65 protein-coding genes (2 of these 65 cut by a window edge) are annotated in these 57,671 nt (G+C 36.0%); 15 read left to right on the plus strand and 50 right to left on the minus strand.

Going from position 1 to position 57,671, the window contains the following annotated elements; genetic code table 11:
• The 10 genes from prmA to gpr form a co-directional block, all read right to left on the minus strand.
• On the minus strand, positions 1-86 hold the start of the coding sequence (prmA, locus tag BAQ46_RS09265) for a 50S ribosomal protein L11 methyltransferase (protein ID WP_000872108.1). 853 nt of this gene lie to the left of the window's left edge; only the first 86 of its 939 coding nucleotides appear in the window; the start codon lies at positions 84-86; its stop codon lies beyond the left edge, outside the window.
• 28 nt (positions 87-114) lie between these two features.
• Positions 115-1,230: a chaperone protein DnaJ gene (gene dnaJ / locus BAQ46_RS09270; protein WP_000043935.1), complete on the minus strand. Its 1,116-nt coding sequence runs from the start codon at positions 1,228-1,230 to the stop codon at positions 115-117.
• 204 nt (positions 1,231-1,434) lie between these two features.
• Positions 1,435-3,270 carry a chaperone protein DnaK gene (gene dnaK / locus BAQ46_RS09275; protein ID WP_000034690.1) on the minus strand — a complete coding sequence of 612 codons (1,836 nt, stop codon included), beginning with the start codon at positions 3,268-3,270 and terminating at the stop codon, positions 1,435-1,437.
• A gap of 26 nt (positions 3,271-3,296) precedes the next feature.
• Positions 3,297-3,875 carry a nucleotide exchange factor GrpE gene (grpE, locus tag BAQ46_RS09280; protein ID WP_000392720.1) on the minus strand — a complete coding sequence of 193 codons (579 nt, stop codon included), beginning with the start codon at positions 3,873-3,875 and terminating at the stop codon, positions 3,297-3,299.
• A 121-nt stretch (positions 3,876-3,996) separates the two neighbouring features.
• Entirely contained in the window at positions 3,997-5,013 is a 1,017-nt protein-coding gene (hrcA, locus tag BAQ46_RS09285; RefSeq protein WP_000954950.1) for a heat-inducible transcriptional repressor HrcA, read from the minus strand.
• Positions 5,014-5,146: 133 nt separating this feature from the next.
• The gene (gene hemW, locus BAQ46_RS09290; protein WP_025991619.1) at positions 5,147-6,286 is read right to left on the minus strand and encodes a radical SAM family heme chaperone HemW; all 1,140 of its coding nucleotides are present in this window, start codon (positions 6,284-6,286) and stop codon (positions 5,147-5,149) included.
• A 52-nt stretch (positions 6,287-6,338) separates the two neighbouring features.
• On the minus strand, positions 6,339-6,713 hold the full coding sequence (locus tag BAQ46_RS09295) for a winged helix-turn-helix transcriptional regulator (RefSeq protein ID WP_001293546.1): 375 nt from the start codon (positions 6,711-6,713) through the stop codon (positions 6,339-6,341).
• A gap of 131 nt (positions 6,714-6,844) precedes the next feature.
• Positions 6,845-8,668: an elongation factor 4 gene (gene lepA, locus BAQ46_RS09300; protein WP_001030957.1), complete on the minus strand. Its 1,824-nt coding sequence runs from the start codon at positions 8,666-8,668 to the stop codon at positions 6,845-6,847.
• Between the two features lie 210 nt (positions 8,669-8,878).
• The gene (locus tag BAQ46_RS09305) at positions 8,879-9,241 is read right to left on the minus strand and encodes a YqxA family protein (protein ID WP_000534316.1); all 363 of its coding nucleotides are present in this window, start codon (positions 9,239-9,241) and stop codon (positions 8,879-8,881) included.
• Complete coding sequence (gene gpr / locus BAQ46_RS09310; RefSeq protein ID WP_000662638.1) at positions 9,241-10,344, minus strand: GPR endopeptidase; 1,104 nt, start codon at positions 10,342-10,344, stop codon at positions 9,241-9,243. The genes BAQ46_RS09305 and gpr overlap by 1 nt, the downstream gene beginning before the upstream one ends.
• A 181-nt stretch (positions 10,345-10,525) precedes the next feature.
• On the opposite strand from gpr, the gene rpsT reads away from it, so the two are divergent.
• Positions 10,526-10,783 carry a 30S ribosomal protein S20 gene (gene rpsT, locus BAQ46_RS09315; RefSeq protein ID WP_001274011.1) on the plus strand — a complete coding sequence of 86 codons (258 nt, stop codon included), beginning with the start codon at positions 10,526-10,528 and terminating at the stop codon, positions 10,781-10,783.
• An 84-nt stretch (positions 10,784-10,867) separates the two neighbouring features.
• Here rpsT and holA read toward each other — a convergent pair whose 3' ends face one another.
• Positions 10,868-11,878, minus strand: a complete 1,011-nt coding sequence (gene holA / locus BAQ46_RS09320) for a DNA polymerase III subunit delta (protein ID WP_001279919.1) — start codon at positions 11,876-11,878, stop codon at positions 10,868-10,870.
• A gap of 345 nt (positions 11,879-12,223) precedes the next feature.
• Here holA and BAQ46_RS09325 point away from each other — a divergent pair, with 345 nt between their 5' ends.
• The gene (locus tag BAQ46_RS09325) at positions 12,224-12,358 is read left to right on the plus strand and encodes a YqzM family protein (protein WP_000997609.1); all 135 of its coding nucleotides are present in this window, start codon (positions 12,224-12,226) and stop codon (positions 12,356-12,358) included.
• A 26-nt stretch (positions 12,359-12,384) separates the two neighbouring features.
• On the opposite strand, the gene BAQ46_RS09330 is transcribed toward BAQ46_RS09325, so the two are convergent.
• The 3 genes from BAQ46_RS09330 to BAQ46_RS09340 all read right to left on the minus strand — a co-directional run bounded on the left by BAQ46_RS09330 (position 12,385) and on the right by BAQ46_RS09340 (position 15,941).
• Positions 12,385-14,706, minus strand: coding sequence for a DNA internalization-related competence protein ComEC/Rec2 (locus tag BAQ46_RS09330; RefSeq protein ID WP_071741847.1), 2,322 nt, complete (start codon positions 14,704-14,706; stop codon positions 12,385-12,387).
• 14 nt (positions 14,707-14,720) lie between these two features.
• On the minus strand, positions 14,721-15,278 hold the full coding sequence (locus BAQ46_RS09335) for a ComE operon protein 2 (protein ID WP_000439783.1): 558 nt from the start codon (positions 15,276-15,278) through the stop codon (positions 14,721-14,723).
• Positions 15,279-15,341: 63 nt separating this feature from the next.
• Positions 15,342-15,941, minus strand: a complete 600-nt coding sequence (locus BAQ46_RS09340; protein ID WP_071741848.1) for a helix-hairpin-helix domain-containing protein — start codon at positions 15,939-15,941, stop codon at positions 15,342-15,344.
• Positions 15,942-16,018: 77 nt separating this feature from the next.
• Here BAQ46_RS09340 and comER point away from each other — a divergent pair, with 77 nt between their 5' ends.
• Complete coding sequence (gene comER, locus BAQ46_RS09345) at positions 16,019-16,846, plus strand: late competence protein ComER (protein WP_001020541.1); 828 nt, start codon at positions 16,019-16,021, stop codon at positions 16,844-16,846.
• A 171-nt stretch (positions 16,847-17,017) separates the two neighbouring features.
• Here the strand turns inward: comER and BAQ46_RS09350 are convergent, their stop codons facing one another.
• The 8 genes from BAQ46_RS09350 to BAQ46_RS09385 form a co-directional block, all read right to left on the minus strand.
• On the minus strand, positions 17,018-17,767 hold the full coding sequence (locus BAQ46_RS09350; protein ID WP_001105568.1) for a class I SAM-dependent DNA methyltransferase: 750 nt from the start codon (positions 17,765-17,767) through the stop codon (positions 17,018-17,020).
• Positions 17,764-18,120 (minus strand): ribosome silencing factor, encoded by a 357-nt coding sequence (gene rsfS / locus BAQ46_RS09355; protein ID WP_000653200.1) that lies wholly within the window; start codon positions 18,118-18,120, stop codon positions 17,764-17,766. Before rsfS ends, BAQ46_RS09350 begins: the two co-directional genes overlap by 4 nt.
• A complete protein-coding gene (gene yqeK / locus BAQ46_RS09360; protein ID WP_001078246.1) occupies positions 18,117-18,686 on the minus strand; it encodes a bis(5'-nucleosyl)-tetraphosphatase (symmetrical) YqeK in 570 nt (189 codons plus the stop codon). Before yqeK ends, rsfS begins: the two co-directional genes overlap by 4 nt.
• The gene (gene nadD, locus BAQ46_RS09365) at positions 18,676-19,245 is read right to left on the minus strand and encodes a nicotinate-nucleotide adenylyltransferase (protein ID WP_001226058.1); all 570 of its coding nucleotides are present in this window, start codon (positions 19,243-19,245) and stop codon (positions 18,676-18,678) included. Before nadD ends, yqeK begins: the two co-directional genes overlap by 11 nt.
• 131 nt (positions 19,246-19,376) lie before the next feature.
• Positions 19,377-19,670, minus strand: coding sequence for a ribosome assembly RNA-binding protein YhbY (gene yhbY, locus BAQ46_RS09370; protein WP_000955224.1), 294 nt, complete (start codon positions 19,668-19,670; stop codon positions 19,377-19,379).
• Between the two features lie 5 nt (positions 19,671-19,675).
• On the minus strand, positions 19,676-20,509 hold the full coding sequence (aroE, locus tag BAQ46_RS09375) for a shikimate dehydrogenase (RefSeq protein ID WP_061132137.1): 834 nt from the start codon (positions 20,507-20,509) through the stop codon (positions 19,676-19,678).
• A gap of 15 nt (positions 20,510-20,524) precedes the next feature.
• Positions 20,525-21,631, minus strand: coding sequence for a ribosome biogenesis GTPase YqeH (gene yqeH / locus BAQ46_RS09380; protein ID WP_000140795.1), 1,107 nt, complete (start codon positions 21,629-21,631; stop codon positions 20,525-20,527).
• Positions 21,632-21,634: 3 nt separating this feature from the next.
• On the minus strand, positions 21,635-22,147 hold the full coding sequence (locus BAQ46_RS09385; RefSeq protein ID WP_000765311.1) for a YqeG family HAD IIIA-type phosphatase: 513 nt from the start codon (positions 22,145-22,147) through the stop codon (positions 21,635-21,637).
• Between the two features lie 247 nt (positions 22,148-22,394).
• Here BAQ46_RS09385 and sda point away from each other — a divergent pair, with 247 nt between their 5' ends.
• Positions 22,395-22,550 (plus strand): sporulation histidine kinase inhibitor Sda, encoded by a 156-nt coding sequence (sda, locus tag BAQ46_RS09390; protein ID WP_000850094.1) that lies wholly within the window; start codon positions 22,395-22,397, stop codon positions 22,548-22,550.
• Positions 22,551-22,696: 146 nt separating this feature from the next.
• Here sda and BAQ46_RS09395 read toward each other — a convergent pair whose 3' ends face one another.
• Together BAQ46_RS09395 and sigK are read right to left on the minus strand one after the other, a co-directional pair.
• Positions 22,697-23,485 carry a phosphatidylserine decarboxylase gene (locus BAQ46_RS09395; protein WP_071741849.1) on the minus strand — a complete coding sequence of 263 codons (789 nt, stop codon included), beginning with the start codon at positions 23,483-23,485 and terminating at the stop codon, positions 22,697-22,699.
• A 290-nt stretch (positions 23,486-23,775) separates the two neighbouring features.
• The gene (sigK, locus tag BAQ46_RS09400) at positions 23,776-24,489 is read right to left on the minus strand and encodes an RNA polymerase sporulation sigma factor SigK (protein ID WP_000051382.1); all 714 of its coding nucleotides are present in this window, start codon (positions 24,487-24,489) and stop codon (positions 23,776-23,778) included.
• A 182-nt stretch (positions 24,490-24,671) separates the two neighbouring features.
• Here sigK and BAQ46_RS09405 point away from each other — a divergent pair, with 182 nt between their 5' ends.
• Positions 24,672-25,565, plus strand: coding sequence for a hypothetical protein (locus BAQ46_RS09405; RefSeq protein WP_061132136.1), 894 nt, complete (start codon positions 24,672-24,674; stop codon positions 25,563-25,565).
• Between the two features lie 43 nt (positions 25,566-25,608).
• Here BAQ46_RS09405 and BAQ46_RS09410 read toward each other — a convergent pair whose 3' ends face one another.
• From BAQ46_RS09410 to BAQ46_RS09420, 3 genes are all read right to left on the minus strand, one after another.
• The gene (locus BAQ46_RS09410) at positions 25,609-27,102 is read right to left on the minus strand and encodes a YcdB/YcdC domain-containing protein (RefSeq protein ID WP_071741850.1); all 1,494 of its coding nucleotides are present in this window, start codon (positions 27,100-27,102) and stop codon (positions 25,609-25,611) included.
• A gap of 209 nt (positions 27,103-27,311) precedes the next feature.
• Entirely contained in the window at positions 27,312-27,461 is a 150-nt protein-coding gene (gene rpmG, locus BAQ46_RS09415) for a 50S ribosomal protein L33 (protein WP_001265617.1), read from the minus strand.
• Between the two features lie 144 nt (positions 27,462-27,605).
• Entirely contained in the window at positions 27,606-28,229 is a 624-nt protein-coding gene (locus BAQ46_RS09420; RefSeq protein WP_001008505.1) for a nitroreductase family protein, read from the minus strand.
• 351 nt (positions 28,230-28,580) lie between these two features.
• Between BAQ46_RS09420 and BAQ46_RS09425 the strand changes: the two genes are divergently transcribed.
• Positions 28,581-29,231, plus strand: coding sequence for a GTP pyrophosphokinase (locus BAQ46_RS09425; protein WP_000456216.1), 651 nt, complete (start codon positions 28,581-28,583; stop codon positions 29,229-29,231).
• Positions 29,232-29,285: 54 nt separating this feature from the next.
• Here the strand turns inward: BAQ46_RS09425 and BAQ46_RS09430 are convergent, their stop codons facing one another.
• Together BAQ46_RS09430 and BAQ46_RS09435 are read right to left on the minus strand one after the other, a co-directional pair.
• Positions 29,286-29,750 (minus strand): hypothetical protein, encoded by a 465-nt coding sequence (locus BAQ46_RS09430; protein ID WP_048557582.1) that lies wholly within the window; start codon positions 29,748-29,750, stop codon positions 29,286-29,288.
• A gap of 54 nt (positions 29,751-29,804) precedes the next feature.
• Entirely contained in the window at positions 29,805-31,190 is a 1,386-nt protein-coding gene (locus BAQ46_RS09435; protein WP_071741851.1) for an alkaline phosphatase, read from the minus strand.
• Between the two features lie 261 nt (positions 31,191-31,451).
• Between BAQ46_RS09435 and BAQ46_RS09440 the strand changes: the two genes are divergently transcribed.
• Both BAQ46_RS09440 and BAQ46_RS09445 read left to right on the plus strand, forming a co-directional pair.
• Complete coding sequence (locus tag BAQ46_RS09440) at positions 31,452-32,285, plus strand: GNAT family N-acetyltransferase (RefSeq protein WP_071741852.1); 834 nt, start codon at positions 31,452-31,454, stop codon at positions 32,283-32,285.
• A 15-nt stretch (positions 32,286-32,300) separates the two neighbouring features.
• Positions 32,301-33,185, plus strand: coding sequence for an alpha/beta fold hydrolase (locus BAQ46_RS09445; RefSeq protein ID WP_000819828.1), 885 nt, complete (start codon positions 32,301-32,303; stop codon positions 33,183-33,185).
• 36 nt (positions 33,186-33,221) lie between these two features.
• Here the strand turns inward: BAQ46_RS09445 and BAQ46_RS09450 are convergent, their stop codons facing one another.
• The 3 genes from BAQ46_RS09450 to BAQ46_RS09460 all read right to left on the minus strand — a co-directional run bounded on the left by BAQ46_RS09450 (position 33,222) and on the right by BAQ46_RS09460 (position 35,144).
• Positions 33,222-33,722, minus strand: a complete 501-nt coding sequence (locus tag BAQ46_RS09450) for a DoxX family protein (protein ID WP_000236600.1) — start codon at positions 33,720-33,722, stop codon at positions 33,222-33,224.
• A gap of 264 nt (positions 33,723-33,986) precedes the next feature.
• Positions 33,987-34,523: a delta-aminolevulinic acid dehydratase gene (locus BAQ46_RS09455; protein WP_071741853.1), complete on the minus strand. Its 537-nt coding sequence runs from the start codon at positions 34,521-34,523 to the stop codon at positions 33,987-33,989.
• Positions 34,524-34,541: 18 nt separating this feature from the next.
• The gene (locus BAQ46_RS09460; RefSeq protein WP_071741854.1) at positions 34,542-35,144 is read right to left on the minus strand and encodes a histidine phosphatase family protein; all 603 of its coding nucleotides are present in this window, start codon (positions 35,142-35,144) and stop codon (positions 34,542-34,544) included.
• 170 nt (positions 35,145-35,314) lie between these two features.
• Between BAQ46_RS09460 and BAQ46_RS09465 the strand changes: the two genes are divergently transcribed.
• Entirely contained in the window at positions 35,315-35,653 is a 339-nt protein-coding gene (locus BAQ46_RS09465; RefSeq protein WP_071741855.1) for a phosphoglycerate mutase, read from the plus strand.
• A 75-nt stretch (positions 35,654-35,728) separates the two neighbouring features.
• Positions 35,729-35,851 carry a DUF4023 domain-containing protein gene (locus tag BAQ46_RS09470; RefSeq protein ID WP_000071861.1) on the plus strand — a complete coding sequence of 41 codons (123 nt, stop codon included), beginning with the start codon at positions 35,729-35,731 and terminating at the stop codon, positions 35,849-35,851.
• Between the two features lie 51 nt (positions 35,852-35,902).
• Here BAQ46_RS09470 and BAQ46_RS09475 read toward each other — a convergent pair whose 3' ends face one another.
• Positions 35,903-37,135 (minus strand): TolB family protein, encoded by a 1,233-nt coding sequence (locus BAQ46_RS09475; RefSeq protein WP_071741856.1) that lies wholly within the window; start codon positions 37,133-37,135, stop codon positions 35,903-35,905.
• Positions 37,136-37,363: 228 nt separating this feature from the next.
• Here BAQ46_RS09475 and BAQ46_RS09480 point away from each other — a divergent pair, with 228 nt between their 5' ends.
• The 3 genes from BAQ46_RS09480 (at position 37,364) to BAQ46_RS09490 (ending at position 42,359) form a co-directional block, all read left to right on the plus strand.
• Positions 37,364-40,117 (plus strand): S8 family serine peptidase, encoded by a 2,754-nt coding sequence (locus BAQ46_RS09480; RefSeq protein ID WP_071741857.1) that lies wholly within the window; start codon positions 37,364-37,366, stop codon positions 40,115-40,117.
• Positions 40,118-40,309: 192 nt separating this feature from the next.
• On the plus strand, positions 40,310-42,064 hold the full coding sequence (locus BAQ46_RS09485) for an aromatic amino acid hydroxylase (RefSeq protein ID WP_071741858.1): 1,755 nt from the start codon (positions 40,310-40,312) through the stop codon (positions 42,062-42,064).
• On the plus strand, positions 42,045-42,359 hold the full coding sequence (locus BAQ46_RS09490) for a 4a-hydroxytetrahydrobiopterin dehydratase (protein WP_000979545.1): 315 nt from the start codon (positions 42,045-42,047) through the stop codon (positions 42,357-42,359). The genes BAQ46_RS09485 and BAQ46_RS09490 overlap by 20 nt, the downstream gene beginning before the upstream one ends.
• Before the next feature lie 16 nt (positions 42,360-42,375).
• On the opposite strand, the gene BAQ46_RS09495 is transcribed toward BAQ46_RS09490, so the two are convergent.
• Positions 42,376-43,233, minus strand: a complete 858-nt coding sequence (locus BAQ46_RS09495) for a VOC family protein (RefSeq protein ID WP_071741859.1) — start codon at positions 43,231-43,233, stop codon at positions 42,376-42,378.
• A gap of 21 nt (positions 43,234-43,254) precedes the next feature.
• A complete protein-coding gene (locus BAQ46_RS09500) occupies positions 43,255-43,659 on the minus strand; it encodes a DoxX family protein (RefSeq protein ID WP_001071557.1) in 405 nt (134 codons plus the stop codon).
• Positions 43,660-43,815: 156 nt separating this feature from the next.
• Here BAQ46_RS09500 and BAQ46_RS09505 point away from each other — a divergent pair, with 156 nt between their 5' ends.
• A complete protein-coding gene (locus tag BAQ46_RS09505) occupies positions 43,816-44,361 on the plus strand; it encodes a helix-turn-helix domain-containing protein (protein ID WP_001020702.1) in 546 nt (181 codons plus the stop codon).
• A 29-nt stretch (positions 44,362-44,390) separates the two neighbouring features.
• Here BAQ46_RS09505 and BAQ46_RS09510 read toward each other — a convergent pair whose 3' ends face one another.
• From BAQ46_RS09510 to BAQ46_RS09575, 13 genes are all read right to left on the minus strand, one after another.
• A complete protein-coding gene (locus tag BAQ46_RS09510; protein WP_000025011.1) occupies positions 44,391-44,768 on the minus strand; it encodes a hotdog family protein in 378 nt (125 codons plus the stop codon).
• 111 nt (positions 44,769-44,879) lie between these two features.
• Positions 44,880-45,338, minus strand: a complete 459-nt coding sequence (locus BAQ46_RS09515; protein ID WP_000276116.1) for a GNAT family N-acetyltransferase — start codon at positions 45,336-45,338, stop codon at positions 44,880-44,882.
• 56 nt (positions 45,339-45,394) lie between these two features.
• Positions 45,395-45,934, minus strand: coding sequence for a GNAT family N-acetyltransferase (locus tag BAQ46_RS09520; RefSeq protein ID WP_370647175.1), 540 nt, complete (start codon positions 45,932-45,934; stop codon positions 45,395-45,397).
• Positions 45,935-46,207: 273 nt separating this feature from the next.
• The gene (locus tag BAQ46_RS09525; protein ID WP_001258470.1) at positions 46,208-46,606 is read right to left on the minus strand and encodes an ankyrin repeat domain-containing protein; all 399 of its coding nucleotides are present in this window, start codon (positions 46,604-46,606) and stop codon (positions 46,208-46,210) included.
• Positions 46,573-47,391 carry an ABC transporter ATP-binding protein gene (locus tag BAQ46_RS09530; RefSeq protein ID WP_000626533.1) on the minus strand — a complete coding sequence of 273 codons (819 nt, stop codon included), beginning with the start codon at positions 47,389-47,391 and terminating at the stop codon, positions 46,573-46,575. Before BAQ46_RS09530 ends, BAQ46_RS09525 begins: the two co-directional genes overlap by 34 nt.
• On the minus strand, positions 47,378-48,406 hold the full coding sequence (locus BAQ46_RS09535; protein ID WP_071741860.1) for a FecCD family ABC transporter permease: 1,029 nt from the start codon (positions 48,404-48,406) through the stop codon (positions 47,378-47,380). The genes BAQ46_RS09530 and BAQ46_RS09535 overlap by 14 nt, the downstream gene beginning before the upstream one ends.
• A 5-nt stretch (positions 48,407-48,411) precedes the next feature.
• On the minus strand, positions 48,412-49,359 hold the full coding sequence (locus BAQ46_RS09540; RefSeq protein ID WP_000748449.1) for an ABC transporter substrate-binding protein: 948 nt from the start codon (positions 49,357-49,359) through the stop codon (positions 48,412-48,414).
• A gap of 157 nt (positions 49,360-49,516) precedes the next feature.
• A complete protein-coding gene (locus BAQ46_RS09550; RefSeq protein WP_000661441.1) occupies positions 49,517-49,744 on the minus strand; it encodes a YrhC family protein in 228 nt (75 codons plus the stop codon).
• A gap of 126 nt (positions 49,745-49,870) precedes the next feature.
• A complete protein-coding gene (gene adhE, locus BAQ46_RS09555) occupies positions 49,871-52,474 on the minus strand; it encodes a bifunctional acetaldehyde-CoA/alcohol dehydrogenase (RefSeq protein WP_000260470.1) in 2,604 nt (867 codons plus the stop codon).
• A 258-nt stretch (positions 52,475-52,732) separates the two neighbouring features.
• A complete protein-coding gene (locus tag BAQ46_RS09560) occupies positions 52,733-53,866 on the minus strand; it encodes a bifunctional cystathionine gamma-lyase/homocysteine desulfhydrase (protein WP_001201909.1) in 1,134 nt (377 codons plus the stop codon).
• A 3-nt stretch (positions 53,867-53,869) separates the two neighbouring features.
• Entirely contained in the window at positions 53,870-54,793 is a 924-nt protein-coding gene (locus BAQ46_RS09565) for an O-acetylserine dependent cystathionine beta-synthase (protein ID WP_071741861.1), read from the minus strand.
• Between the two features lie 82 nt (positions 54,794-54,875).
• Entirely contained in the window at positions 54,876-55,571 is a 696-nt protein-coding gene (mtnN, locus tag BAQ46_RS09570; RefSeq protein ID WP_001217039.1) for a 5'-methylthioadenosine/S-adenosylhomocysteine nucleosidase, read from the minus strand.
• A gap of 14 nt (positions 55,572-55,585) precedes the next feature.
• Positions 55,586-56,224 (minus strand): class I SAM-dependent methyltransferase, encoded by a 639-nt coding sequence (locus BAQ46_RS09575; RefSeq protein ID WP_000536319.1) that lies wholly within the window; start codon positions 56,222-56,224, stop codon positions 55,586-55,588.
• Between the two features lie 136 nt (positions 56,225-56,360).
• Between BAQ46_RS09575 and BAQ46_RS09580 the strand changes: the two genes are divergently transcribed.
• Positions 56,361-56,576, plus strand: coding sequence for a YrzA family protein (locus tag BAQ46_RS09580; RefSeq protein WP_000010984.1), 216 nt, complete (start codon positions 56,361-56,363; stop codon positions 56,574-56,576).
• A gap of 35 nt (positions 56,577-56,611) precedes the next feature.
• Here BAQ46_RS09580 and BAQ46_RS09585 read toward each other — a convergent pair whose 3' ends face one another.
• Together BAQ46_RS09585 and BAQ46_RS09590 are read right to left on the minus strand one after the other, a co-directional pair.
• Positions 56,612-57,259, minus strand: coding sequence for a YrrS family protein (locus tag BAQ46_RS09585; RefSeq protein WP_071741862.1), 648 nt, complete (start codon positions 57,257-57,259; stop codon positions 56,612-56,614).
• 116 nt (positions 57,260-57,375) lie between these two features.
• Positions 57,376-57,671: the end of a peptidoglycan D,D-transpeptidase FtsI family protein gene (locus BAQ46_RS09590; RefSeq protein ID WP_000403943.1), read on the minus strand. Its footprint extends 1,459 nt past the window's final position; the window shows 296 of its 1,755 coding nt (coding positions 1,460-1,755); its start codon lies off the right edge, out of view; its stop codon occupies positions 57,376-57,378.

The following is a 57,671-nucleotide window of genomic DNA, read 5'->3' on the forward strand; positions in this document are numbered from 1 at the left end:
CCACTAGCACCAGCTTCATGTAAAATATGAGAGACAGCTTCTACTGCTTCTTCTGTTGTATGAATACTAATTTCTGACCATTTCACAATTTACCAACTCCATTTTTTATTTCCATTATTCCCCTTTGAAAGCACGTTTAAGCTTTCCGAATAAACTATCATCCTGCTCTTCTTGTCCTGCAAATTCACGCAATAAATCTTTTTGCTGTGAAGTTAATTTCGTCGGTACAACAACACGCACGACTACATATTGATCTCCTTGACCGTATCCACGTACGTTCGGAGCACCCTTTCCTTTTAGGCGGAATTCTGTTCCTGTTTGTGTTCCTGCTGGAATTTTCAGCTTCACTTTACCATGAACAGTAGGAACTTCTACTTCATCACCAAGTGCCATTTGCGCAAATGTTAATGGCATTTCGCAAATAATGTGATCTCCTTCGCGCTCAAAGAATTCATGATTTCTTACATGAACAACAACATATAAATCTCCTGCTGGGCCGCCATTTACGCCCGCTTCACCTTTTCCAGATACGCGGATTTGTTGACCATTATCGATACCTGCTGGAATTTTAACATTGATTTTTTTACGTTTACGAACTTTACCAGAACCGTGGCATGTCGTACATTTTTCTTTAATGATTTGCCCAGTTCCTGAACAATGACCGCAAGCTTGACGGTTTACGATACGACCAAATGGTGTATTTTGTTCTACACTTACTTGCCCTGATCCTGAGCAATGTTTACATGTTTCTTTTGAAGTTCCTGGTTTTGCCCCACTACCTTTACAAGTATCACATGGATCTTCTACTGGAATCTCAACATTTAACTCTTTACCAAAAATAGCTTCTTCAAAATCTAAAGTGACTTGATATTGTAAGTCAGCACCTTGGCGCGGAGCATTTGGATCACGACGTCTGCCGCCACCGCCGCCAAAGAATGAACTAAAGATATCTTCAAAACCGAAGCCACCACCGAAGTCTCCTCCGCCGCCAAAGCCGCCGAAGCCTTGATTAGCACCAGCATGACCAAATTGATCATATTGCGCACGCTTTTGATCGTCGCTTAATACTTCGTATGCTTCTTGTACTTCTTTAAACTTTTCAATTGCATTTTCTTCTTTACTTACGTCTGGATGGTATTTTTTAGCCAAACGACGATACGCTTTTTTTATTTCATCTTTTGAAGCACCCTTGCTAAGTCCAAGGACCTCATAATAATCTCGTTTACTCATAAATTTACAACCCCCGAATCTTTCACATAAACGTAATTTTAACACCGAAAGAAAGTGCTTTGCAACAAAGTTTCCTCACTTACAGTATGCAAAGTAAAAAACTTAAGACCCTCACACATTCCTTCTCATTCGTGAAAAAAGCCAAAGCCAAGGCACGCTTGACTTTGACTTTTTGTCATCTTACTTATTATGTTTAAAGTGGAATTACTTGTCTTCTTTTACTTCTTCAAACTCAGCGTCTACTACATTGTCTTTCTTCGCGCCAGCATCTTGTGCTCCTTGTGCACCTTCTGCTTGCCCTGCAGCTGCTTGAGCTTGCTCATATAGTTTAACAGTTAGTTGTTGTACGATTTCTTGTAAAGCGTCTTTTTTCGCACGGATTTCCTCAAGCTCGTTCTTCTCAATCGCAGCTTGTAATGCTTCTTTCGCTTCTGTTGCTTTTGCAACTTCAGCTGCATCTACTTTACCTTCTAAATCTTTTACAACTTTATCTGTTTGGAATACAAGTTGGTCAGCTTCGTTACGAAGTTCAACTTCTTCCTTACGTTTTTGGTCAGCGTCAGCGTTTGCTTCTGCTTCTTTTACCATACGATCTACTTCTTCATCAGAAAGACCTGAAGAAGATTGGATTGTAATAGCTTGTTCTTTGCTTGTTCCTAAATCTTTTGCACGTACGTTAACGATACCGTTCGCATCAATATCGAATGTTACTTCGATTTGTGGAATACCACGTGGTGCTGGTGGGATATCCGTTAATTGGAAACGTCCTAACGTTTTGTTGTCAGCTGACATTGGACGCTCACCTTGTAATACGTGAATGTCTACTGCTGGTTGGTTATCAGCAGCTGTTGAGAATACTTGTGATTTACTCGTTGGAATTGTAGTGTTACGCTCGATTAATTTCGTGAACACACCACCCATAGTTTCAATACCTAAAGAAAGTGGAGTTACATCTAATAATAGTACGCCTTCTACATCACCAGTAAGTACGCCACCTTGAACTGCAGCACCTAATGCTACAACTTCATCCGGGTTTACACCTTTATATGGTTCTTTACCAGTTTCACGTTTAATAGCTTCTTGTACAGCTGGGATACGAGTAGAACCACCTACAAGGATAACGCGATCTAATTCACTTGCAGATAGACCAGCATCTTTTAAAGCACGACGAGTTGGTTCTAATGTTCTTTCAACAAGGTTTGCTGAAAGCTCTTCGAATTTCGCTCTTGTTAATGTTAATTCTAAGTGTAATGGACCAGCAGCTCCAGCACTAATGAATGGCAATGAAATTTGTGTTTGTGTTACACCTGAAAGATCTTTTTTCGCTTTTTCAGCTGCATCTTTCAAACGTTGAAGTGCCATTTTATCTTGGCTTAAATCAATGTTATTTTCTTTTTTGAACTCAGCTACTAAGTGATCAATAATAACTTGGTCAAAGTCATCTCCACCAAGACGGTTGTCACCAGCAGTTGAAATAACTTCAAATGTTCCATCTGCTAACTCAAGGATAGATACATCAAATGTACCGCCACCTAAATCATATACTAAGATTTTTTGCTCTTCATCTTGTTTTTCTAAACCGTAAGCAAGCGCTGCTGCTGTTGGTTCGTTAATGATACGCTCAACTTCTAAACCAGCGATACGACCAGCATCTTTCGTTGCTTGACGCTCTGCATCGTTGAAGTATGCAGGTACTGTAATAACAGCTTTCGTTACTGTTTCACCTAAATATGCTTCAGCAGAAGCTTTTAAGTTTTGTAAAATGATTGCAGAAATTTCTTGAGGTGTATATTCTTTACCTTCGATTTCTACTTTGTAGTCTGTACCCATATGACGTTTAACAGACATGATTGTATTTGGGTTTGTAATTGCTTGACGCTTTGCTACTTCCCCAACTTGACGTTCTTCATTTTTGAAAGCTACAACAGAAGGTGTTGTACGGTTTCCTTCTGGATTTGGGATAACCTTTGGTTCTCCACCTTCCATAACAGCTACACAAGAGTTTGTTGTACCTAAGTCAATACCGATAATTTTACTCATGGCGAATCCTCCTACTTTTATGTAAATTATTGATTTACTTTTACCATCGATGGGCGAATTACACGGTCTTTTAATTTATAACCTTTTTGGAATTCTTCCACAACCGCATTTGATTCAAATTCGCTGTCTTCTACTTGCATAACAGCTTGGTGTTCATGAGGATCAAACTGTTTACCAACAGCTTCAATCGCTTCTACACCTTCTTTTGTCATCGCTTCTAACAATTGACGATATACCATTTCCATCCCTTGTAATAAGGACTTCATTTGCTCATCAGTTGCTTCCACTTGCATCGCTCTTTCAAAATTATCAAGAGCTGGCAAAATATCTGAAACAAGACTTTGTGCTCTATATTTTTCAGCAGCCTGTTTATCCATTTGAACACGACGCTTATAATTTTCAAAATCAGCTTGTAGACGTAGCATACGGCCTTCCGTTTCCGTCAGTTTCGCTTGCAATTCATCTACTTTTTCTTGTAAAAGAGCAGCCTCACTTTTTTCTTCAACAGTTTCTTCGCTGTCTTCAGATGTTACGGCTTCTTCAACTTGTGCTTCTTTTACTTCTTCTTTCACTTCTTCTACAACTTGTTCGTTACGCTCTTCCACAATTTTCACCTCCTTAAAAGGTATTAGGTATCATGCATAGCATGATTACCTAAGTATAGTTATATATTACACACAGTGATGTATTGCTTATCACTTGAGCGAATGTATTCTTCTTTATTCTTTATTTTTTTAGTCCATCTGTAATTTGCCTTGTAAATAACTGCAACAAACTAATTACACGAGAGTATTGCATTCTCGTTGGACCTAAAATTGCAATTGTTCCAAGTTGTTCTTCTCCAATCGAATATGTTGCAGAAATCAAACTACAATCTTCCATGGCTGTCGCAGAGTTTTCCCTACCAATTTTCACTTGAATACCAACTTGTTTATGACGCAAAATATCATAAAACTCAGCTTCGTTATCAATCATGGTAAGTAAAGATCTAACTTTTTGAATGTCATGAAACTCTGGTTGCGAAAGCATATTTGCCTTCCCTCCAAAGTATATCTTTTCCGATAACGGAACTTGAAATGTACCATCCAATATTTTTATTGCACTATCGTAATTATGAACATACCCACGCAATACCGTAACAATCTCCTTAAAGATTTTATTATGGAGTTCCGACATTGGTACGCCTGATAGCTTTTCATTTAAAATATTAACCATTTTTTCTAAATCTGATAAATCAACAGATTCCGGAACGGTAATCGTTTTGCTTTGTACATGCCCTGTATCCGTTACAATAATAGCGACTGCGGTTTGACGATCAAGCGGAACAATTTGTACGTTTTTAAGTTTATTTGTGCTTAACTTCGGTCCAAGAACAATGGCCGTATAATTTGTAAGCTCTGATAAAATTTGAGCCGATTGCTGTGCAATCTTTTCCGCTTCAAAAATTCTTTCAGCAAATAAATCTTTAATTTGTACAATTTCATCGTTCGGTAAATTTTGCGGCGCTAAAAGATGGTCTACATAAAATCGGTATCCTTTTTCAGAAGGAACACGTCCAGAAGAACTGTGCGTTTTCTCAATAAATCCTAGTTCTTCTAAATCAGCCATTTCATTTCGTATAGTAGCTGAACTAAACGTAATTTCATCTTTTTTAGCCAACGTTCTTGACCCAACAGGTTGCGCTGATCCAATAAAGTCATCAATAATTGTTTGTAAAATTAAGAGCTGACGTTCCGTAAGCATCTCATCATCACCTCTGTTAGCACTCTTTGTCTTCGAGTGCTAAATCTATTAATAACTTACCAAAATTGACATTCAATTGTCAACGGAAACGTCACGAAATAATGAAACTTTTTCACGTTAATGGAACATTTAATTAGTCAATCAAAAATGATTGGAATACTTCATTCCCTAATAATTTCCCTTTTCGCGTTAAACGAACATATCCATCGCTCTCTTCAAGCAATCCTTGTTCTTGGTTGTTTTGTAACTGCTTCGCGAAAACTTGATCCATTTCCATATTAAATTTCTTTTGAAACGCTATTTTAGATACACCTTTTGTTTTTCGGAGTCCTAAGAACAATTCTTCTTCCATTTTTTCTTTCTCCGTCACCACGTGAACATCTAAATACGGAAATCCGGTTTCATCGATTTTATTGAAATATTGCTTGAGCGGCCCTACATTTTGGATACGTTCTCCATTTACATAACTATGCGCTCCAGCTCCAAATCCATAATACTCTTCATTATTCCAGTATGTGAGATTATGTCTACTTTCATTATTACCTTTTGAAAAATTACTAATTTCATACTGGGTATAGCCATGTTTCTCCATTTCATCCATTACCATTTCGTACATTTTCGCTTCGTGGTCTTCACCTGGAAGTCTTAATTTCCCTTTATTCATTAAGTTATAAAATACTGTTTTCGGTTCCACAATTAATGAATATGCCGAGAAATGTTGTACACCAAGCGTAAAAGCAATGTCTAATGTTTCTTTTACATCTTCTATCGTCTGTCCTGGCAGAGCATAAATAATATCTACATTTATATTTTTAAAGCCTACTTCCTGCGCTTCTCTAATTGCTACAAACGCATCTTCTCTCGTATGCTTACGTCCAATTTTCTCAAGCAATTCATCTCGAAATGTTTGCACCCCAAAACTAATTCGGTTCACTCCACCTTCTAGCAATACATTTAATTTCTCTTTCGGCAAATCACCTGGATTCGCTTCAAATGTTAATTCACAATTCGGGGCAAACGGACGTAAACGACGATTTATAATATTTAATAATTTCTTTGTCTGTTCCATATTTAATGCTGTTGGAGTTCCCCCGCCAACAAAAATCGTTTTCATACTATCAAACGGTACCTTTTGAACTGTATTTATTATTTCTTTCTCTAAATACTCTAAATATTGATCGACCGGCTGGCGTTCAATAAACACTTTATTAAAATCACAATAGTGACAAATATGCTGACAAAACGGAATATGAATATATGCAGCTTGCACCAAAAATAACTCCTACCTTTCTAAAAAGAAAACCTCCACGCTCGGGAGGCTTCTTTTACTTCTCTAACGTATTACGAATTTGTTCCATTCGCATTTTTCCCCAATCATACATCATTTCAACGATTGGTAAAAGCGACATGCCTAATTCCGTCATATAATATTCCACTCGCGGTGGAATTTCTGGGTATACTGTTCGATCAACAATCCCATCTTCCATTAACTCTTTTAATTGGTTTGATAAAACTTTATGAGAAATGCTCGGAAATAATCGCTGTAATTCACTAAAACGATGAGGCCCTTCCACACCAAGATGCCACAATATCACAACTTTCCACTTTCCACTAATAATAGAAAGCGTCAATTCCTTTTCACAATTAAAATTGCCATTTTGTATTTTTTCTTGAATATCTTTTCGAATATTTTCGGACATTAACAAACTCCTAACTTTATATGAACTAAAAAGCTCTCTCACTATTGTAAATGAGAGCTACTCAGATGTCTAAAAAGTAATTATACGTAAAAAAGAAGCCGCATAAACGACTTCTTTTTTCATTCCAACTATTAGTTGTCATCCATTTTCAGTACAGCCATGAATGCTTCTTGCGGTACTTCTACAGAACCAACAGACTTCATACGTTTTTTACCTTCTTTTTGCTTATCAAGAAGTTTACGCTTACGAGAAATGTCACCACCGTAACATTTCGCAAGTACGTTTTTACGCATCGCTTTAATTGTAGAACGCGCTACAACTTTGTTTCCGATCGTCGCTTGAATTGGCACTTCGAACTGCTGTCTTGGAATTAATTCTTTTAATTTTTCTACGATTACTTTACCACGGTCATATGCTGAATCACGGTGTACGATAAATGATAGAGCATCGACTTGCTCAGAATTTAAAAGAATATCCATTTTCACAAGTTTAGATGGCTTGTAACCAATTAACTCATAATCAAATGATGCATATCCTTTCGTATTTGATTTCAACTGATCGAAGAAGTCATATACGATTTCTGATAATGGGATTTCATATGTCAAAGTAACACGCGTTTCATCTAAATATTGCATATCAATAAACGTTCCGCGTTTACCTTGGCAGATTTCCATTACAGCTCCAACATAGTCATTCGGAACCATAATTGCTGCTTTAACAAATGGCTCTTCAACACGATCAATTGTCTGTGGATCCGGCATATTAGACGGGTTATCGACAATCATGTCTTCACCATTCGTTAAGAATACTTTATAAATAACACTTGGCGCTGTTGTAATTAAATCAATTTTAAATTCACGTTCAATACGCTCTTGAATGATTTCCATATGAAGAAGTCCTAAGAATCCACAACGGAAACCAAATCCTAGCGCTTGAGATGTTTCTGGCTCAAACTCAAGAGCAGAATCGTTTAATTCTAATTTCTCTAGCGCATCACGTAAGTCGTTGTAACGTGCAGAGTCAATCGGGTACAGACCACAGAATACCATTGGATTTAATTTACGGTAACCAGGTAATGGCTCAGCTGCTGGACGTTTCGCATGTGTAATCGTATCACCAACGCGTGTGTCACCAACATTTTTAATCGATGCCGCTAAGAAACCTACATCACCTACTGTTAACTCATCACGTTGCGTAGTTTTCGGTGTAAACACACCTACTTCTGTTACTTCAAATTCTTTTCCAGTTGCCATCATACGTACTTTATCGCCAACTTTTACCGTTCCATTTACAACACGGATATACGCAATTACACCGCGGTATGGATCATATAAAGAGTCAAAGATCATACATTGTAACGGTTCTTCTGAATCACCTGTTGGTGCTGGCACTTTTTCAACGATTTGTTCTAAAATCTCTTCGATACCAATCCCAGCTTTTGCCGAAGCAAGTACAGCTTCTGATGCATCTAACCCAATTACATCTTCCACCTCTTGGCGTACACGCTCTGGGTCTGCACTTGGTAAATCGATTTTATTAATAACCGGTAAAATTTCTAAATTGTTATCAAGCGCTAAGTATACGTTCGCTAACGTTTGCGCTTCAATACCTTGCGCTGCATCTACTACAAGAATTGCACCTTCACAAGCCGCTAAACTACGAGATACTTCGTACGTAAAGTCGACGTGTCCTGGTGTATCAATTAGGTGAAGAATATATTCTTCGCCGTCTTTTGCTTTATAGTTTAATTGTACTGCGTTTAATTTAATTGTAATACCACGCTCACGCTCTAAATCCATAGAGTCAAGCAACTGAGCTTTCATTTCACGTTGTGTTAACGCGTTTGTTTTCTCTAAAATACGGTCTGCTAACGTTGACTTTCCGTGGTCAATATGAGCAATGATAGAGAAATTACGAATTTTGGACTGTCTTTTTGCTCTTTCTTCTTTGTTCATCTATGTTCTCAACTCCTAATAGTCTCGCCAATATACACTAGCACTGATTATATCAATAGAGCAGCAAAGATTCAATGAAAACTCGTGCTGCTTACAATACAAATCATTCTATTTATATCTTATGCGAACAAACCATAAGAGACAAACCTTTTTCAAATTAAAGAACGGCTGTCTTACAAACCTGTAAAACAACCGTCCTCCGTTTGACTCTTAACTAAAAATCCCTTTTACTTTCCCAACAACTATATCTGTTCCAAACTTTGTTATTTCATAGGCAACGCTTGCTATCGCCATACCCATTCCTTCTACAATATTAAAACTTTTTAAGCTTTCTAATTGTTTTTGTTTTTCAGTAGCGGAAAACGAACCTTCCAAAGTTTCTGATTCAGTGGCCTCACCTTTTGTTCCTGTCATATGAGCGATTTGTTCATACGACATTTGCTGATAACCTTTCATACTTTTCAACCCATGATTTGCAAGTGCCACCCCTGCTATTACCATAAGTAAGCATATAGCCACACTACATATACATAAAAGCGAAAAGCGGCTTACATGATTATCGTCACTTCCCATCAATGTGTATATGCTCCTGTATTATCTTGGTCAATTTGATGATGCAGCGCTGCATTTAAACCACTTGCTATTACATTTGCCATATCCTCTATGAAAGCATCCACTTCTTTCGGAGTCACCATTAAATTATGACCAAGAGGAGATAACACTTCATAAATTAATTTTCTCTTCTCTTCATCTTCCAGTGTACCTACAGCACCTAAAAACATATTCCGGCTCTTTTCATCCGGCATATCCTCTTCTGTTAATTTTTTCTTTTCTCCAAATGTAAAACCAGCTGGCAACAAAGATCGGGAAGGTTTGTTTCCCTCTTTCATCTCTCGGCCAAAATGTTTCAAAATAAAATCAATTGTATCGCTTGTAATCGAAACGGCATCCACCACAGTCGGAACACCAATTGCGATAACAGGAATACCTAATGTTTCTTTACTGAGTTCCTTACGTTTATTCCCAACACCCGATCCAGGATGAATTCCTGTATCAGAAATTTGTATCGTACTATTTACCCTTTCAATAGAACGAGCAGCTAATGCATCAATTGCAATGACAAAGTCTGGCTTTGTCTTCTCAATGATTCCATAAATGACATCGCTCGTTTCAATTCCTGTAATCCCCATTACCCCGGGCCGAATTGCACTAACAGGCCTAAAGCCTTCTTCTACACTTTCAGGCTGCAATTGAAATAAATGTCTCGTTACCAATACATTTTCTACAACTATCGGTCCAAGCGCATCTGGTGTTACATTCCAATTCCCAAGACCAACAATTAAACAGCTCGCTTCTTTCGTAACGCCAACCTCTTCTAAGAAATACGAAAATTCTTTTGCAAAAATACGCTCTACTTTTTGTTGCAGCTCCGTATCTTGTTGACGTATACCTTGTACTTCAAGCGTTAAATAATTTCCAGGTTTTTTACCCATCGATTCCGAGGCAACTTCATCAATCGTTACTTTTGTAATGGTAATACCTTCTTCTTCCCTCTCTTTTACAACAACTCCTTGTATCCCTTGTTGCTCTTCTTGGCGCTCTTGCAGCATTTGATGTGCCTCTACAGCAAGGTCCGTTCTAACACTATATTTACTTAAATCTAGTGGTTCTTTCATCGTATCTCCTCCGTCATTCATAGTAAATATCGTTAGATTTCCCAAAGTTATATAAGGTCATTCTTTTCTTTACGTGAAATTTCATGGATATACTATTGCAATTCTCTTCACCGTTTGATAGAATATCACTTGTTCTATGTTAAGAATCGAGTCATTCGATTGCACCAGGGAGGTGAAAAGTATGGCAAACATCAAATCTGCTATCAAACGCGCTAAACTTAGCGAAGAGCGTCGTGCACATAACGCTTCTATCAAGTCTGACATGCGTTCTGCTGTTAAAACTGTAGAAGCTTTAGTTACTAATAACGATCTTGAAAATGCTAAAGAAGCTTTCAAAACTGCTTCTAAAAAACTTGACAAAGCAGCTCGTAAAGGTCTTATCCACCAAAACGCTGCAGCTCGTCAAAAATCTCGCTTAGCGAAACAAGTAAACGCGTAAGGCGTTTAAAAAACGATCCATTCGGATCGTTTTTTTATATACAAAAAAGTTCACGCTCTTAGCACGTGAACTTTTTTTGTTTCATCACATATGATTTAACCGCATTAAGAAAAACTCGAGCACAAGTTTTTTATCCATTTTTCCCGTTTTCATACTATAATCAGCTTCCGCTAATTCCATTATCACTTTTTTTAATGCTTCAAAAGAGAAAAACTTCGTTTGATTCATCGCTAATTTTACACGATATGGATGCACACCAATATGAGACGCGATTTGATTTTGGCCGTAACCACGCTGCTGTAACTCTTTCACTTGATGCAGTAAACGGAATTGACTTACTAATAACGCAAGCAATTTAATAGGTTCCTCCTGCTGCGTAAATAATCCATCCAAAATTTGCATCGCACCCGCGATATCTTTTTTCACCACTTTTTCTGTCAAAGCAAACACATTTTGTTCAACTGATTTTGGTACAAGCTCTGCAACGAGTTTTGGTGTAATCTCTCCGCCCATACCGACGTATAACGTTAACTTGTCCATTTCCTTCGCCAACATTGTTACATTACTTCCCACAAGCTCTAACAACAAACTAACAGCCGCATGATCAATATGCACATGTACTTCATCCGCCCGAGCAACAATCCACTTCTGAACATCCTGCACTTGCATTGCATTCGCTTCTACTACATCCGCTGTTTTCTTTAATAGTTTTGTAATTTTTTTTCGTTCATCCAGCTTTTCGTAAGGCGCAACAAAAACAAGAATAGAAAAGGGAGAAGGTTCCCCGATATATTCTTCTAAAATTTTTATATTTTGTTCCAATTTTTCTTTTTGTGAAGTTAAAAAGAGTGGTGATTTTATTAATAACACTTTACGTTCTCCGAAAAAAGGAAGTGTACGTGCATCTTCAACCACATCTTCTAAATACGCTTCTTCTAAATCATATGTAACAACATTAAACTCGCGATCTTCCTCTTCAAGCGCTTCTGTTGTAATAAGCTTTATCGTTTCATTTATAAAAAACGCTTCCGTTCCATACAGTAAATATAACGGAGCAAACTGCTTCTTTTTAATCTTTTTATGTATATCACTCATACTTTTTCCTACTCCCTAACTTGGCAATATATATTTATACTAATGCCCTAGCTTTTGTTTTACAAGTACAAAGGAACAGGCAATATAACCCGTCCCTTTATTTATATTAAACGCCACGCAATAAGCCCCGGGTTTCTTATTGGTGTGCGGTAATCACCTTCCCTTTATTATTCGCAATAAAAATTCGAGTATAAGTGCCAACTGTTAACATGCTTGGAAACAAAAATTCACATTACTTCATGATCTAAAAGTAGTAAAAACGCTCTATTTCTCCTCACATGGAAATTGTAGATTTTTTTCTGACAATATTTTATACTAAAGTGGAATGTTGGGGAGGGATTCTAAATGAATGATTTTGAACAAAACGTTCAAAGTAAACGCAATGACGCTATTGATTCAGGGGTAGGATTTATCGTCTCATTTGGTTTTTTCGCAACACTTTTCATCATTGCAACTGTTATTAAATTTATCGGTTCTTAAAGACTGCTGCTTACTGGCAGTCTTTTTTATCTATTATGTGTTTCATCATATGTGATTTTGCTGCGAAAGGTTCCGTTTTCCCCTTTAAAAACATAGGAGATAGCCCCTTGCTTATCCGTACGCCATATTTCAATCCCCCTCTTCTCAAAACGCTCTATAACGTCCTTATGAGGGTGCCCATACCTATTACGCTCACCGGCAGAAATAACGGCTATATTAGGCTGTACGACGCTCAGAAAAGTTGTTGTAGATGACGTATTACTCCCATGATGAGCAACCTTTAAAACATCCGCTCGCAACTCTGGATACGTAGCTACTAAAAACTTCTCACCTTCTTCTTCTAAATCACCTGTAAACAACCACGTTAGTCCTCCTAATTTTGCCAACATTACAATTGAAGCGTTATTTTCACTGCTCTCCTTCCCTGTTGGCGCTAATACGAAAAATTCCGCTCCATTTATGCTCCAACTTTCTCCCTCTCTCACTTCTCTTATTTTCACTTCCTTTTCTAAAGCCTGTTTCTTTACTATTTTTTCTAATTCCGCATCTTGTTCCTTTCGGCCAAATACAACTTCTTTTACGGTTATATTTGATAATAACTGTTGCGCAGCACCTATATGATCCGCATCTCCATGCGTTATAATTAATTTATCGATCTTTTTAATACCTTCCTTTTGTAAATAAGGAATCAAAATATCATTTCCGACAGAAAATTCATGCTTTTTACGTTGCCATTCTTCCTTGTTTGGACGAATTGTTCCACCAGTATCAATAAGATAAATCTCTTGATCATACGGGAGGCGAATTAATATTGCATCTCCCTGTCCAACATCGAGAAAGGTAACACTTCCACTTTCTCGAAAATACGGATATACATAATGGCATGTACTAATAAAAAGAAATACACCCGCAGATATAAACAGAATCCCCTTCGTCATTCGCCTTTCCCAAACCATCAATATACTAATAATACTCACGCAATATAGGGCTACAAGAAGTATAGGTGTTTGTCCGAAATTAAGACGGGTAAATGGTAAGTTTTCGCAATAACTTAAAAAATCATTAGAAAGATTCAAACCTATTGATAATACATTCCCAAGCCTTTTTGCAAGAAACGGAATGATTGGTATACATATCAAAATAACAATACTGCACGGCAATACAACGAGAGATAAAAACGGAACGTATAGGATATTTAAGAAAATACTATATGGAGAAAAACAACCGAAGTGATATAACAAAATCGGAGTACTAACGAGCTGTGAAATGAAAGAAATATAAATAGAATTTCGAATTACTCCATTACCACTCTCTAGTAAAAGCGGGGCAGATAAAAGTAAAGCAAAACTACCGACGAAAGAAAACTGAAAACCAATATTAAACACGAGATATGGATCAAATATAAGCATACATATAGCTGTTATACTTAAAGCATCTAAGCTAGATAAACGAATAGAACACATAAAAGCAATTAACATGAAAACTCCTGTTATAGAAGCTCTTATAACAGATGGTGACGCTCCTGCTAAAATCATATATAGAGGAATGCAGAAGATAAGACATACTGTTGCTACCTCCCTTGTCACACCGCTTCTTAGCAAAATAAAATACACGATTACCATTAACAATACGATATGCGATCCTGAAATCGCCAACAAATGTACGAGACCGAATTGTTGATATTGCTCTTCAACTTCAAATGTCATTTGTTGTCTATCACCAAATACTAATGCATTCATAAAAGCACCTGATTGTTCTGGAAACATTTCTGTAACTTCTGAGATTGCTTGTTGCCTCAAAAGAAGAATCCATTGCACGAGTGACAACGATGTTTTATGGCATTCAGAAATATATGTAGCGTCCAATATGAAATGAATATTTTGCTTATATAAATAATCACGATAATTAAACCCATGGAAATTCCGAGCTATTTGTGGTTCTTTCCTCTCACCTTCGAATACACATGATACTCCTGCATGTAATTGTCGCATCTGTTTCTTTTCCAAAGCTGATTCCATTTTGTAACTTAACTGCACTATATTTTTATTCTGATCTTCAATTTGAAACGAGAGGCGATCTCCATTAATAAGAGGTGTATTATGTATCACTCCTCTTGTAGCTTCATAGGACTCTCCCAGAGGCTTGTTTTGCCCTTGAACATACGTGGTGTACATAGCGCCACTTAAACACGCTATCATACAATAAAAGAAGGTTTTACGCGAAGTACGATATAAACAAAAGAAAACATATACAACGAGACAACAAGTCAGCAATACAACTGAAGAGGAGAAGGCAATTGCAATCCCTATTATAAATGAGATTGCAACATAGCCCCATTGTCCTTGCAACTCATACCCACTCCTTATAGCATCATTTTTGCTTTCGTGAATACATGCTGTAATTCTTCCATTGATAAGTTCTCTTTTTCTAAAGATGCAAATAGTTCTTTTAACTCCATATGACGTTTTTGATCCTCTAATGCTGCAATATCATATTCTAGCGGAACGTGTTTCACCGTTACATTCGCTTTTTCAAATAACTCTACGGCATACGGATGATTTTTATAATCCTGTGCATAATAAACTGCTGTAATACCACTTTGAATAATCGCCTTACAACATTGTAAACAAGGAAAATGCGTAACATAAATTTCCGCTTCCTCCGTTTTCACGCCAAATTTTGCACATTGTAACAAAGCATTCATTTCTGCATGAATTGTACGAACACAATGATTATCAATAACGTAGCATCCATCATCTATACAATGTACGCCACCTTTAATTGAACCATTATATCCACCAGCAATAATTCGTTTATCACGAACAATTGTCGCTCCTACTGCAAGCCTTGTACATGTACTACGTAAAGATAACAAATGGCTTTGCGTCATAAAATATTGATCCCATGAAATTCGTTCCATATTCTTCACCTACTTTTTTGTCTACTTGTAGTGTAGCGAATGAAGAAAAACTTCGTCAATCTTTTACGGAATAATAATTTGATCTTTTATTTTCTCCAAAGACTTCACACCAATCCCATCAATCTCTAACAAATCTTCTATTTTTTGAAACGGACCATGTTCCTCTCGATATTTCAAAATACTTTCTGCTTTCCGAGAACCAATACCTGTAATTTTTTCAAGTTGTTCTTTAGAAGCTGCATTTATTTGAACTTTTCCCTCTCCCTTTGAAACAGCAGCTACCTCTTGCACTTGTTCGTTTTTATTCGGTACATAAAGAAGCATTTGGTCTTGTACCATTTGCGCTAAATTCACCTTCATCCTATCTGCCTCAGGCAAAAAACCACCTGCTTTTTCAATGGCATCCTTGACCCGGTCCCCTTCTTTCATTTCATACACCCCCTCTTTAACAACAGCCCCTTTCATATCAATTACAATTATTTTTTTCTGCTGCTTTGTATCCGATATTTTCGGTTTACTTTTCTTCTCTATATCTTTCTCTTGAACATCCGTTGCAATAACTGATCGCTCTGTATGCTCATTCGTTTTCCAGAAAATAAGAAAAAGCACAGTTCCAATAATAGCAACTAATCCTAACCATTTCTTTGGAAAATCCCACATCATTTTTCACCTCTAATCATAAATTTATAACATCATTCATATTGTTTAGGAGAAAGCTGTTACGAAGGAGGGATGAAACATTGAACATAGGAATTATAGGGACAGGAAACATGGGGAATATACTAATCGATGCATTTTTAGAAACCCGTGCTGTCAAACCTTCGTGCCTTACGATCATTAATCGGACGCCCGCCAAAGCATATCATATAAAGGAAAAACACCCTTCTGTTCATATAGCCAAAACTATTGATGAGGTAATCGAACGATCACATCTTATTTTTATTTGCGTAAAGCCGATAGATATATACCCAATCTTGCAAAAATACGCTGAACATTTTTCTGATGAAAAGTGCTTAGTTTCTATCACAAGTCCAATATCTCCATCACAATTAGAGACACTTGTACCTTGCCATGTTGCCCGTATTATTCCGAGCATTACAAACCGCGCCCTATCCGGCGCATCACTATTTACATTTGGAAGTAACTGCTCTGAAGAATGGCAACAAAAACTATTTCGCTTATTCAAAAACATTTCTACTCCCCTTGTAATAGAAGAAGATATAACGCGCGTTTCATCTGATATAGCAAGCTGCGGCCCTGCATTCTTTAGTTATTTATTACAATGTTTCATTAACGCTGCTGTAGATAAAACAAATATTACACATGAAGAAGCCACTACTTTAGTAAGTGAAATGGTCGTCGGAATGGGGAAACTACTCGAAAAAGGGATTTTCACATTGCCTACTTTACAAGAAAAAGTATGTGTGAAAGGCGGCGTTACAGGAGAAGGCATTCGGGTTTTAGAAGAACATGTTGGGGATATGTTTCATAAATTAATCGAGCGGACACACGAGAAATTTGATGAAGATTTAAAATGCGTTGATCAGCAATTCAATAAACACACATAACAAATACGTCATCGTCATTCCAAATCCTTTTTATAAATACTTAATTTTTCACATTACATTTTTACTTAAACTAGCTTTTTCACAATCCACGTATGTCATTTTCTTATTATCCTAGAACTAAAATTACAGCTTCTTCACAAAACAAAAGCAACCTTCTCGGTTGCTTTTGTTTTATCCGTTTTTCTTCGCCATGAAGAAAATACGCTCTGTTTGTTCTGTAACTTCAAGTCGCTCAAAGTCACCAGTTACACGAAGCACTGTAAAACCAGCTTCTTCAAGCCATTTCGTTAACTCTTCAACCGGATATGCACGTTGTACGTGACATTCGTCAAAACGATGGTACACATCTTCTTCTGGGTCTTGAACAAAGAATGTTAAATCATGTTCTACACTGTTTGAATCTTCACCAGGGAAGCAATTCCAAATAAGAGATATTTCTTCTCCATTCACTGTGTATGTTTCATTTTGAAATACATGATGTATTTTATATAAAGAATGTACATCAAATAAAAACAAACCATCTTGACGTAAATGATGAAACACTCTTCGGAATGTTTCTTGCACTCCATCTTCTTGCAATACATAGTTTAATGAATCACAAAAGATCGTTACACAGTCAAACTCACCTGGAACATCAAGCTCCCGCATATCTTGTTGGTAAAAAGGAATAAAATATCCTGCCTCGCCTAGTTTTTGCTGTGCGACTGCTAACATTTCTTCTGAAAGATCGACACCGATTACATCGTAACCCTTTTGTACAAGCGGAAGCGTTACATTACCAGTACCGCATGCTACATCAAGAATCTTCGCCTCTTTCATATCCGCTTGCTGCAAGCTTTCCTCTGTGAATTCCACCCATTTATCATAAGGGACATCATTCATTAGTTCATCGTACAGCAACGCAAATTGCTCGTAGTTCATTGGCCTAACTCTTCTGTAATATCTTCACGTGGCACATCGCCCCATAGACGCTCTAAATTATAGTGATTACGCTCATCTTTATGGAATACATGAGCAACTACATCTCCAAGGTCAACTAATACCCAGCGAGCTTCGTCAAAACCTTCCATACGTTGTACGTCGATTTGGAACTCGTGTGCTTTCGCTTTAATTTCACGTGCAATTGCTTGCACTTGCTTATCTGAGTTACCGTGACAAATAATGAAATAATCTGCAATTGGTGAAATACCTTGCATATTTAGGACAACCATATCTTCTGCTCTCTTATCATCAGCTGCTTTTGCTGCTAATACTAATAAATCTTTATCTTTCATTTACTCATTTCCTCCTTGATAACTGCATTGTATGTTTGGAATGTTAATGGATAAATCGTTTGATCTTTTTCCATTAAAAATTGAATTGTTCTCTTTAGCGCAAATAATAAAGCTTGATCTATATCCGTATATGCGAGTTTACGAGCTTCCTCCACCCCTGGAAACTTTCGCCCAGGCTCAATGTAATCAGCTACATAAATTACTTTATCTAACATCGTCATTTTCTCATGACCACTTGTATGATATGTAATAGCTTGCAGGATTTCAGGATCTGTAATACCTACTTCTTTTTCTACTAAGTATGCCCCAACAGGTGCATGCCATAACTCTTTGTTATAACAAAGTAAATCTTTCGGCAAACCTTCACTTTTAATGATCTCTTCCATCTCTGAAATCGCTCTACACTTCGCATAATCATGGAATATAGCTGCAACTTCAGCCTTTTTTTCATCCACACCGTATAATTTAGCAAGTTCAATTGCCGTCTCCATTACACCAATTGTGTGTATATAACGTTTTTCATGCATTTGTTGTTTCACAATATGAAGTGCTTCCTCACGATTCATACAACCCATTCCTCTCGATATATACCTGTACTTTTTCAGGAAGTAAATATTTGCATGTTTTCTTCTCTTTATATCTCTCACGTAATAAAGATGAAGAAACTGCAAACTCCGGAATTTCCACAGTGGTGATAGGATAAGGTGTATGCAATGTATAACCCGGTCTTGCAACCCCAACAAACGTTACAAGATCAAGTAACGCTTCAATGTTATACCACTTCGGTAAATACTCAACCATATCTCCACCAATAATAAAGTGAAACTGCACATCCGGATGCTTCTTCGTTAATTGTAGCATAGTGTCATACGTATAAGATGGGCCCTTCCTGCTTAGCTCTTCTAAACAAATAGAAAAATGTTCCTCTTCCTCAGTCGCAAGTTCTAACATTTGTAAGCGACTTTCTACACTTGTAATATTCCGCCCTTGTTTATGCGGCGGAATTTGGTTCGGTAAGAACCATACTTCTTCTAAATTCAAAGCATGATATACTTCATTTGCAATGAGCAAATGTCCATAATGTGGCGGATCAAATGTACCGCCAATGATGCCAATTTTTCTCAAAAGAAACGCCCCTTCCTTTTACATACAGCAACTCTCTTCATTTCCATCCGAAGAGAGTTTACTGTTAATAAAAGTTCAATTGGTTTCGATCTCTACACCATTACTAGTGATAAAAATAACATATGTTATTTTTATCGAGGAAGTTTAATTTGCTTGTTTTCTCTTGATTCTTTGTATAAAACAATTGTACTTCCAATTACTTGAACGATTTCCGCACGTGCACCTTTTGCAAGTTCTTCTGCAACTTCACGGCGATCGAATTCACAGTTTTGTAGCACACTTACTTTAAATAACTCACGAGCTTCTAAAGTATCTGCAATTTGTTTAATCATATTTTCATTTACTCCGCCTTTTCCTACTTGAAAAATTGGTGTTAAATGATGTGCTTGTGCACGTAAAAATCTTTTTTGTTTTCCTGTTAACATATATGTTAGCCTCCAAGCTTTCTTATAACTAATTGTTTCATTCGTTCAATATTCGGTACGCAACCTGTCCACATTTCAAATGCAAGCGCTCCTTGATAAACAAACATATCAATACCATTTTGAATGATTGCACCTTGCTCTTTCGCCTCACATAAAATTTTCGTTTCAAATGGATTATAAATTATATCTGATACAATCGTTCCCTTTTTCAACGAAGAAATTTGTAACGGCGTATGTTCGACACGTGGATGCATACCTATCGTTGTCGTCTGAATGATAATATCATAATTCTCTTGTTCTTCTGTTGCTTCCTCTAACGATAAAGCAACAGAATGAACAGTAGCCGTACATGCAGTAATAAGTTCTTTCGCCTTATCTACTGTACGATTCGCTACATCAATCTCTTTCACACCTACATCAGCAAGTGAAAAATAAATAGCTCGACTAGCACCACCTGCGCCAAGCAATAAAATACGTTTCTCTTGAAGTGGTTCACTACTAATTGACTGTAGCGCTTTGACAAAACCAATTCCATCTGTATTGTAGCCAATCAATTTCCCATCCTTATGAACCACCGTATTTACTGCACCAATTTGTTTTGCTAGCGGGTCAATCTCATCCAAATAATCCATAATCGCAACTTTGTGCGGAGTTGTTACATTAAATCCTGAAATACCTAACGCTTTTAAACCTCTTACTGCTTCCCCTAGCACTTCCTCTTTAACAAGAAAGGCATGATAATGGGCATCCATATTCAAGTGTTCAAATGCATCGTTATGCATAACGGGTGATAATGAATGTCCAATTGGATTTCCGATTACACCATATAATTGTTTCATAAATCCCTCTCCATATTAAATTAAAGATTTACGCAATGAAACACTTACTCCTTTTGGTACGTGTGCAACAATTTTTGCTCCCGGTTCGTTCACAGTAACCCATCCTAATCCAGAGAATACAACATCCGTTTTTGGTTCACGAATATTAAACTCGTATTTCACTAGCTCTGGCATATTTTCTAATTCTTCTGGTGTTGGCGGGCTTAGTAAATCCCCTGCATGATTTTTATACAATTCATCTGCTTTCTCAAGCTTTGTACGATGGATTGTTAAACGATTTGAGAAGTGACAAGTAAATGCGCGACGACCGCCACTTACGTAATCAAAACGTGCCAATCCGCTAAAGAACAATGTTTGTTCTTCATTTAATTGGAATACCATTGGCTTAATTTCTTTTGTTGGTGTAATAAGCTTTAAGCTTTGTTTTCCAACATAATGAGCCATTTGATGGTGGTTAATAATACCTGGCGTATCATATAAAGAAGATTCTTCGTCTAACGGGATATCAATTAAATCAAGCGTTGTTCCTGGGAAATGAGATGTTGTAATTACATTTTCAGTCTCATCACTAAATTCTTTAATCATACGATTAATGAATGTTGATTTCCCTACATTTGTACATCCAACAACGTAAACATCTTTTCCGCCGCGGTAATACTCAATCGCATCTGCCAGCTCAGCAATCCCTTGTCCTTTCGCTGCACTAATTAAAAAGACATCTTCTGGCTTTAATCCTAGCTGCTTTGCACTATAGCGCATCCAATGCTTTACTTTATCATGTTTTACTGACTTAGGAATTAAATCCGCTTTATTCCCAACAAGTAATACTTTATTATTTCCCACGAAACGATGTAAGCCAGGTAACCAGCTACCATTAAAATCGAAAATATCTACAATTTTAACTACTAACGCATCCGATTTTCCAATACCGTTTAGAATACGTAGGAAATCATCATCTGTTAATGAGACATCTTGAATTTCGTTATAATGTTTCAATCGAAAACAGCGTTGACAAATTACTTGTTCTTTTTCTAAAGATGAGGCAGGAGCATATCCTACTTCATTTTTATCTTCTGTTTGAATTTCTACACCGCAACCAATACATTTAATTGTTTCAGTCAAACTTTATTCCTCCCAGTTAATTAAACCTTTTTTCTTCATGTTTCTCATAATTCTTCGTTCAATTTTTCGATTAAAGCGCGTTACTAATCCGTCTGTTTGTGCTACTGGTACAACTAAAATTGTATGCAGTCCAACTCGGTTTCCACCTAACACATCTGTCAGTAACTGATCCCCAATTACTACAACTTCATCTGGTTGCAACTGCATCTCTCGTATCGCACGCTTAAACGCACGGACAAATGGCTTACGCGCACTATGAATAAATGGAATGCCTAATGGATCAGCAAAATCTTTCACTCGTTGCTCATTATTATTTGAAACGACCGTTACTTGAATGCCTTGCTCTTTCATTTTCAAAAACCATTCTTCAAGTTGTGGCGTTGCATTTGGACGATCCCATTCAATTAAAGTGTTATCTAAATCAGTAATAACACCTTTAATTCCACGTTTCTTCAAATCTTCTGGTTGAACATGATATACATTTTTCACATATTCATTTGGTAAAAATAGTTTCAATTTCTTTCACCTCTTTGAGGAGTTTTCATAAAAATTTTTCGACAACATATTTCGATATATGGCCTGTGGATAAAATTGTACACATTTTCCACATTAATATTTCAGTTAATTTGGAATTTACTAACAATCTATACACATTTTATCCACCTAGGTATGTGGATAACCACCCGTTTGTGACTGTCATATTTTTTTGGTACATTAAATGCAACAACGAATCAATCCTTATATTATTAGGAGGTGACTCACCTTGAAAACAAAACATATGGAACAGTTATCTACTGAGTTACTCACTGAGTCTTATTATAAAGCAAAAGAACTAAAATTAAATCCCGACTTCATTTTACTTATAAAACAAGAAATTATTAGACGCTCATTAGAGGACAAGCTTGTCAAATCGTCTTGATTACATATAAAGAGGAATTTTAATTAACTAACTTGTAAAAAGAGCCATCCTGCGATGGCTCTCGAATAAACAAGTACTCCCATCTAGGGAATTTCATCATTACGCATCTTTGTCCATAAATCTTGCTTACAGTTATAAAATCTTTTTTACTTATGAGCCAATCGAGTAGCAATCTTTTCACCAAGGCGAAGCTCTTGTCCACTCTTCAATTCTTGCACTACTTCTATCATATCTTTTTCAAACAATAACACAACTGTTGAACCGAATGTAAAGTATGCCATTTCTTCACCTTTTTGAACAGTGTCTCTTTCATGCAGCAGCTCAATACTATTTACAAACATAGCTCCTACTTTTACAAGCGCCATATGTTCACCGTCACTATTCACTTCTGTAACGGAGCGATAGTTTTTTGACAATGGTTCTTTCCCGTATTCCATACCAGCTGCATTTACCGGATATGATTTTCTACCGAGTACAAATCTTTCAGTCACAGAACCAGAAAGCGGACTATGAATACGATGATAATGACTTGGGCTTAAATAAATAACCATATATGTACCACCTGCATATCGCTGTGCACGTTCTTCATTACCTAGCATATCCACAATCGAATAACGCTTGCCTTTAATATCAAATGTTTTTGTGTCCTCAATAGGACCGTGATCAGCAAAAACACCATCAACAGGACTAACGATACTCGATGCATCTGTATCAATACTACGCTTTCCTTCTTTTAACTTACGTGTAAATAATTCATGCAATGTTCTATATTCCTTCAAATCCTTTTCCATCTCATCTTGATTAATTTGAAATACTTTCGCATACGATGGAATAATGATAGAGCTCAAACGAGATTGTGCAAATTTACGTAATATATAAGAAGTAAAACGACCATTTGTAAGTTCGATCATAAGTCGATATAATGTACGTCGCAAATTGCGGAACCTCCTAATCAGTCTATAACTTTAGCTTCCCCTTCTTTTCCTTCTATATCATATGTAAAATTAGTTCTTATTCCCACATATCATATAGAACCGCCATATTATACATGCAGAAAACTAAGTACGGTATCATTCTTAAATTGTTTAGCACCTTCTAATATTACAGATAGAATCCGTCATTTTCAACAGTGAACATGGATTTCTTCTGAACACAACTCTTTTTCTTTCCTTATTTCCAAAAAGAAAAGCAGCCCATTTTAAAATACGGCTGCTTGTAATGTACATTATTCTTTTGCTTTTTTCTCTTTCTCTGCTCTTACAAATTCATGGAACATTTTCATTAAAGCGCGCTTTTCAATTCTTGATACGTAGCTTCTGGAAATACCAAGTGCCTTCGCAATCTCTCGTTGCGTCTTCTCCTTATCAAGCCCCAGTCCAAAACGCTTCACGATTACTTCTTTCTCTCGTTCGTCTAAAATATCGATATACTCTTTAATCTTTTCTAACTCCATACTAAGCTGGATCATATCAATTACATCTTCAGACTCTGATTTTAATATATCAATAAGCGATATTTCATTCCCCTCTTTATCTTGCCCGATTGGATCATGAAGTGAAACGTCCTTTTTCGTTTTCTTTAATACACGTAAATGCATCAAAATTTCATTTTCAATACAGCGTGCTGCGTACGTCGCAAGTTTCGTTCCTTTTCCTGCCGAATAGCTCTCGATTGCTTTAATGAGCCCGATTGTACCAATTGAAATTAAATCTTCTGCATCTTCCCCTGTATTTTCAAATTTTTTAACGATATGAGCTACAAGCCGTAAATTATGTTCAATTAACAGATTCCTCGCTTGAGCATCACCTTGCTCCATTAACTCTAAGTACTTTCTCTCATCGTCTGATGATAATGGCTGCGGAAACGCATTGTTCTTCACATAAGAAACAAAAACAAACACTTCTCGAACCATATATCCAATTGCGGCGAATAGACTCAAACCTTTCACCTCCGCCAAAATAGTGGTCTTTACTAAGTGTATGTGGGCATGAGGTTGTTTGTGTCTGTACAGTTTATTTATAAAACTCAACACTTCCAACATTTAAAATATTTTATTGTTATATTATAATTATATAAAATTGTTATTTATATATGAATATGCTATTAAAGGGGACACTATTCATGCTCACATTAGATCGATTATTAAATGTAACAATTTATTTAGGGGTATTTTTACTTTTCATTTCATTCATTACTTTTGTTATTAAGAGAGGGCCTGATTTATTATTTTTTCAATTTGGAATTTCCTTGTTTTTTGGAGCTCAAATTATAATTGGAATGAAATTTTTTCATAACTATGGTTTCTCCTTTCACTCAAAATTAGAACTACTTATCTTTATTTTCTATGTAATTGGATTTATTACATGTATACTATCGTTCTTTCACTTTCAAAATCCCTATCGAATTTTTTTATTAATTTGTAGTTTTTTATTTTTAACTGGATCCAATTATTACTTTAAAGAAACATTTAAGTTTAGTGAAAAAATTCCAAAGCAACATAAAACTTTTTTAAGTACACAAGAAGAAGACTCTTTCCCAAAAGAAGTCCGTAAATTTTCAGAGGATTACAACAACATAATAAGGAATGATTTTTATGAAATACCGATGATTCCTACTGAATTACAGATTACAAGCAAAAAAGATTCTTCCCATAGTACATCTTTCTTAGTTGAACTTCATAATATGGAGGATGAAATTACTGATGACTCTGTACAATTAACTCCATCAGACCGTTTTTATATACTGTTAAATACACAAAAAACAAAAATATCAAAAATAGTATATGAAGGGCGAGATTTTTTCACATTAACAGTCACACTAAAGGCTCTTAATTTACAGCAGGAACCAGAAATTCATAATATGTTTTTAGAAATAGATAAACGTAGAGCAATGAATCTTCTTGATTTCGAAATTAAAGCCCACTCTAAAGAATGGAAAGTAACATTTAAAAGTGATAGTTCTCCTTCCAACCTTCCTATCACATTTACATTTGAAAAACGAACAGGCAAATTATAAAAATAAAAAGAGTTATTTTCTTTGAAAAATAACTCTTTTTATTTTACTTGCTCCAAATTTTCTCCCCAGTATGCGCATCAATATAACGAATTTCTCGACTACCGTCGAAGAATTCTTTATAATTTTCACCCGTTATTTGTTTATACAGCAATTGATATACCGTTTCCTCTACATCATGATCTATAGACCATTCTAATTTAACTCGGATAGCATCTCTGTATATTTCTAACGCTTCTTCTTTCGTTACTTTTGGTGTTGTTTCGTATGTAAGTAATTCTTTTATAAATTTGCTAGACTCTCCAGAGTAGTGCATCACAGCACCGTTTTCCGTATTGATGTTAATCATAAATTGGTTATACTCTGCCGGAATATCATTTATATATACAGAAAAAATAAATCTTTCAATCCCATCTTCAGCTTCTTCACGTTCCTCCCAAAGACGCAGATATTGTGTGATATCTGGAATAACTTGTTCCAAAAATTGAAGTGCTTTTTTTAAACATTCCTCTCTAGGCAGTATTTGCTTTACTTCTTTATCATCTGTCAATTTTATAAAACCAGTTAATTCATTGGTTAATTTATCAATTGTAACGCTAACTAAATTATTATATTTCAGCATCGGTAAATGCTTTTTAAAGAATTCATTCATTAAATATGAATTCTTTTCTTCTTTCTGTTTTTGTAATTCCTCTTTCGGAACAAATTTCATCCTTATTTCATTATTATTTTCCGTCTCATCTACTTTTGCAAAACTTTCTTTATCCCAGTCAAATAATTCGAATATGTCATCTTGCCGGTTACCTTCTTCTATTTTTTCAACAACTACTGTTGGCGGTAATTTATAATGTTCTGGCCCATATAAATCTTTACCTGTACTTGCATCAATACATGCATGGCTAGGATCTGGTTCATATACAAGATGGTCCCCTTTTACTTCTTCTCCATTTTCATACTCACATGAGGAGTGTGTTAAATCTACAAATGCAAGTCTCATATCTTGTCTAACCTTCAAATTTTCTAAGACGACGTTCTCCTCAACAATATCACTTGGCCATAACGGTTTTTTCTCGATAGCTTTTTGTCCATTATAATGAAAATGCATCACATCACCTAATGGATGTACTAGCACAACACACCCCGTATTCGGCAATGGATAGCCATTCACTTCTTGCATATAATTTACTTTTTTCCAACCGCGCCAATCATCCTTAACAGTTACATATGTATAAAATTCATATCCTTCTTTTGTATATTTTCTTAAGAATGTATTTGCAACCTCTCTTGCTTTATTCTCTTCTATCGCTTCCTTACCGCTCGAAAAAGCTTTTTCATCCTCTATCCTAAAGTCAATTAAATTACCAGTATGTCTATTCAACGTAATCTGTATCGTTCTCTCCCCATCCGCTTTATGCTCCCACCATAATAGATGATATGGGTCATCCACACCTTCTTGATCATCTACAACAAGCCTATAATCATCTGGAATGTTAATAATATGAGCCACTTGCTCTTTTCTTTCTTTATCTTTTTGATTCATCATACCGCTCCCTTTATTACAATTTAAGGTAATTATAACAAACAAAAGAAATATAAAGTGAAACTTTAATCAGCCCTCACCAATCGGGATTTTACGGGCAGTAAGACCCCCACCTACCTTCTTTGCTTTCGCTGAATTTTGAGGTAAATGTCTTACTGCCCGGCAAATAGCGGGATAAACGAAAAAAGACTAGAGATATCTCTAGTCTTCTACTTCGTTTCACGATGTAACGTTACTCGCTTTAATCGTGGACAATATTTTTTTAGTTCGATACGCTCTGGATTGTTTCGTTTATTCTTTTTAGAAATATAATTACGATCACCGCACTCCGTACAAGCTAGTGTAATATTTACACGCATATGTAATTCTCCTTTCTTTTAAAGATCGCAAACTAAATCGTAATGATTACGATTTATATATTATATAACTTCATTCTATTTGTCAATTGCAAAATAAAAGGGATCTAAATAGAACCCTTTTATTTAAGTAATCTATACCTTGTATTAAAATGTCTCATATGTAACAAACTCACTAATTGGTTTTCTATATCCTCGTGGGCGAATTTTAGTAGTATCACTTTTTCCTATCGTAATCATTAAAACAGGTACTACATGCTCTGGCATATTCAATTCACCTTGTACTGCTTTCTCATCAAAACCGATCATTGGACACGTATCATATCCATAATACTTAGCTGCGTACATAAAAGTCATCGCACTTAGCGAAGCATTTCTAATCGCTTCCTCTTCCATGAAGCGTTCTCCTTTTCCTTCATATAACCCTTTCGTTTGCTTAATTGTATCTTCATACTCACATTCATCAATCATCTTTAAAACCTTCATACCGAAATAAATATTTTCGACATTTTGGTATGCTCTCTTGTCACCACAAACAAGTATTACCGCAGATGCACTCGATACTTTATATTGTCCGAAGGCTAACTCTTTTAATCTTTCTTTGCGCTCTTGATCACGAATTACAACATAATGTGTATGTTGCAAATTGTAACAAGATGGAGAAAGCTTTGTGAGCTCAAATATTTTTTTAAAGTCCTCATCTGGGATTTCTATTCCTTGTACAAATTTCATTGCAGAACGTCTAGCAATTGCTAATTCTTCAAAGTTCACCGTATAGCCTCCTTAATAACTATAAATTCAAATATACATTAATTTATACAAATGAATAAATCAAATAAAAACACTTTAAATTATCGAGAATAATGATGATTTGCAAAAAAAGACAAAAAGCTGAAACAATTAGTTCATACGAAATTCACACGAATCTATTACTATAGAAACTGTACATAGTGAACTTATTAACAATCACGTTTATTTATATAAAATTTTATTTGAAAGGAGTTGAAAGTATGAAAACTAAATATCGTTTTATGATCTCATCATTTGCTGCTTGCGCCTACATGATTTGGTGTTTAGTATAATAACAACCTCACTTGTAAATAGGAAAAGGTGTGTATATAAATGGAATATAATCAATCAACAGTTAACTACTGGAAAGCTTTTGTACTACCATATACATTTGCTTTAGAAGAGTTAAAAACTAAATTTGAAATTATGAACCGGGAAGCCCAATTTTTAGAGGATTACAACCCGTTTGAACATATAAAAACAAGATTAAAACAACCTGAAAGTATTATTAAAAAACTTGAGCGTAAAAATTTATTACCGACAGTTGAAAATGCGCAAACGCATTTACAAGACATCATTGGCATTCGTATTACATGTTGCTTCGTAGAAGATATCTATCATTTGAAAGAAGTCATTCAAAAGCGTGAAGATATGGAAATCATAGAGGTAAAAGATTATATCGCTAATCCAAAACAAAATGGATATAAAAGTTTACACATGATTATTAAATATCCTTTATCACTGAATTCTGGTACAAAAGAAGTCTTTGCAGAAATTCAGTTACGTACGCTCGCAATGGACTTTTGGGCAAGTTTAGAACATAAACTTTATTATAAATATGAAGGGAAAATACCTGATTATTTAAAAGATGAACTACATGATGCCGCAATGAAAGCTGAGGATCTTGATAATAAAATGGCAACCATTCGCCAAGATATTGATGATATCGAAGCATGCTCAGATCAAATTATGTTACCACTATAAAAAAAGGTTCTCGCCAATGAGAACCTTTTTGCGCTATTTACGGAAAATTTCACTTTATTTCTTCTCTATCGTGCGAACCTCTTCAATTTTCCAGCCATCCTCTTCTTTTCCAAGTGCATACTGTACTTTTTTCTGAAGAGTGATTTCTCCATCTATTTCCTTTTCTTTTGTTTCAACAACAACATACCCTGCTTTACTAGCTTTTATGTCTATATGTTCCAATTCAATTTTCTTATTTCCCTTTTGAAAAGCTGCTTCTTTTTGCGTTTTTAAGTCTTCAGCACTAGGCATGTTCTTTGAAAATAACTCCATATGTTCAGTAAGATTTTTTTCATTTGTCGTCCGTACAAATTTCTCTATCACACCTTGAATCGTTTTCTCTTCTTCTTTCGTTATTTGTACCTTTCCTTCAGCTTTTGTAGTAGCTTTTTGTTCTATCTGATTCTCTTTGGATTGACATCCAACTAGCAATAATACACCTATTAGAAAGAGTCCTATCCCCCTGAAAAAAGCTCTCATCTTCCCATCTCCTAAAAAGAAAAGTGAGGCATTTCGCCTCACTTTCGTTTATAATTAGCGTCTTCCTTTATTCGGGTCGCCACCGCCAACAATATCAAAGACACGTTTCGCGATATTTGTATTCTCTTGAACGCCAGAGAACAAGTATTTACCAGGGCCAAATGCATATACGTTTACATCTTCTCCTGTATGTCCACCTGTTGTCCATCCTGTAACCGAACGCTTATTGAAAATATCTTCAATCGCATTATCAATCTTTGTTACATCTTTTGAAGGAGCAATATCATTTACCGCTTTAATTTCTTCAGGTGTTAATTGTAAATCAATATATTTTTTCAATGTTTCTTCTACATTTGCACCCTTTGCAATCTCATTTGCCATAAAGTCTGGTGTGCGTTTTGCAGCTTTAATTGGATCTACTTTAAAGTTATACTCACCATTTGCACCTAAAGATAATCCACCAGTAGCGTGGTCTGCCGTTGCAATAACTAACGTATTTTTATCTTTTTTCGCAAACTCAATCGCAGCTTTAAATGCTTTTTCAAAGTCTTCCATTTCACTCATTGCACCAACGATATCATTATCGTGTCCTGCCCAGTCAATTTGACTTCCTTCAACCATTAAAAAGAAACCTTTTTTATTTTTGTTCAAACGCTCAATTGCTGCATTTGTCATTTCTTCTAATGAAGGTGTCTTCTCATTGCGGTCAATCATTTTATCTAAACCGCCTGGTGCAAATAAACCAAGAATTTGATCATTTTTATCATTTAACAATTGATCTCTATCTGTTACGTAACTATAACCAGATTTCTTAAATTCTTCTGTAAGATTGCGATCTTTTCTAACAAAGTTTTTTACGCCGCCGCCAAGCATAACATCTACTTTATGCTTCCCTTTAATTTTCTCATCAAAATAATCATTTGCAATTGCGTCCATATTTTTACGACTAATGTCATGCGCACCGAAAGCAGCTGGTGTTGCATGTGTAATTTCAGAAGTAGCAACTAGTCCTGTTGATTTCCCCTTTTCTTTCGCTTGTTCAAGAACAGTTTTCACTTCTGCTTTATCATTATCAACTGCAATTGCCGCATTATATGTTTTAATTCCTGCTGACATAGCTGTTGCTGCAGATGCAGAGTCTGTGATATTTTCATGTTCATCTTCTGGATATGTCTTTTGTGTTCCTACAAGATGTTTATCAAACTCTGTAGATTCCATCTCAAAAGTTTTTGGATTATCTTTCATATAACGGTGAGCTGTCATATATGAAGGGCCCATACCATCCCCAATTAATACAATGACATTTTTAATCTTTGCATTGCTTCCGTTCTCATCTGCACTCACTTCACTAGAACGTGTAAAATTCCATGTTGCTACCGAAGTAACTGCTAATGATGCCACAACTGCAAATGGCCATGCTTTTTTCACAAACTTTTTCACTGTCTTGTCCCCCTAATTACGTTATTCATTTCCCACTATCAAATCTAATAGAAGACTATTAAGAGAAAATTAGTTATATGTAAATTTTTTGTTAACTTATGTAAATATCAGTTATAATTTGTATAAGTTTGTCTTTTCATATCAACCATTTTCACCTTTACAATCAAAATATAAACAAGTTGGATTTCATTTAACGTAAATCTCTTATTTAACATTTTCCATCTACTTTTATGAAAATTAATAGAAATGTGGTGAACATGTATGAAAATAATAAAGCTAGATGAAACTTTTATTTTTGATTTACTCGACCTTTGCAAATCTATTGGATGGTTACAAAATAAAGCATTTATGAAAAAACAATTCGAAATGTACCTTTCTCTCGGTACACTTGTCGGTTATATGCATGAAAATAAACTGATTGCAGCTGGAGGCGTATTTCCTTTTAAAGATAGGTTTTCTACTATTGGCATGTTAATCGTCCATCCTCATTTTCAAAGACGAGGTATCGGGCGTATTTTGCTTAATCACTGCTTAGAACACACTCACCCAAAACAACCAATTGCACTTATTGCAACAAAAGCTGGCGAGCCTCTGTATACATCATGCGGATTTCAAACAGTAACGACGATTCATCGTTTTGAAAAACAAACTACTAAGACACATATCACTCATACAAAACAAGTAAAAGAAAAAGATCTTATATCGCTTATTTCTCTCGATCAAAGTACAACTGGTGCCGATCGTTATTTACTTTATTCATTACTATTCCCAAGAACGAGCCACTCTTTTAAAATTGAGAGACATAACTGTATAGAAGCTTTTTCCTTATGCATACAAAAGGGGAATGTATTATGTATCAATCCACTTATCGCCAAACGAGAAGAAGATGCTATTCAATTACTACAAAACATATGTGAATGTTGGAATGGCACAGTAAGAATTGATGTCCCACATTCACAATTTTCATTTCGCAAATTTCTTCAAACAGAACATTTCCAAGAAACGCTCCTTTCACCTCTTATGATCAAAAATGGTAGCCAACTTCCTGGAAATCGTAATATGCTATTTGCTATGATAGATACAGCGTTATGTTAGAAAGGGGACACCTAATTGAAGCGATTTAGCTATTTTATGGTAGGTTGTCTTACTCTTACACTATTAGTAGGATGTAGTGCAGCAGAAAAGCCAGTAGAACAAGTAAAACAAGTTAAAAATACACTTACAGCAAAACTAGCTACCGAGGAAAAAATGGTAGAAATAGATGGTCAAACCATTTACTTCAAAAAGATTGGCAATGAAAAACCACCTTTACTTATGATCCATGGATTTGGAGGATCGTCAGATGGTTTTCAAAAGATTTACTCAGACTTAGCAAAAGATCATACAATTATTTCTGTAGATGCTTTAGGATTCGGGCGCTCATCTAAGCCGATGGATTTTTATTATTCTTTCCCAACTCATGCAAATTTGTATTATAAATTAATGAAAAAACTAGGTTACGATTCGTTTGCAATATTGGGCCACTCAATGGGCGGAGAAATTTCTCTTAATTTAACATATTTATATCCAGAATCCGTTACCCACCTTATTTTAACTGATGCTACGGGCGGTCCTCATACACTCGTTAATAAACAAGGATCACCAAGACCACAGTTGTCGACTGATTTAAATACCGTTTCTGCCATTGCAGATTATGATGAGAGCAAAGTGAAATTTAAACGTAATGATGAAGAGCATTACAATAAAATGAAATTATGGCCTAGACGTCTTCAAATCAACGCAAATGAAATAAAACAACCGACCTTAATTATATGGGGAAGAAATGATAGTAGCGTTTCGTGGAAAGAAGGAGAAACGTATCATCAATTCTTAAAAAATAGCACTTTCCATATTATCGAGAAAGGCTATCACGCACCATTTCGTCAGGAACCACAGGAGTTTGTAGGGTATGTGAAAGATTTCTTTGGCAAAAACCCTATAATAACTGAAAAATAAACGGGTATCTCATTTTGAGATACCCGTTTTCATATATTAAGCAGCTTGCTTTTGGCGTTTTTGAGTTTTTGATCCTAATACTTTCGGGATAACGAAACCATCTATTCCAAATTTACCAGCATTCATACCAGAAACTAGAACGAACATTGATAGAATAACCATTTCAGGATTCACACCAATTGACCCACTAAACATATAGGAAAAGTTCATTACAAGACCGAAAAAGACCGCTGTTTTTGTTAAACAGCCTACAATTAAACCAATTCCGACTAAAATTTCTCCCCACGTTACAAGTGTATTAAATAGATCAACGTTTGGAATTGCGAAATCTTGTAAAAATGATGCCCACCAAGATTGAACAGCCGGTTGTGCTCCTTTAGATTTTTCAATTGCACCTTGTAAATAACCCGTTGCATCGAATCCTTTTCCTTGTAGTTTACCAATTCCAGCCATTAACCATGTGTAACCAAGATACACTCGAATTACCGCTAACACAAAAGAAACTGCTTTGTTTTCTCTTAAAAATTGAATAACCATATCTTCCTCCTAAAGTTGTAATTAAGTTAGTTACAGGTAATATAATAACATTAGTTACTTATTTTTCAAACGTTAATTATGAATAATCCGTGACATGTGTAGGAAACATTAAAAACTAACGTTTATATAGTAACTTTTATTACCTGTAAAAACTTGAACATATCATACCACAGGTGATAATCATTTTCATTGAAAAAATTGTAAAAAAAATGTGAGTTAAATGTGAAACACATTTATTCGAATATAGAATAAACGTGTTTCACACTACTTATATAATCGAAATGTACGTGTCTCCTCATCAATTAAACTCGCTTCTTGAAACGCTTCTTCTAACGTTTTCCCATGGTTAATAACCCCATAAAATAAGCGTATAGTAAACATAAGTGCTGCATTTCCATCTACATAATCTATCGATCCAATATACGATTTCGCACCACTACGTAAGAAAGATTCTGCTAGTTTTTGTTCCCCTAACGTACACCCACTATTTACAATATTTGTATTATGCAATTTTGCATATTTATAAATTTCTTCTGCACCAAAGTATCCTCTCGGTTCATCTTGTTCATATATATCTTCACCTAACTCTTCCATGACAAACTTTCCTTCCTCACCATGAAAGCAAAAGACGACATAATTAATATCGTTATATAAACCCTTTCCAGAAAGAATGTCGATGAATTCTTTCGGTCTACCAATCCAGTACGTTATAACTTTCGCCCCAAAGTATTCAAGTGATGCTCGGATTGATTGTGCCTCTAAATCAGAATTAAAGCCAACTACTAGTGCAACATTCCACATACACCCACCATCCTATAATTAGATCTCCTCAATCAAAATTTTAAGGGATACATCCATTTCATATATACCCGTTTCTTGCAAAAAATCAGCTCTAGTTAAAACGACTTTTTGTAAATATTGCCGATACGCAGTAATTGTCCCGTCGTGAGATACAATACAAATTCTTTCAGCGCCCAGTTCATAACACCAAAGAAGAAATTCCTCTACTATTCGCTGAAAGCTATTTTCTGAAATAGTATTTATGCCTTCCGTCCATAGCTGTTTATTTGTACTTTTCTCTATCGAAAAATTCGAAAATAATCTTTTTACTCTCCCCTGATCTACTATGTGGTCACATGGTAATGTTTTTGCTCCTTCTCGATAAGGAAAAATACGTGGGGATACATATGGATGGACAATTTTTTGACAAGCTACTTTCGCACTCCATATTGTTGCCGTTTGTAAAGTTCTAATTGTAGGACTAGCAATTAATATATCCGTTTCTTGCAAGGGTACATTGCATTGAAGTAATTTAGCCTGATTCCTTCCCTCATCCGTTAACGGTGGATGAGGCACTTGTAAACTTGATGGCAAATCTTTTGTATGTTCTCCTTCACCGTGCCGAACAAAGATGAGTTTCATCCCCATCCTCCTCTCACTATAAAATCCTCTTACATATTTCTTCCCTATTCCATCCTTTATTCCTGCTATATGAAACATCGATATGTAAAAAATATTTGACACAACGAATTGGAAAACATTACAATTCATTGTGTCAAATACTTTTTACAAGAGAGAGGAGACACATGCATATGAAATGGCTAACTATCTTAATTGGCATGATTATATGGGGATATATAAACGGATTTTTTAGCAGTGATAAAACTTCTAATCCTTGGATTACAGATGATGAACGTGAAACAAAAATTAAACAGAAAGCAATTATTGCAAGCTGGTCTGGTGTTTTTATGTTTTGTACCATTAATCTCTTAAACAAATGGTTAGGTATAGAAACGAGTAATACATCACCATACTTACTAACTTCTGTCGCAACTATTTTAAAAGAAAATGTAGAGTTACAAATTTTATTTATGTTATTTATTACGTATGGCATATTTTACGTATACTATCGAAGAAAATTAAGCGCTTAACTTTTTATCTCATGATTATCCTCCTAAATGGTTATAGTAATTAGGACAAGATGAAAGGAAAGGAGCGATAGAAAAATGAGTAACTCGAATGACTTTTTAGATACACTGCATGAAAAACAAGCAAAAGATGAACAAAATAGAAAACGTCAAGGGAACGGAAACCCAGCGAAAAAAAAGCCAAATAAAACGCATAAATAATAATAATAAAAAATCTGCTTAAAATTATCTTTTAGGCAGATTTTTTTATTGTTATTTCACCGATATAACATTTCCCCAATTCCATTTCTCATAATACCACTCTGGTACATCTATATTTTCAATCCACTTCATTTCATGCTTTCCATCTCTATGAGCAAGCCATACATCTGCTTTCTTACGGTCTGAACGTATCCATATTAATTGATTGCTCTTCTTCATAAAGATTGGATGATAATCACCCTGCTTATGAGGTGGCTTTGTGATTCGATGCTGTACATTGCTTGTACTATCAACCTCATATAAAGATGGTAGTGGCCTTTTTTCTGGCAATGTTTCAAATCCTCCCTCTTTTGCTCGAGAGACGATAATTACGTTATCGTTCTTCCATGCAAAATCCCAATCAACATATCCTTGCGGCGTAAATGTGTTCTGCTGAAGTGCTGGCAATTCTTTGACTTTTAAATGTTTATTCTCTAACGCAACCCTTCCGCTCCCTTCAATATAAGCTAATATATTTTTTGATGGTGCCCATTGAAACCATTGTGCGTTTAATAACATTTGATCTACTTTTTCAAACCGACTGCCATCTGCACGAACTAAGCAAAGCGTATTACTATCAGCTGACCATGAAGCTGTCGGTACTGCTAAAAATGAAATCCACTTTTGATCTGGCGACCACTGAAAGCCACTTGCAACTAATGCTAGGAAATCATCATGTTCATTTGGTAATGCATACAAATGCTTCATTTTGTGAGGATTCATATGTGCATCTTTTTGCACTTCATATAGCTGAGCTCCTGTCCATCCTGTTGGAAGTAAGTGTGCTTCAGAGGATACAAAAAACTTCTTTCCATCAGGGTACCATGCATAATCTCCTACACCTGCCGATACATTTTCAAAATCTGTATTCTTTTTTTCTACCTCGAAGGTATGTAATGTACCTGTAAATATAAATGCAATTATATTTTCTGTTGGTGACCATTGATAATTCGATGCTTCTGAGTGAAACGGCGTAACTTTCTTTCCATCTTTCAGCCAATATAACTCAAGACTACTTTGTTTCTTTCCTTTTACATATGCCAGCCACTCTCCATCATGAGACCACTTTGGCCCTGTTATATACTCTCCTTTTGTAAGTTGCTTTTCTTTTCCATCAACTTTAATCCAGAGGTCATGATGACGAATAAAAGCAATTTTAAATTCATTATTTTCTGCGCTACTATTAATAGTTGAACATAAAAATACGACTAACATTGTACCAACGCTTACTATGAACCGTTTCATAACACCCCTCCATTCCCCTCATAGCATTCCTCAATGTCCACCTACAATATGTAAAAAATACCTATTCGACATAATCAGAAAAAATTTCCCAAGAAATTTTAAATTCATAGAGGATTGGTATGAATTATGTCGAAAATATAGTTTAGCTAACATCCGATTATGTAATTCGAGATCAATTTGTAAGATGTTTTTTCGGAATATTAGCACTTTTTATCAGGGGGAGTTTCAATGAAAAAAACTACATCTACACTATTAAGTATGGCGCTCGTCTTTTCCAGTTTTGGAGCTTTAAGCGCACATGCTGAATCGCTACAAAAGGAGAAGCAATTTAGTCCACAGTTAAAAACGAACATTGAACAATGGGGAGAAAACAAAATTGCGCAAAATGTTGAAACAAAAACATCAAAAGAAATTTCTGTCATTGTAGAATTGCAACATGCTCCACTCGCTTCACAAAGTAACATTCAGCATGCTCCAGATTTACAAAATAATCATGCACAGTCTTATCATACCGAGCTTAAAAAAGCACAAGAAGATACAACTAAGAAAATAAAAGAAAAAGCACCTGGTGCAAAAATTAAAGAAGTGTATAATACGTTATTTTCTGGATTCTCTATTTCAGTTCCTGGAGATCAAATTACCGCTCTTGCTTCTTTACCTGAAGTAAAAGCAGTCTATCCGAACTTAACATATAAATTACATGAAACATCAAAAAGTACTACTAATGAAGAAGCACCAAATATCGGCGGACCAACAATTGGTGCAACTGAAGCATGGAATTTAAAAGACCCATCTGGCAAACCGCTTGATGGAAAAGGTATGAAAGTAGCGATTATCGACTCTGGTGTAGACTATACACACCCTGACTTAAAAGCAAATTATATCGGTGGATACGACACAGTTGATGAAGATAATGATCCAATGGATGGTAACGTACATGGTACTCATGTAGCTGGAATTATTGCTGGTAACGGAAAAATTAAAGGCGTTGCTCCGAATGCTTCTATTTTAGCTTATCGTGTCATGAATGACGGTGGTACTGGTACAACAGATGATATTATTCAAGGTATTGAACGAGCAATTCAAGATGGTGCTGATGTGTTAAATCTATCCCTTGGACAAGATTTAAATGTACCTGATCAGCCTGTAACTTTAACGTTAGAACGTGCAGCAAAGCTTGGGGTTACTGCAGTCGTTTCCAATGGAAATGATGGTCCAAAACCTTGGTCTGTTGATGCACCTGGAAATGCAAGTAGCGTGATATCAGTTGGAGCATCTACAGTTTCTATTCCGTTTCCAACATTCCAAGTAGCTGGTTCCAGCAAAACATACCAAGGATTACCGTTATCAAAATCAGATTTCCCAATAGGAAATGATTCTCCACTTGTATATGTTGGCTATGGTAATCCAAGCGATTATGCAAAACAAGATGTGAAAGGAAAATTTGCACTTGTTTTACAAGGTACTTCTAGCACGTTAGTAAAAGCTGAACAAGCAAAGCAAGCTGGTGCAATTGGTGTACTATTCATTTCTATAGAAAAAGAAATCAATATTATGCCTGAATACTTTACACGTGAAAACCTAGCCCTTCCAGTTATGCAACTATCCAATGTAAACGGTGAAGAGTTGAAAAACTTAATTACAAAGCGTAAGAAAAATATAAAAATTGGTCAACCAAATCCAACCGAATTGATTGCTAACTTCAGTTCCAGAGGTCCGTCACAAGGAAGTTGGCTTATAAAACCAGATATAATTGCACCTGGCGTACAAATTACGAGTACAGTACCGAGAGGCGGCTATGAATCTCATAATGGTACAAGTATGGCTGCTCCACAAGTAGCTGGAGCGGTTGCCCTCTTGCGTCAAATGCATCCTGATTGGACGACAGAGCAATTAAAAGCATCCCTTGCCAATACCGCAAAAACTTTAAAAGATGTGAATGAAAATACATATCCTATTATGACACAAGAGTCTGGTTTAATTAACATCCCGAAAGCAGCTCAAACAGATGTATTAGTCAAACCTAACAATGTGAGCTTCGGTCTTATTAAGCCAAACAGTGGGAAAGTAAAACTGACGCAAAATATTACGTTACAAAATCTATCTAGTAAAAAGAAAAGTTTTTCAACTCGTGTGGAATTGCTAGATACAAACACAAAAACAAAAGTAAAAACTTCTGTACCTTCATCGATTAGCATACAGCCGAATAGTAGTACCGAAAAACCATTTACTATCACTGTCGATAGTTCGCTACCCCAAGGTGTCTATACTGGAAATGTGTATATAAAAGAACAAGGTAAGAAGGAAGAAACTCGCATTCCATTTACATTTAGTATCGATCCTAAAGATTACAAACGTATAGATGGACTCGAAATTATTAATTCTACATTTAGTCCAAATGGTGACCAAATATTAGACGATAATCTCATCAACTACTATTTAGTTGCACCTGTGGATGATGTAACATTGCACGCAAATTTAGTTACAAAAGAACGTGTAACGTACCAAGGGATTATCCATCAAGCTAAAAATGAAACAGCTGGATACAAACCTTTCAAATGGAATGGTACAAAAGCAGATGGTACTCCGTTAGCTGACGGTCTATACCAAATCGAAGCAGTTGCCTCTAATTCTGGTGGGGAAACAAAACAAACAGCTGCTGTATTTCTGGATCGAACTGCACCTAAGTTAACATACGAAATTGACCAAGAAAACCTTGTAATCACAGGAAAAGTGGATGATATCTTACTAGATTGGATGACAGAATCTGGTTGGGTAGCACCTGGAATTCCAGTGAGACTACAGTATGAAATCAACGGAAATGGTGTATGGGAAAGTGCATTCCTAAATCCTTGGGAGAAAAATTACGGCATTTATTTAGATCGTACTCAATTACAAGAAGGTAAAAATACAATTCACATTGTAGCAACAGATGCAGCTGGAAATACATCTAATTTAAATGTTGATTTAGATGTGAAATAAGGTAGTAACCCGATTCTTTCGCCCCTATCGGATTTTCCGATAGGGGCTTTTTCTATTTCTCACAGAAACAAATATTAAATAATTCCGAATCTTATGATAAAATTTTATAAGCGCTTACAATTTTTGAAAGGGGGTGATACAAGCTATACGAAACCGATACTTAATTTTATTTAAAAAAAGGAGGATGTCTAAATGACAAAGAAAAGAGAAATTCCATCGCATTTAAAACCATTCGTATCCACACAGCATTATGATCAATACACACCGGTGAACCACGCTGTATGGCGTTACATTATGAGACAAAATCATAGCTTCTTAAAAGACGTTGCTCATCCAGCCTATGTGAACGGACTACAATCATCTGGTATTAATATAGATGCAATTCCAAAGGTAGAAGAAATGAATGAATGTTTGGCGCCAAGCGGCTGGGGCGCTGTAACGATTGACGGACTTATTCCTGGCGTCGCATTTTTCGATTTTCAAGGGCACGGATTGCTACCAATCGCAACAGATATTCGCAAGGTAGAGAATATCGAGTATACACCAGCTCCAGATATTGTACACGAAGCTGCAGGACACGCACCTATTTTACTTGATCCTACATATGCAAAATATGTGAAACGATTTGGACAAATTGGTGCAAAAGCTTTCTCAACAAAAGAAGAACATGATGCATTCGAAGCTGTTCGTACATTAACAATTGTAAAAGAAAGCCCTACTTCTACTCCTGATGAAGTTACAGCTGCTGAGAATAATGTACTTGAAAAACAAAAGTTAGTTTCTGGCTTATCAGAAGCGGAACAAATTTCACGTCTTTTCTGGTGGACAGTAGAATATGGATTAATTGGAAATATAGATGCTCCAAAAATATATGGTGCTGGTCTCCTTTCTTCTGTTGGCGAAAGCAAATATTGCTTAACAGACGCTGTAGAAAAGGTTCCATTCTCTATAGAGGCATGTACAAGTACAACTTATGACGTAACAAAAATGCAACCACAACTATTTGTTTGTGAATCATTTGAAGAATTAACAGAAGCACTTGAGAAATTCTCTGAAACGATGGCCTTTAAAACAGGTGGTAAAGAAGGATTAGAAAAAGCAATTCGCTCTGAAAATCATGCAACTGCTGAATTAAATAGCGGCTTACAAATTACAGGTACATTTACCGAGACAATTGAAAACGATGCAGGTGAATTGATTTACATGCGAACGAGCTCGCCAACAGCATTAGCAATTCACAATAAACAGCTAGCGAATCATTCTACGTCTGTACACAGTGACGGGTTTGGAACACCAATTGGATTACTCACTGAAAATATTGCATTAGAAAATTGTACAGATGAACAATTACAATCATTAGGAATTACAATTGGAAATGTTGCTGAGTTTACTTTTGCAAGTGGTATTCATGTAAAAGGAACAGTAACAGATATTGTAAAAAACGATAAAAAAATTGCGCTTATTTCCTTTATCAATTGTACAGTTACTTATAACGACCGCGTTTTATTTGATGCTTCATGGGGCGCATTTGATATGGCTGTTGGTTCAACAATCACTTCGGTATTCCCAGGTGCCGCAGATGCTGCAGCATTTTTCCCAATGGATGAAGAAATCCAAGAAATTCCTGCTCCACTTGTACTGAATGAACTTGAACGTATGTATCAAACAGTTCGCGATATCCGAAATGAAGGTATTTTACACGACGCGCATATCGAGCAATTAGTAGCAATTCAAGAAGTATTAAATAAATTGTATCCGAAAGAATGGTTACTTCGCCTTGAAATATTAGAATTGCTTTTAGAGCATAACAAAGGGCACGAAACATCAGCAGCATTATTACAACAACTTTCTACTTTCACAACGGATGAAGCTGTAACACGTCTTATTAACAATGGTCTTACGCTACTTCCAGTAAAGGATGTGAAAAATGATGCTACGATTAACTGAAGAGGAAGTTCAAGAAGAATTATTGAGGTTAGATAAATGGGTAGTAAAAGATGAAAAATGGATTGAAAGAAAATATATGTTTTCCGACTACTTAAAAGGAGTCGAATTTGTCTCTGAAGCCGCCAAACTATCAGAAGAACATAATCACCACCCATTTATCCTTATCCAGTATAAAGCAGTCATTATTACTTTGTCATCTTGGAATGCAAAAGGTTTAACGAAACTCGATTTTGAGCTTGCGAAGCAATTTGATGAACTATTTGTCCAAAATGAAAAAGCCATTATAAGAAAGTAAAAAAGAGAAGCCTTTATTAGGCTTCTCCTTTTATTTTGAAATGGATACAATGTCCAAATGGATCCTCTACTTGTAATATTCCATCTTTGTACGTAGCAATCTTGCCAATATTTTTTAAGCTTTCACATACTTGCTCTTTTTGTTTTTCATTTGCTAATACAATTGTGAAATATTTCAAGCCAACGGAATTTGGCATTTGCGGTAGTATTCCTTCACCTTGCCACGTATTTAAACCGATATGGTGATGGTAGCCACCTGCCGATACAAAGAGCGCCCCATTACGGGCTGGAATCGTTACTTCAAAGCCAAGACCATCCACATAGAAACGTTTCGCTTCTTCCAAATCAGCTACATGGAAATGAATATGTCCCATCACAGTACCAGCTGGAAACCCACTCCATGTACTTCCTTGCTGTAATAATTCTTCACCAGCTAACGGGTTACTAACAAATGGTAGCTCTCCATTCTCATCACGCCAAACTTCTTTTTGGCGATCATGATAAATTTCAATCCCGTTTCCATCTGGATCAGCTAAATAAAGGGCCTCACTAAAGTAATGGTCAGCTCCGCCGTGCAGTGGATAAACCATTTCTACAAGATGACGAAGGATATTCGCTAAATCCTGTCTGCTCGGTAATAAAATTGCGTAATGATATAAACCCGTTCTCCCTCTTTGCTTTGGTAAGGCTTCTTTCTTTTCTTCAATGATAAGGAGTGGTTCGTTATTTTCATTCCCAAATGTAACGACCATTTCATCTTCTTTTAGCACTTTCATACGTAGTACTTCTGTATAAAACTCTAGTGATTTCTTTATATTTGATACATATAAATGAACAACATCAAGTGTTGTATCGGGATGAAGTTGAAAACTCATCTTGTTAGCCTCCCATTTAAATTAGTTCTTCTTTGACATTTTCTCTTTTAAGAAATTATCTACAAAACCATCCGCTTTCGCAACAAATAAGTACGCACCCATTGCTAACAATGCAAGCTCTAATTCGAAACCAGGATTTTTTCCATCTCCTAATAAACCAGCTGACCATTTTACTTTTACAATTGCTCCAACCATAACTAGTGCAAATAATAATCCAATATATCTTACACCTAAACCTAGAATTAATAATAGACCGCCAACTAATTCAACTGTTGCTACACCGTATGCAAGTCCTCCTGGTAAACCAATGCTTGTGAACCACCCTGCAATATTGTCAATTCCCGATTGGAATTTTGTTAAACCGTGCATAAAGAACGTTACCCCTAACACGATACGAATAATTAAGTTACCAATATGTTGATTCATTTCCTTCTCTCCTTTATAGTTTTCTTATACAAAACTTTTATTTACATTACAAAACATACACTAATTTTTTTTATTCGTCAATTCATTTTCACTGGGAAAATATATATTTTTTTTGCTATGATACAAATAGTTGTTTATAAAAAGGAGCTTGATTTTATGAATATTGGTTCTGCAATACGTGAAATTCGTCAACGTAGAGGCATAACAATTGCACAAATTTGTGAGGGAACAGGTCTTTCTAAAGGGTTTATGAGTCAGGTTGAAAATAATAAAACATCACCATCTATCTCAACTTTAGAAACAATCTCCAATTTTTTAAACGTTCCTCTTCCCTATTTATTGTTAGAACAAAAAGATCGATTGAAAGTTGTCAAAAAGGTAGAGCGTAAATATAGTGTATACGGAAAAGATGAACAAAGAATTGAACATGTTGCAGAGCAAGGTGGCCTTCGCCTCAATCTCGTAGAAATTCCTGCTGGGTTTCCGAAAGAAAACACACCAAATGCCCATGAAGGAGAAGAATGTCACCTTGTATTACGCGGAAAACTAGAAGTTCAACATGGAGAAGATGTTGCAATTGTAGAAGAAGGAGATTCTTTCTCCTGGAATGCATGTGTTCCTCATATCGTTCGTAATATAGGAGAAGAAACTGCATTATTACTCATCTCTAGTCATGCAGAAAATCGAAAACGTGTTTATTAAAAAAAGAAGCCTGTAAATCAGGCTTCTTTTTATCCTCTTATAACTCCATAGCTTGTCCCAACTAGTACAGTCTTTTCGTGTTGATTACGATAAACTGACTCGATTGAAACCTTTTTGTATCCTTCCATCTGTTCAACATTCGTTAAAGTTAATTCACAAGTGATCGTATCTCCTGTAAAAACTGGTCTAATAAACTCACTTACTAATTCTCTTGCTATGTAATGTAATTCTTCGCCTACTTTCGTTCCAATACTAGCAGTCAATAAACCATGAACCATTAAACGTCCATTTTCATCATATTCCATATGATGCCTACCTTTATCCCCTGTAATATTTGCAAATTCAAAAACCTCTTCCTCAGTAAATCTTCTTTCGTATTTAAATACATCCCCAACTTTTATACTCATTTTTATCCCCCTAATAATAAACAGAATTTTCTTTCATTTTATCATAAAATGAATCTTAGTTCAGTTTATATTATTAAAATAGTAAGCCTTTTTCTGTTCTACTTTTTCTCCTTATCGGTGCCCCTCTTTTTTAGCTATTTGATATCCATAGTACGCACATGTTCCATTTCTCGATAACTCTCTCACCTCAAAACCACAACTTCTATAAAAATCAAAATTACTCGCAGAAGTATGCGCAAACCAGTCACCATGTGGCAATTTTTGCAAACAAAGAGCAACAAGTTTCTTACCTAATCCCTTCCCTCTATATTCACATTTCACAACTAAATTTACTATGTTGGCTACCATGATTCCATCAGAAATGACTCTAACCATCGCAATCATCTCTTCTTCATCCCAAATTGTGAATGCCCATGTTGAATTTTCAAATGCTATCGTGAATTTTTCAATTTGCCAAGAAGGGATATTATCATTGCTCCAACCGGCATCTTCGAATAAAGTTTTAATTGCATATGCAGGTACACCATTCGTTCCCTCACGAATAATAAGTCCATTATGATAAATGTACATGTAATCCCCCCTTTATTTTTATATACCATTCTTCAAAAGATGCAATTCACCTTTTTTCATCCAATGCGCCTAATGGAATAAACGAGAACATCCATCCCATGAAATGAAGTTGTTTTCTCATAACTAAGCCCCGTTTTTCTAGCAACAAAGATTGAGGCGGGGTGATCCGGATTAATAAGAGAGATTAATTTATTCATTCGTAACGCTTGGAAGCCATAATCTCGAAATGCTGCCGCTGCTTCTTTCGCATACCCTTTTCCCCAATACTGAGGTAATAACCAATAACCAATTTCAATTTCCTCTTTTCCATCTATTTGCTGCTTTACTAATCCTGCATGACCAATTCGTATTCCCGTTTCCTTTTCAATCAATACAAATAAACCGAGACCGTTTTTATAGCTAGGAATCACCCACTCCTCCAAACTTTTTTTACACTGCATATATGTTTTTAACGTCCCATTTCCAATATAGCGCATTACCTTCTCATTTCCCCATAGTGAAGCGTAGAACTGTAAATCATCCATTGTATATTTGCGAATTTGTAAACGATCTGTATGAAACATTTCTGCACTCCTTCCCACGAATTTGTACTTCATTACACGCTCACGTCTTGTATCCATACTAAATGTTACTATCTATTATAAATGAACTAACATTAAAATACAGAATATTCAATCTCAAAAGAATTTAAAAAAGGCAGTAGACAAATATTGTCTACTGCATCCATATCATAACTAGCATAAAGAAAACTACAATTGAGGGGGGTGTAGGATTTTCAAATACACTAGATACTTATCCCGTTCTAACGGGCGGTAAACTTTCCAATTATATAAAAGTGAAAAGTTTACCGCACATAAGAACTTTGGCGGTCAGTAAGAAAGCACCGTTAAGTAGTCAAATACACGCTGTGCTTTTTCTCCACCCATTCGTGCATGTTGAAGAAGAGAAATACCATGTGGACCAGATGCACGTAATGCTTCTGGTTGTGCTACTAAAATAGCTTGTACAACTTCTAATTCCCCCAGCATAGCGGCCGCGAAAATATCCATTCGAGCACCCTTTTCTAATAAGTAAAGAGCAATATCTTTACGCCCTACATGTGCCGCTGCTCCTAACGCACTTTCCCAATCTGATCCACCCCAATTGTAAGAAGCATGAAGTAAACTTGGCGATTCAGCCAACAGTTCTTGTACTTTTTCTAAATCTCCGTGAGCTGCCATAACAAATTCCCTTACTAACTCAGTGGTAACACGTTCTTCTGTTCGCATTTTGCTCCTCCTTTTTTAGAAATTCGTTTCGGTGTAAAAAATGGCTTATCGCTTCCTTGAAAAATATCTACCTCTATGCCAAATACATGTTGAAACATTTCATGACATAACACTTCTTCTGGTATACCATCATACTGAAGCTTCCCTCGCTTTAATACGAGTAAACGATCACTATATTGAGCCGCTTGGTTAATATCATGTAAAACCATTATAATTGTCATGCCAAATTCCTCGTTTAGTCGTTTCACAAGTTCCATTACTTCCAACTGATGAACGATATCTAAAAAAGTTGTTGGCTCATCCAATAATAAGACATTCGTACGTTGTGCTAGCGTCATTGCAATCCAAGCGCGTTGTCTTTCCCCTCCTGATAAAGATTGTAAAAGACGATATTCATACCCTTCAAGATTTGTAACAGACAATGCCCAATCAACAATTTCTTCATCTTCTTTATTTAAGCGACCTCTCCATAACTTATGAGGGCCTCTTCCAAATTCTATTAATTCTTTCACTGTTAAATCTAATTGATGATCATGCATTTGTGGTAACATCGCTAATTGCTTCGCTACATCGGCACTTTTCATCGTATGAATACTTTTTCCATCTAAAACGATATCCCCTTCGCTTTGTTTAAGTAGTCTTGCTATTAAACGAAGCAAAGTAGATTTCCCAGATCCATTCGGTCCAATCAAACTAACGACTTCTCCAGCTTTAATATGTACATTCATATTTTGCATTTGAAATCTTTCAGAATGTGCGTAAAACACTTTATTAACGGAAATCACGCTGTTTTCCCCCTCTATGAATTAAATATAAGAAGAACGGACCGCCTAAGAAGGATAATAAAATACCGACAGGCAATTCAATTGGATTAAACCAACTTCGAGCTATCGCATCCGCGAAAACAAGTAATATCCCTCCGCCAAGGCATGATAATGGCAGTAAATATTTATAGTCATTTCCAACTAATAAACGTAACATATGTGGTACGACAAGGCCGACAAATCCAATAAGACCAGAAACACTAACTGCTATTCCAGCTAATAATGTGCTTACTACTATTAAATAAAAACGACTTCTCTCCACGTTATGACCTAATAATTTCGCCATTTCATCTCCAAGCATTAATACTCGAATATGCTTGATACCGAAGAAGGCCAGTATAATAGCGAATATTGCATAATAAATAATCATGTTTAAATGTGCCCAACTTACACCGCCAATACCACCCGCTAACCACGGTAACACGGATTGTACTTTGTCACTATGTAATAACATTAATGCTGACGTCGCTGCACCTATTAATGCATTAATTGACACACCTACTAAGACAATTCTTGAAGGTGGCGCCCCTTTTTGCCATGATAAAGCATAAATGATCATCGCCGTTATGAAAGCTCCTAAAAACGCACCGAGTGGTAAAAACGCCATATGCTGAGGGAATAAAATCATAATTACAATTGCAACAAGGCCTGCTCCAGATGACACCCCGATAATACCAGGGTCTGCAAGAGGATTTCTCATCACCCCTTGCAGCATTGCGCCAGATGCAGCTAAACATGTTCCTACTATAAATCCAACGAGCACTCTTGGTATACGAAGGTCCCATACAATTCGATGAACTGTCGAACCTTCATCTTGTATCCCTGTTACAATATCTCGTAAAGAAAAGGATAGGCTTCCTGCGAAAAGACCGTAAAAAAGACATAAAACCGTTAATACAACTAAGGTAACTGCTATGATCCATCTTTTTTTCGCAAAAGGATGTTCCTTTTCCCTTACTACTTCACTACTTTCCATACTTATCATTTCCTTACATCTTGTATACTTTTATACATAAAGTCCATCGCTTCTGTAACTTTTGTTCCAGGATTTGATCCAAATAAGTCTGGTGGCAAAATAACTACGCGATTTTGTTTTACTGCATCTAAATTTTTCCACGCTTCATTTTTCATCATTTCACCTTCAAATGCTTTTTTAACGCTATTTGGATCTCCATGTGTAATTAAGTAAATCACATCAGGATTCGCCTCAATAATGCGTTCTACACTTAGCTGTGCATATTGCGGATATTCCTTCATTTCTGGAAAATCAGCGGCAATATTTTTCCCACCTGTTTTCTCTAAAATATCACCTGATAAAGAAGTTGGTAATGCTGCTAAATAAGTACCAGGTGCTCCATACACTAGCAATGCTTTCACATCACTCTTTTTCTCATATGTCTTCATTTGATTCGTAATTTTTTGGTTAAGTTCTTTTGCTTTATCTTCTTTTTTCATTATCGTTCCGTATAGTTCAATATTCTTTAGAATATCTTGTACAGAATTCGTAGAAGAAATCATTACTTTCGTTCCTTGCCCTTCAACCGTTGGAACATTCTTTTGGAACCCATTATTAGCAATAAGTACATCGGGCTTTAAGCTGGCAATTTGCTCAAAATTTGGCTGATGTGCATTCCCGATTACTTGTACTTTCTTTATATCTTCTGGAAGAGTTATTTTTGCATCCGGACGACCCACTATTTTTCCGCCTAAAGCATGAATAATATTCATGTCTCCCATACTTAATGTTGCAAAACTCTCTGGCACTTTATCGAATATTACCTTTCTTCCTGACAGGTCGGTAACTTCTATTTTCTCTTTTCCTTTTTCTGTTTTTGTTGCCGCTGCTTTTTCGTCTCCCTTTGCACTGCAACCTATTAATAAGAAAAAAATAGATAAAATCGCTGTAAATAGCGTAATAGATTTTTTCATTCTCCCACCTCTAATTGATAATGATAATCATTAACTACTATTCTACTTTAATTGATAAGGATTATCATTGTCAATATGAAACACATACATTTTCTAGAAAAAAACAAAAAGCGTTACAAAAAGATTCCTTCTTTTTGTAACGCACTATTTATCAATATTATTCACATTCGTTTCCCTCTAACTTGTCTCGCATCACTTTCACACGCTGAAAGAAAAAGAAAGATAAACTTAAAAATATAACGATGCTCCCCATCATAACAAAAAATTGTATCGTTTCTTTTGCTCCATTTGGAATCAATAAGCCAACCATTAACAATGTACTTACAGCGAGAAGAATTTGTCCGAACCGAGTATAATCTTCTATTTTCTCTTGTAATTCTTTCATTATATTCTCACTCCTCCATTTCACTGTATCATATTCTACTAAACTTAAAGACAAGTAAATACAGCCATTCTGGGAGATGTTTTCCAAAAGAAAAAGAGCCGCTTTATTGCGACTCTTTCATAACCATTACTCACCTTTATATGCTTTCATATAAATTTCTTTCAGCTCTGAAATGAGAGGTAATTTCGGATTAGCTGTTGTACATTGATCTTCAAAAGCTCTTTCTGCTAATAATCCAACAACCTCTTCAAATTGGTCTTTAGCAACTCCTTGTCCCGCAATACTCATATTTATATTTAAACTTTTTCCGAGATCAATAATTGCTTTGACGAGTGATTCTACACCTTCTGCCACCGAACTTGCTGGTAGCCCGAGCATTCTCGCAATATGTGCATAGCGTTCATCAGCTACAAAATGCTCATATTTTGGGAACAATGCGTGTTTTCTTGGCTTAATAGCATTATAGCGAACTACGTGCGGCATAAGAATTGCATTCGCACGCCCATGCGGAATATGAAATTCTGGTCCAATTTTATGTGCTAAACTGTGATTAATACCTAGGAAAGCATTTGCAAATGCCATCCCTGCAATTGCAGAAGCATTATGCATTTTTTCTCGTGCTTCTTCATCATGTCCATCTTTAAATGCTCTTGGTAAATATTTAAATACGAGATCAATAGCCTTTAATGCTAATCCATCTGTATAGTCATTTGCTAAAACAGACACATACGCCTCGATTGCATGCGTTAATACGTCCATCCCAGTGTCTGCTGTTACATGTGGTGGTACTGTCATTACAAATTGTGGATCAACAATTGCTACATCTGGCGTTAATTCATAATCGGCGAGTGGATACTTTATATTATTTTTCTTATCTGTAATAACCGCAAATGGTGTCACTTCTGATCCTGTTCCAGATGTTGTTGGAATAGCAACAAACTGCGCCTTACTTCCTAATTCCGGATATTTACATGTACGTTTTCTTATATCTAAAAACTTCTGTTTAATTCCATAGAATGTTGTTTCTGGGTGCTCATAGAAAAGCCACATCCCTTTCGCTGCATCCATCGCTGAACCACCACCAAGTGCGATAATGACATCAGGCTGAAAACTTCTCATCATTTCCGCACCTTTAAACACAGTTTCATCTGACGGATCTGGCTCGACCTCAAAGAAAACTTCAACTTTCACATCATTTGCATGTTTACGTAAATAATGCGTAACCGTATCTACATATCCGTGCTCAACCATTCCTGGATCCGTTACAATAAACGCACGTGAAATGTTAGGCATATTTGCTAAATATGATGTCGCATGTTTTTCAAAATAAATTTTTGGTGGTAATTTGAACCACTGCATATTCTTTTTTCTATTTGCCAACCTTTTTATATTTAATAAGTGCGTCGCTGTTACGTTTTGAGAAACCGAGTTTTTCCCGTAGGAACCGCAGCCAAGCGTAAGTGATGGAATAAATCCATTATATATGTCACCGATTCCACCTTGTGATGAAGGGGCATTTATAATAAGGCGGCAAGCTTTCATACGTAATCCAAATTGCTTTTGCACTTCTTTATTTACAGAATGGATAACTGCTGAATGTCCTAAACCACCGAGGTTTAACATTTCTTCACAATATGTAAACCCTTCTTCTAATGAATTTGCTTTTACACAAGCTAATACTGGACTTAACTTCTCACGAGATAGTGGATATGCAGCTCCGATGCCTTGTATTTCAGCTACAAGCATTTTTGTATTTTTAGGTACAGTAATTCCAACTAATTCGGCAATATACTGTGCGGATTTCCCTACAATATCACTATTTACTGCACATGTATTTTCATTAATAACAAGCTTTTCTAATTTACTTCTCTCTTCCTCGGTTACAAAATAACAATCATTTGCAATCATTTCTGTTTTCACATTATCATAAATTTCCTTGTCTACAATAATTGCTTGTTCTGATGCACAAATCATACCATTATCAAATGTTTTAGATAAAATCAAATCATTAACCGCTCGTTTTATATGCGCTGATTTCTCTATATAACATGGTACATTACCAGGACCTACACCTAGCGCTGGTTTTCCAGTAGAATAAGCTGATTTCACCATACCAGCCCCTCCAGTTGCCAAAACAAGAGCAACACCTTCATGGTTCATTAATTGTTTCGTTGCTTCGACAGAAGGTTTTTCAATCCACTGTATACAATGTTTTGGTGCCCCCGCCTTCACCGCTGCATCATATACTGTTTTTGCCGCTGCAATGGAACAGTTTTGTGCTGAAGGATGAAATGCGAAAATAATTGGATTTCTCGTTTTTATCGCGATTAATGCTTTAAACATTGTTGTCGATGTTGGATTCGTTACTGGTGTTACCCCAGCTACTACACCGACGGGCTCCGCAATTTCTATTATTTCTTCATGAGGATCTTCGTGAATAATCCCTACTGTTTTATCTTTCTTTATGCTATGCCAAATATATTCAGTAGCAAAAATATTTTTAATACATTTATCTTCGTATACACCACGACCTGTTTCTTCAACAGCCAACTTCGCAAGCGGCATATGTTGATCAACACCTGCTAATGCCATTTCATGAACAATGTTGTCAATTTGCTCTTGTGTAAAACTTTCTAATGCTTGTAAAGCTCTCTGACCGTTATTCACTAACGTATCAATCATCTCTTTTACTTCCTGCATTTCATTTACAACTTTCTCTTTGACTACCATGTAAATTCCTCCTATTCTGCTATCTTGGACTAAATAAGACCCTACAGGTCATAATTAGTCCTGATTAGCGCAAAAAAATAGAATTGCTTTCCTACATGAACCTCATTGTTTGTGAAATATTTCACAAGTTTGTTCGTGGGTAACACTTCATGAACTTAATATACATGAATTTATTTTATTTGTGTTTGTCTAATTTGTGAAATATTTCACAAATTAATATAGTAAAAATGCACTGCCTATACTAGCAGTGCATTTTTACTATGCTAACGCTTGTGCTAAATCTTCAATTAAATCTTCTCCGTCTTCAATACCGACAGAAATTCGAATTAATGTATCTGTAATTCCTAATTCTTTACGACGATCTGCCGGAATTGATGCATGCGTCATTTGAGAGGGAATAGAAATTAAACTTTCTACTGCTCCTAAACTTTCAGCCAGCGTAAAGTATTGTAATCTCTCAAGTACTTTATTTAATGTTTCTTCGCTATCTACATCAAATGAGATAATAGCACCAAATCCATTTGCCTGTTCTGTTGCCAGTTCATGGTTTTGATGTGACTCAAGGCCTGGATAATATACTTTATTCACTTTTGGATGATTATTTAAAAACTCAGCAATTGCGCGTGAATTCGTTTCATGCTCTTCCATTCGAATTCCTAATGTTTTTAAACCACGAAGTAGTAAGAAACTATCTTGCGGGCCAAGAATGCCTCCTGTTGAGTTTTGTACAAAGTGAAGGTCTTCTGCTAATTGCGGACTATTTACAACTACTAAACCTGCAACTACGTCACTATGACCTCCTAAATATTTCGTTGCACTATGAAGTACAATGTCTGCTCCTAAAGAAATCGGCGACTGCCAATATGGCGTCATGAATGTGTTATCAATAATTGTTAATAAATCTTTCTCTTTAGCAAGAGTAGATATTTTTTTAATATCAGTAATTTTTAGTAACGGATTCGTTGGTGTTTCTACATAAATCGCTTTCGTATTTGGACGAATCGCTTCTTCAACTTCCTCTAAGTTTGTTGTATCTACAAATGTATGCTCAATACCGAAGCGGTTTAACACTTTCGTAATCACGCGGTACGTTCCGCCATACACATCATCTGTTAAAATAACGTGGTCACCTTTTGAGAACAACATAATTGTAGCTGTAATAGCCGCCATTCCTGAACCAAATGCGAAACCAGCATGACCGTTTTCTAATACCGCAATCATTTCTTCTAAAGCTGCACGTGTTGGGTTTCCTGTACGTGAATATTCATATCCTTGATGCTTACCAACTGCTTCTTGTTTGTACGTACTCGTTTGATAAATCGGTACATTTACAGATCCAGTTGAAGGTTCTCCTATGCGAATACCATGAATTAACTTTGTCTTTGCTCTCATTTTTTATTCCCATCCTTTGTATATGTCTTTACTTAAATAGCGCTCACTACTATCAGGAAAAATCGTTACGATATTTGTACCTGGCGCCGCTTTCTCTGCTTCAAGTAAACTTGCATGAAATGCTGCTCCTGAAGAGCTCCCAACAAGAAGTCCTTCTTTTTGCGCTAATTCTTTCACTCGTAAAAATGCATTTCGATCAGAAATCGTATGAATTTCATCAAAATAAGATGTTTTCAAAAATGGCGGGATGAATTCAAGGCCAATCCCTTCTGTTTCATGTGAGCCAGCTTTACCACCATTTAAAATAGATCCTTCTGGTTCCACAATAACCGTTTTTATATCTACATTTTTTTCTTTTAAATAAGATGCAGTCCCCATAAACGTACCGCCAGTTCCTGCTCCAGCAACAAATATGTTAATCTCTCCATTAAGTGCCGACCAAAGTTCAGGTCCTAATGTTTTAAAATATGCACGAGGATTTGCCTCATTTGCGAACTGACTTGGAGAGTATGAATTCGGTATCTCATTTACTAACTCTTTTGCTTTTGCAATTGCACCGGTCATTCCTTGCTCAGTCGGCGTATGCACGACCGTTGCGCCTAGTGCTTTCATTAATTCTTGTTTTTCAATGCTAAATTTCTCTGGTACACAAACGATAACGTGTAAATCATGTTGTAACGCTGCGAGTGCCAGTCCAATACCAGTATTTCCAGCTGTCGGTTCAATAATTGTTCCGCCCTCTGTAACAAGCCCTTTTTCTAGCGCATCTTCGATTAATTCTCTTCCTAATCGGTCCTTAACGCTTCCGCCTGGGTTATAAAATTCAAGCTTTGCAAATAAACGGACCCCTTCTGGAAGTGAAAAACGATTAATTTCCACAATTGGTGTATGACCAATTAACTCATGAACTCCACGATATACATTCATCGTGTTCTCCCCCTTATTTGCCAATAAAGAAAAGGCAACTGTATGTATTTTCTTTATATGAGACAGTTGCCTTTTTGTTACATTACTTTAACTCTTCTAATACTTTTACGATAAAGTTTGTAGAATGAAGAGCTGCTTGATCTAAAAATTGATCAAATGAAACATTTGATTCTTTACCAGCAATATCAGAAAGTGCACGAATGATAACAAACGGAACTTCATATTGGTGGCATACTTGTGCAACAGCTGCTGCTTCCATTTCTACTGCATAAAGGTTTTCAAATTTATCACGAATGGCTGCAACTCGGTTCGGATCACTCATAAATGAATCACCTGTTGCAATCATACCTTTTACAACTTGAATATTTTCTTCTGCCTGCATACATTTTTCAGCTAATGCAACTAATGCTTCATCAGCTTTAAATCCAGGCGGCATTCCTGGTACTTGACCATACTCATAGTTAAATGCTGTTACATCTACGTCATGGTGACGAACTTCTGTTGAAATAACGACATCCCCAACATTTAGAGAATGATGGAATCCACCAGCTGAACCAGTATTAATGACTTTTTCAGGCTTATATCTTTCTAATAAAATTGTCGTTGACATCGCTGCATTTACTTTACCAATACCAGACTTTAACAAGATTACTTCATGTCCTGCTAATTGCCCTTTCGTAAATTCACAACCCGCAACCGTTTCTGTTTCTGCTTGTTCTAATTTATCACGTAAAATACGTACTTCTTCTTCCATTGCTCCAATTACAGCAATTCTCAATCTAATCCCTCTTTCTATTGCTTAGTTGCCTCCATTACCCACACGAAATGATTTAATCTCGTAAACGTTACATGGAAGCCATTGTTTTCAAAAATAGTCTGCATAACTGGAATACGTGTATAGTATTCCGTTTGCAAATCGTTTGCTAACTGATGAAAACCTCTTTGTTTTGCTGCTTCAACAGTTTTATCATATGCATCTTGATCTGCAAATATCGTATCAGCAAACACTATTTTACCACCTTTGTTTAGCAATTGACTATACTTCGCAATCGCTACATTTTTTTCATCATCTGTTAAATGATGAAATGCATAGGTGCTTACTATGGTATCAATGGAATTCGGGACTTCAAACGAAAGAAAATCACCTTCTGTAATGGAAAACTCTTTTGGCAATTTCTCTTTTGCAATCATGCGCATTTCACGTGACGGTTCTATACCGTAAACTGTGCGGCCAGCAAGTAATAATTTATTTGTTAAATTACCTGTACCGACACCAAATTCTAATACGTTACCAAATGACTTGTTAACTACATCCTCTAGAATGTCCTCATAATGGGCGAAAACTTCTTTATATTGTATATCTTCGCCTTGTACAAATGAGTCGTACGTATGAGCCCACTCATCAAATAAACCATTAAATTCTGTACCCATAAAAATTCCCCTTTTTCTTATCGGTTTTATCAGTATGATATTCCCTCTTTCTAAAAATGTCAATTGAAATGTACATGGTATTTCCTTCTTTTCTTTGTTACACTATAGTTGATTACATAGGAGAGGGGCCGTCTTCATGTCATTTACCTTTGAAATGTTAGAAGATAAAGTAGAATTTTTTGAAGCGGGAGACTTAGCTTCTTTAGAACGTAAAATCAGTGAACAAATCGATAATAATAAAGCACTTATGCTTGAAGTTCATCACATCTCGCATCAAATGGTTATGGATCCTGAAAGTAAAAGACCATATTATAGCGCGGTTGTTCATTTTAAATTAAAGAAATTACGCTAACTAAAAAAGAGAAGCTCCTAAGGAGCTTCTCTTTTTTAGTTTAGAGTTTGAACAAGTACTGGTTTCCAGCCTTCATTGTCTACCCAATCAATATTTACATAATATCTTTTACCTGTTTGTTTATCTTGTACGTTACCGTAAGCTTTATTCTTACCGTTATTTCCGATTCGATGAATAATTAATTGCTCTACTGGAACGTCAATTGCAGCTGAAATCGCTTGATTCATCTCATTCCAATCTGCTGTACCTTTTTTAAACGTCATCGCAGGTGTTGCACCTTGCTCTGTGCCTACTGGCTTCCAAGAAGGTTTCGTATAAGCGTCAGTTGCCTTTGGCTGTGTTTTTTCAGCTGGTACTTTCTCGTTAGCTTTCGCTTCTTCTTCAGCTTTTTTCTGTTCTTCTTCAGCCTTTAGCTTCTCTTCTTCTTTCTTCTTAGCCTCTGTTTTCTCTTGTTCATTCTTCTTCGTCTCTTCTTTGCCTTTAGCTTTCTCAGACTTATTCTCTTTCGTTGTTTGCTGAGCTACCTTTTTATCGCTAGAAGACGCTTGCTCTTTCGTGTCAGGAACAAACAATTGATATGCTACAATAGCTACTGCTACTAGTACAATAGCGATTGCAATATTTAAAACACCGTTTTGACGACGTTTTTGTTGTTTCTGTTGGAATCTAGATCCTCCTGCCATTCTTCAAACCTCCATGCAGTTTTTCATACTTGCTATTGTAACATTAAATCTAGAAAGGTTGAACATTTACAATAATATTTTCATGAAATGAAAACATTTTACTATGAATTGCAAGATTACTTTTCATTCTCTAATCGATAGATTGATTCTACGATTGCTTTAAAAATAGGTGTAACTGCATTTACATTGCTACTCGTTTCTATATCCACGACAACTAAAGCATATCTTGGATTTTCATATGGAAAATAACCTGCAAACCAACGATTCTCTTTCGTTCCTTTTCCTGTTTGTGCTGTCCCAGATTTTCCAGCGACACTTAGTGGTAACGACTTGAATGCTGCTCCTGTGCCTTTCTCCGTTGTTACAACGCTCCTTAATAACTGTTGTAATGTTTTCACTGTTTCATATGAAA

The organism is Bacillus paranthracis, assembly GCF_001883995.1.
GTDB lineage: Bacteria > Bacillota > Bacilli > Bacillales > Bacillaceae_G > Bacillus_A > Bacillus_A paranthracis.

Coding starts and splice junctions, on each gene's coding strand:
- dnaJ (WP_000043935.1), bottom strand. CDS start 1,230: ATGAGTAAACGAGATTATTATGAGGTCCTTGGACTTAGCAAGGGTGCT.
- dnaK (WP_000034690.1), bottom strand. CDS start 3,270: ATGAGTAAAATTATCGGTATTGACTTAGGTACAACAAACTCTTGTGTA.
- hrcA (WP_000954950.1), bottom strand. CDS start 5,013: ATGCTTACGGAACGTCAGCTCTTAATTTTACAAACAATTATTGATGAC.
- BAQ46_RS09295 (WP_001293546.1), bottom strand. CDS start 6,713: ATGTCCGAAAATATTCGAAAAGATATTCAAGAAAAAATACAAAATGGC.
- lepA (WP_001030957.1), bottom strand. CDS start 8,668: ATGAACAAAGAAGAAAGAGCAAAAAGACAGTCCAAAATTCGTAATTTC.
- BAQ46_RS09305 (WP_000534316.1), bottom strand. CDS start 9,241: ATGGGAAGTGACGATAATCATGTAAGCCGCTTTTCGCTTTTATGTATA.
- gpr (WP_000662638.1), bottom strand. CDS start 10,344: ATGAAAGAACCACTAGATTTAAGTAAATATAGTGTTAGAACGGACCTT.
- rpsT (WP_001274011.1), top strand. CDS start 10,526: ATGGCAAACATCAAATCTGCTATCAAACGCGCTAAACTTAGCGAAGAG.
- holA (WP_001279919.1), bottom strand. CDS start 11,878: ATGAGTGATATACATAAAAAGATTAAAAAGAAGCAGTTTGCTCCGTTA.
- BAQ46_RS09325 (WP_000997609.1), top strand. CDS start 12,224: ATGAATGATTTTGAACAAAACGTTCAAAGTAAACGCAATGACGCTATT.
- BAQ46_RS09335 (WP_000439783.1), bottom strand. CDS start 15,278: ATGGAACGAATTTCATGGGATCAATATTTTATGACGCAAAGCCATTTG.
- BAQ46_RS09340 (WP_071741848.1), bottom strand. CDS start 15,941: ATGATGTGGGATTTTCCAAAGAAATGGTTAGGATTAGTTGCTATTATT.
- BAQ46_RS09350 (WP_001105568.1), bottom strand. CDS start 17,767: ATGAACTACGAGCAATTTGCGTTGCTGTACGATGAACTAATGAATGAT.
- rsfS (WP_000653200.1), bottom strand. CDS start 18,120: ATGAAAGATAAAGATTTATTAGTATTAGCAGCAAAAGCAGCTGATGAT.
- yqeK (WP_001078246.1), bottom strand. CDS start 18,686: ATGAATCGTGAGGAAGCACTTCATATTGTGAAACAACAAATGCATGAA.
- yhbY (WP_000955224.1), bottom strand. CDS start 19,670: ATGTTAACAGGAAAACAAAAAAGATTTTTACGTGCACAAGCACATCAT.
- aroE (WP_061132137.1), bottom strand. CDS start 20,509: ATGAAACAATTATATGGTGTAATCGGAAATCCAATTGGACATTCATTA.
- BAQ46_RS09405 (WP_061132136.1), top strand. CDS start 24,672: ATGCTCACATTAGATCGATTATTAAATGTAACAATTTATTTAGGGGTA.
- BAQ46_RS09410 (WP_071741850.1), bottom strand. CDS start 27,102: ATGAATCAAAAAGATAAAGAAAGAAAAGAGCAAGTGGCTCATATTATT.
- rpmG (WP_001265617.1), bottom strand. CDS start 27,461: ATGCGTGTAAATATTACACTAGCTTGTACGGAGTGCGGTGATCGTAAT.
- BAQ46_RS09425 (WP_000456216.1), top strand. CDS start 28,581: ATGGAATATAATCAATCAACAGTTAACTACTGGAAAGCTTTTGTACTA.
- BAQ46_RS09430 (WP_048557582.1), bottom strand. CDS start 29,750: ATGAGAGCTTTTTTCAGGGGGATAGGACTCTTTCTAATAGGTGTATTA.
- BAQ46_RS09440 (WP_071741852.1), top strand. CDS start 31,452: ATGAAAATAATAAAGCTAGATGAAACTTTTATTTTTGATTTACTCGAC.
- BAQ46_RS09450 (WP_000236600.1), bottom strand. CDS start 33,722: ATGGTTATTCAATTTTTAAGAGAAAACAAAGCAGTTTCTTTTGTGTTA.
- BAQ46_RS09455 (WP_071741853.1), bottom strand. CDS start 34,523: ATGTGGAATGTTGCACTAGTAGTTGGCTTTAATTCTGATTTAGAGGCA.
- BAQ46_RS09460 (WP_071741854.1), bottom strand. CDS start 35,144: ATGAAACTCATCTTTGTTCGGCACGGTGAAGGAGAACATACAAAAGAT.
- BAQ46_RS09465 (WP_071741855.1), top strand. CDS start 35,315: ATGAAATGGCTAACTATCTTAATTGGCATGATTATATGGGGATATATA.
- BAQ46_RS09470 (WP_000071861.1), top strand. CDS start 35,729: ATGAGTAACTCGAATGACTTTTTAGATACACTGCATGAAAAACAAGCA.
- BAQ46_RS09475 (WP_071741856.1), bottom strand. CDS start 37,135: ATGAAACGGTTCATAGTAAGCGTTGGTACAATGTTAGTCGTATTTTTA.
- BAQ46_RS09480 (WP_071741857.1), top strand. CDS start 37,364: ATGAAAAAAACTACATCTACACTATTAAGTATGGCGCTCGTCTTTTCC.
- BAQ46_RS09485 (WP_071741858.1), top strand. CDS start 40,310: ATGACAAAGAAAAGAGAAATTCCATCGCATTTAAAACCATTCGTATCC.
- BAQ46_RS09490 (WP_000979545.1), top strand. CDS start 42,045: ATGATGCTACGATTAACTGAAGAGGAAGTTCAAGAAGAATTATTGAGG.
- BAQ46_RS09495 (WP_071741859.1), bottom strand. CDS start 43,233: ATGAGTTTTCAACTTCATCCCGATACAACACTTGATGTTGTTCATTTA.
- BAQ46_RS09500 (WP_001071557.1), bottom strand. CDS start 43,659: ATGAATCAACATATTGGTAACTTAATTATTCGTATCGTGTTAGGGGTA.
- BAQ46_RS09505 (WP_001020702.1), top strand. CDS start 43,816: ATGAATATTGGTTCTGCAATACGTGAAATTCGTCAACGTAGAGGCATA.
- BAQ46_RS09510 (WP_000025011.1), bottom strand. CDS start 44,768: ATGAGTATAAAAGTTGGGGATGTATTTAAATACGAAAGAAGATTTACT.
- BAQ46_RS09515 (WP_000276116.1), bottom strand. CDS start 45,338: ATGTACATTTATCATAATGGACTTATTATTCGTGAGGGAACGAATGGT.
- BAQ46_RS09520 (WP_370647175.1), bottom strand. CDS start 45,934: ATGAAGTACAAATTCGTGGGAAGGAGTGCAGAAATGTTTCATACAGAT.
- BAQ46_RS09525 (WP_001258470.1), bottom strand. CDS start 46,606: ATGCGAACAGAAGAACGTGTTACCACTGAGTTAGTAAGGGAATTTGTT.
- BAQ46_RS09535 (WP_071741860.1), bottom strand. CDS start 48,406: ATGGAAAGTAGTGAAGTAGTAAGGGAAAAGGAACATCCTTTTGCGAAA.
- BAQ46_RS09540 (WP_000748449.1), bottom strand. CDS start 49,359: ATGAAAAAATCTATTACGCTATTTACAGCGATTTTATCTATTTTTTTC.
- BAQ46_RS09550 (WP_000661441.1), bottom strand. CDS start 49,744: ATGAAAGAATTACAAGAGAAAATAGAAGATTATACTCGGTTCGGACAA.
- adhE (WP_000260470.1), bottom strand. CDS start 52,474: ATGGTAGTCAAAGAGAAAGTTGTAAATGAAATGCAGGAAGTAAAAGAG.
- BAQ46_RS09560 (WP_001201909.1), bottom strand. CDS start 53,866: ATGAGAGCAAAGACAAAGTTAATTCATGGTATTCGCATAGGAGAACCT.
- BAQ46_RS09565 (WP_071741861.1), bottom strand. CDS start 54,793: ATGAATGTATATCGTGGAGTTCATGAGTTAATTGGTCATACACCAATT.
- BAQ46_RS09575 (WP_000536319.1), bottom strand. CDS start 56,224: ATGGGTACAGAATTTAATGGTTTATTTGATGAGTGGGCTCATACGTAC.
- BAQ46_RS09580 (WP_000010984.1), top strand. CDS start 56,361: ATGTCATTTACCTTTGAAATGTTAGAAGATAAAGTAGAATTTTTTGAA.
- BAQ46_RS09585 (WP_071741862.1), bottom strand. CDS start 57,259: ATGGCAGGAGGATCTAGATTCCAACAGAAACAACAAAAACGTCGTCAA.